Annotated in this window: 52 protein-coding genes, 1 other RNA gene and 1 pseudogene (2 of these 54 only partly in view); 25 read left to right on the forward strand and 29 right to left on the reverse strand. The window is 55.3% G+C overall.

The genetic code is table 11. The features are described 5' to 3' along the window. On the forward strand, positions 1 to 19 hold the final stretch of the coding sequence (gene priC, locus IM303_RS17520; RefSeq protein WP_193360134.1) for a primosomal replication protein N''. The gene continues 509 nt to the left of window position 1, outside the view; the window shows 19 of its 528 coding nt (coding positions 510-528); its start codon lies off the left edge, out of view; its stop codon occupies positions 17 to 19. 14 nt (positions 20 to 33) lie between these two features. Beyond that, positions 34 to 210 carry a pleiotropic regulatory protein RsmS gene (rsmS, locus tag IM303_RS17525; protein WP_032644839.1) on the forward strand — a complete coding sequence of 59 codons (177 nt, stop codon included), beginning with the start codon at positions 34 to 36 and terminating at the stop codon, positions 208 to 210. A 1-nt stretch (position 211) separates the two neighbouring features. Here the strand turns inward: rsmS and mscK are convergent, their stop codons facing one another. Further along, a complete protein-coding gene (mscK, locus tag IM303_RS17530; RefSeq protein WP_192986286.1) occupies positions 212 to 3,559 on the reverse strand; it encodes a mechanosensitive channel MscK in 3,348 nt (1,115 codons plus the stop codon). 112 nt (positions 3,560 to 3,671) lie between these two features. Continuing rightward, entirely contained in the window at positions 3,672 to 4,325 is a 654-nt protein-coding gene (gene acrR, locus IM303_RS17535) for a multidrug efflux transporter transcriptional repressor AcrR (RefSeq protein WP_048999075.1), read from the reverse strand. A 141-nt stretch (positions 4,326 to 4,466) separates the two neighbouring features. Here acrR and acrA point away from each other — a divergent pair, with 141 nt between their 5' ends. The 6 genes from acrA to IM303_RS17565 all read left to right on the forward strand — a co-directional run bounded on the left by acrA (position 4,467) and on the right by IM303_RS17565 (position 11,304). Continuing rightward, entirely contained in the window at positions 4,467 to 5,660 is a 1,194-nt protein-coding gene (gene acrA / locus IM303_RS17540; RefSeq protein ID WP_041911060.1) for a multidrug efflux RND transporter periplasmic adaptor subunit AcrA, read from the forward strand. A 22-nt stretch (positions 5,661 to 5,682) separates the two neighbouring features. Then, positions 5,683 to 8,829: a multidrug efflux RND transporter permease subunit AcrB gene (gene acrB / locus IM303_RS17545; protein ID WP_041911061.1), complete on the forward strand. Its 3,147-nt coding sequence runs from the start codon at positions 5,683 to 5,685 to the stop codon at positions 8,827 to 8,829. 509 nt (positions 8,830 to 9,338) lie between these two features. Then, positions 9,339 to 9,713 carry an Hha toxicity modulator TomB gene (gene tomB / locus IM303_RS17550; RefSeq protein WP_028012188.1) on the forward strand — a complete coding sequence of 125 codons (375 nt, stop codon included), beginning with the start codon at positions 9,339 to 9,341 and terminating at the stop codon, positions 9,711 to 9,713. A 27-nt stretch (positions 9,714 to 9,740) separates the two neighbouring features. After that, positions 9,741 to 9,959: an HHA domain-containing protein gene (locus IM303_RS17555; RefSeq protein ID WP_008499287.1), complete on the forward strand. Its 219-nt coding sequence runs from the start codon at positions 9,741 to 9,743 to the stop codon at positions 9,957 to 9,959. A gap of 209 nt (positions 9,960 to 10,168) precedes the next feature. Beyond that, positions 10,169 to 10,720: a maltose O-acetyltransferase gene (gene maa / locus IM303_RS17560; RefSeq protein ID WP_028012187.1), complete on the forward strand. Its 552-nt coding sequence runs from the start codon at positions 10,169 to 10,171 to the stop codon at positions 10,718 to 10,720. Between the two features lie 116 nt (positions 10,721 to 10,836). After that, a complete protein-coding gene (locus tag IM303_RS17565; RefSeq protein ID WP_193360135.1) occupies positions 10,837 to 11,304 on the forward strand; it encodes a YlaC family protein in 468 nt (155 codons plus the stop codon). Here IM303_RS17565 and IM303_RS17570 read toward each other — a convergent pair. Next, on the reverse strand, positions 11,276 to 12,736 hold the full coding sequence (locus IM303_RS17570) for a PLP-dependent aminotransferase family protein (RefSeq protein WP_193360136.1): 1,461 nt from the start codon (positions 12,734 to 12,736) through the stop codon (positions 11,276 to 11,278). The two genes, IM303_RS17565 and IM303_RS17570, sit on opposite strands and share 29 nt — an antisense overlap. Positions 12,737 to 12,837: 101 nt before the next feature. On the opposite strand from IM303_RS17570, the gene IM303_RS17575 reads away from it, so the two are divergent. Beyond that, positions 12,838 to 13,548 (forward strand): GNAT family N-acetyltransferase, encoded by a 711-nt coding sequence (locus IM303_RS17575; protein ID WP_048999068.1) that lies wholly within the window; start codon positions 12,838 to 12,840, stop codon positions 13,546 to 13,548. On the opposite strand, the gene ykgO is transcribed toward IM303_RS17575, so the two are convergent. Next, complete coding sequence (gene ykgO, locus IM303_RS17580; protein WP_003859006.1) at positions 13,545 to 13,685, reverse strand: type B 50S ribosomal protein L36; 141 nt, start codon at positions 13,683 to 13,685, stop codon at positions 13,545 to 13,547. The two genes, IM303_RS17575 and ykgO, sit on opposite strands and share 4 nt — an antisense overlap. A gap of 2 nt (positions 13,686 to 13,687) precedes the next feature. After that, positions 13,688 to 13,948 carry a type B 50S ribosomal protein L31 gene (locus tag IM303_RS17585; protein ID WP_006176933.1) on the reverse strand — a complete coding sequence of 87 codons (261 nt, stop codon included), beginning with the start codon at positions 13,946 to 13,948 and terminating at the stop codon, positions 13,688 to 13,690. Between the two features lie 218 nt (positions 13,949 to 14,166). Here IM303_RS17585 and IM303_RS17590 point away from each other — a divergent pair, with 218 nt between their 5' ends. Further along, on the forward strand, positions 14,167 to 15,732 hold the full coding sequence (locus tag IM303_RS17590) for an EAL domain-containing protein (protein ID WP_048999065.1): 1,566 nt from the start codon (positions 14,167 to 14,169) through the stop codon (positions 15,730 to 15,732). On the opposite strand, the gene IM303_RS17595 is transcribed toward IM303_RS17590, so the two are convergent. Continuing rightward, positions 15,725 to 15,997 carry a metal/formaldehyde-sensitive transcriptional repressor gene (locus IM303_RS17595; RefSeq protein ID WP_028012182.1) on the reverse strand — a complete coding sequence of 91 codons (273 nt, stop codon included), beginning with the start codon at positions 15,995 to 15,997 and terminating at the stop codon, positions 15,725 to 15,727. The two genes, IM303_RS17590 and IM303_RS17595, sit on opposite strands and share 8 nt — an antisense overlap. Before the next feature lie 133 nt (positions 15,998 to 16,130). Here IM303_RS17595 and IM303_RS17600 point away from each other — a divergent pair, with 133 nt between their 5' ends. Next, a complete protein-coding gene (locus tag IM303_RS17600; RefSeq protein ID WP_048999063.1) occupies positions 16,131 to 16,952 on the forward strand; it encodes a nickel/cobalt efflux protein RcnA in 822 nt (273 codons plus the stop codon). A gap of 33 nt (positions 16,953 to 16,985) precedes the next feature. On the opposite strand, the gene IM303_RS17605 is transcribed toward IM303_RS17600, so the two are convergent. The 3 genes from IM303_RS17605 to IM303_RS17615 all read right to left on the reverse strand — a co-directional run bounded on the left by IM303_RS17605 (position 16,986) and on the right by IM303_RS17615 (position 21,939). Further along, positions 16,986 to 20,078, reverse strand: a complete 3,093-nt coding sequence (locus IM303_RS17605) for a beta-galactosidase (protein ID WP_048999062.1) — start codon at positions 20,076 to 20,078, stop codon at positions 16,986 to 16,988. A 102-nt stretch (positions 20,079 to 20,180) separates the two neighbouring features. Next, positions 20,181 to 21,251, reverse strand: a complete 1,071-nt coding sequence (locus tag IM303_RS17610; RefSeq protein ID WP_048999088.1) for a LacI family DNA-binding transcriptional regulator — start codon at positions 21,249 to 21,251, stop codon at positions 20,181 to 20,183. A gap of 76 nt (positions 21,252 to 21,327) precedes the next feature. Beyond that, a complete protein-coding gene (locus tag IM303_RS17615) occupies positions 21,328 to 21,939 on the reverse strand; it encodes a YitT family protein (RefSeq protein WP_028012178.1) in 612 nt (203 codons plus the stop codon). Between the two features lie 86 nt (positions 21,940 to 22,025). Here IM303_RS17615 and IM303_RS17620 point away from each other — a divergent pair, with 86 nt between their 5' ends. Next, entirely contained in the window at positions 22,026 to 23,447 is a 1,422-nt protein-coding gene (locus IM303_RS17620) for a PLP-dependent aminotransferase family protein (protein ID WP_048999060.1), read from the forward strand. An 80-nt stretch (positions 23,448 to 23,527) separates the two neighbouring features. Here the strand turns inward: IM303_RS17620 and IM303_RS17625 are convergent, their stop codons facing one another. The 3 genes from IM303_RS17625 to ffs form a co-directional block, all read right to left on the reverse strand. After that, positions 23,528 to 23,743, reverse strand: coding sequence for a hypothetical protein (locus tag IM303_RS17625; RefSeq protein ID WP_028012176.1), 216 nt, complete (start codon positions 23,741 to 23,743; stop codon positions 23,528 to 23,530). Then, entirely contained in the window at positions 23,740 to 23,991 is a 252-nt protein-coding gene (locus IM303_RS17630) for a hypothetical protein (RefSeq protein WP_006176926.1), read from the reverse strand. The genes IM303_RS17625 and IM303_RS17630 overlap by 4 nt, the downstream gene beginning before the upstream one ends. 258 nt (positions 23,992 to 24,249) lie before the next feature. After that, positions 24,250 to 24,346: signal recognition particle sRNA small type (gene ffs, locus IM303_RS17635), an RNA gene on the reverse strand. Between the two features lie 84 nt (positions 24,347 to 24,430). On the opposite strand from ffs, the pseudogene IM303_RS17640 reads away from it, so the two are divergent. Next, positions 24,431 to 24,827 (forward strand): annotated as a pseudogene (locus IM303_RS17640) (MGMT family protein). Positions 24,828 to 24,860: 33 nt separating this feature from the next. On the opposite strand, the gene IM303_RS17645 reads toward IM303_RS17640, so the two are convergent. Beyond that, positions 24,861 to 25,388, reverse strand: a complete 528-nt coding sequence (locus IM303_RS17645) for a YbaY family lipoprotein (RefSeq protein ID WP_028012173.1) — start codon at positions 25,386 to 25,388, stop codon at positions 24,861 to 24,863. A gap of 203 nt (positions 25,389 to 25,591) precedes the next feature. Between IM303_RS17645 and tesB the strand changes: the two genes are divergently transcribed. Next, positions 25,592 to 26,452 carry an acyl-CoA thioesterase II gene (gene tesB / locus IM303_RS17650; protein WP_028012172.1) on the forward strand — a complete coding sequence of 287 codons (861 nt, stop codon included), beginning with the start codon at positions 25,592 to 25,594 and terminating at the stop codon, positions 26,450 to 26,452. 94 nt (positions 26,453 to 26,546) lie between these two features. On the opposite strand, the gene amtB is transcribed toward tesB, so the two are convergent. From amtB to IM303_RS17675, 5 genes are all read right to left on the reverse strand, one after another. Then, positions 26,547 to 27,833 (reverse strand): ammonium transporter AmtB, encoded by a 1,287-nt coding sequence (amtB, locus tag IM303_RS17655; RefSeq protein ID WP_014882787.1) that lies wholly within the window; start codon positions 27,831 to 27,833, stop codon positions 26,547 to 26,549. Positions 27,834 to 27,868: 35 nt separating this feature from the next. Further along, positions 27,869 to 28,207, reverse strand: a complete 339-nt coding sequence (glnK, locus tag IM303_RS17660; RefSeq protein ID WP_008503304.1) for a P-II family nitrogen regulator — start codon at positions 28,205 to 28,207, stop codon at positions 27,869 to 27,871. Between the two features lie 220 nt (positions 28,208 to 28,427). Further along, a complete protein-coding gene (locus IM303_RS17665; RefSeq protein ID WP_048999057.1) occupies positions 28,428 to 30,209 on the reverse strand; it encodes a SmdB family multidrug efflux ABC transporter permease/ATP-binding protein in 1,782 nt (593 codons plus the stop codon). Then, the gene (locus tag IM303_RS17670) at positions 30,202 to 31,974 is read right to left on the reverse strand and encodes a SmdA family multidrug ABC transporter permease/ATP-binding protein (protein WP_045259904.1); all 1,773 of its coding nucleotides are present in this window, start codon (positions 31,972 to 31,974) and stop codon (positions 30,202 to 30,204) included. The genes IM303_RS17665 and IM303_RS17670 overlap by 8 nt, the downstream gene beginning before the upstream one ends. Positions 31,975 to 32,004: 30 nt before the next feature. After that, positions 32,005 to 32,463, reverse strand: a complete 459-nt coding sequence (locus IM303_RS17675; RefSeq protein ID WP_008503307.1) for an Lrp/AsnC family transcriptional regulator — start codon at positions 32,461 to 32,463, stop codon at positions 32,005 to 32,007. Positions 32,464 to 32,578: 115 nt separating this feature from the next. Here IM303_RS17675 and IM303_RS17680 point away from each other — a divergent pair, with 115 nt between their 5' ends. Further along, positions 32,579 to 33,625 (forward strand): PLP-dependent cysteine synthase family protein, encoded by a 1,047-nt coding sequence (locus IM303_RS17680; RefSeq protein WP_048999055.1) that lies wholly within the window; start codon positions 32,579 to 32,581, stop codon positions 33,623 to 33,625. A gap of 41 nt (positions 33,626 to 33,666) precedes the next feature. Here the strand turns inward: IM303_RS17680 and cof are convergent, their stop codons facing one another. Next, complete coding sequence (cof, locus tag IM303_RS17685) at positions 33,667 to 34,485, reverse strand: HMP-PP phosphatase (RefSeq protein ID WP_028012168.1); 819 nt, start codon at positions 34,483 to 34,485, stop codon at positions 33,667 to 33,669. Between the two features lie 101 nt (positions 34,486 to 34,586). Here cof and IM303_RS17690 point away from each other — a divergent pair, with 101 nt between their 5' ends. Together IM303_RS17690 and queC are read left to right on the forward strand one after the other, a co-directional pair. Continuing rightward, a complete protein-coding gene (locus IM303_RS17690; RefSeq protein ID WP_193360137.1) occupies positions 34,587 to 36,287 on the forward strand; it encodes an SgrR family transcriptional regulator in 1,701 nt (566 codons plus the stop codon). A 66-nt stretch (positions 36,288 to 36,353) separates the two neighbouring features. Continuing rightward, positions 36,354 to 37,049 (forward strand): 7-cyano-7-deazaguanine synthase QueC, encoded by a 696-nt coding sequence (gene queC, locus IM303_RS17695; RefSeq protein ID WP_023332238.1) that lies wholly within the window; start codon positions 36,354 to 36,356, stop codon positions 37,047 to 37,049. 61 nt (positions 37,050 to 37,110) lie between these two features. Here the strand turns inward: queC and IM303_RS17700 are convergent, their stop codons facing one another. From IM303_RS17700 to bolA, 9 genes are all read right to left on the reverse strand, one after another. Next, a complete protein-coding gene (locus IM303_RS17700) occupies positions 37,111 to 37,509 on the reverse strand; it encodes a YbgC/FadM family acyl-CoA thioesterase (protein WP_014830880.1) in 399 nt (132 codons plus the stop codon). Between the two features lie 97 nt (positions 37,510 to 37,606). Continuing rightward, a complete protein-coding gene (locus IM303_RS17705) occupies positions 37,607 to 37,987 on the reverse strand; it encodes a helix-hairpin-helix domain-containing protein (protein WP_045259901.1) in 381 nt (126 codons plus the stop codon). Between the two features lie 148 nt (positions 37,988 to 38,135). Next, positions 38,136 to 40,007, reverse strand: coding sequence for a peptidylprolyl isomerase (ppiD, locus tag IM303_RS17710; protein ID WP_028012162.1), 1,872 nt, complete (start codon positions 40,005 to 40,007; stop codon positions 38,136 to 38,138). Positions 40,008 to 40,219: 212 nt separating this feature from the next. Beyond that, positions 40,220 to 40,492 carry a nucleoid-associated protein HU-beta gene (gene hupB, locus IM303_RS17715; RefSeq protein ID WP_002444653.1) on the reverse strand — a complete coding sequence of 91 codons (273 nt, stop codon included), beginning with the start codon at positions 40,490 to 40,492 and terminating at the stop codon, positions 40,220 to 40,222. A gap of 210 nt (positions 40,493 to 40,702) precedes the next feature. After that, positions 40,703 to 43,057, reverse strand: a complete 2,355-nt coding sequence (gene lon / locus IM303_RS17720) for an endopeptidase La (protein WP_023334706.1) — start codon at positions 43,055 to 43,057, stop codon at positions 40,703 to 40,705. A 183-nt stretch (positions 43,058 to 43,240) separates the two neighbouring features. Beyond that, positions 43,241 to 44,515 (reverse strand): ATP-dependent protease ATP-binding subunit ClpX, encoded by a 1,275-nt coding sequence (gene clpX / locus IM303_RS17725; protein ID WP_028012161.1) that lies wholly within the window; start codon positions 44,513 to 44,515, stop codon positions 43,241 to 43,243. A gap of 125 nt (positions 44,516 to 44,640) precedes the next feature. After that, positions 44,641 to 45,264, reverse strand: coding sequence for an ATP-dependent Clp endopeptidase proteolytic subunit ClpP (clpP, locus tag IM303_RS17730; protein WP_010428105.1), 624 nt, complete (start codon positions 45,262 to 45,264; stop codon positions 44,641 to 44,643). Positions 45,265 to 45,524: 260 nt separating this feature from the next. Continuing rightward, positions 45,525 to 46,823, reverse strand: coding sequence for a trigger factor (gene tig / locus IM303_RS17735; RefSeq protein WP_008503318.1), 1,299 nt, complete (start codon positions 46,821 to 46,823; stop codon positions 45,525 to 45,527). 330 nt (positions 46,824 to 47,153) lie between these two features. Continuing rightward, the gene (gene bolA, locus IM303_RS17740; protein ID WP_003859051.1) at positions 47,154 to 47,471 is read right to left on the reverse strand and encodes a transcriptional regulator BolA; all 318 of its coding nucleotides are present in this window, start codon (positions 47,469 to 47,471) and stop codon (positions 47,154 to 47,156) included. Between the two features lie 306 nt (positions 47,472 to 47,777). On the opposite strand from bolA, the gene IM303_RS17745 reads away from it, so the two are divergent. From IM303_RS17745 to IM303_RS17780, 8 genes are all read left to right on the forward strand, one after another. Then, a complete protein-coding gene (locus IM303_RS17745; RefSeq protein ID WP_028012160.1) occupies positions 47,778 to 48,356 on the forward strand; it encodes a lipoprotein in 579 nt (192 codons plus the stop codon). A gap of 45 nt (positions 48,357 to 48,401) precedes the next feature. Continuing rightward, entirely contained in the window at positions 48,402 to 49,877 is a 1,476-nt protein-coding gene (gene ampG / locus IM303_RS17750; RefSeq protein WP_045259899.1) for a muropeptide MFS transporter AmpG, read from the forward strand. Positions 49,878 to 50,354: 477 nt separating this feature from the next. Next, a complete protein-coding gene (gene cyoA, locus IM303_RS17755) occupies positions 50,355 to 51,302 on the forward strand; it encodes a cytochrome o ubiquinol oxidase subunit II (protein ID WP_048999051.1) in 948 nt (315 codons plus the stop codon). Between the two features lie 16 nt (positions 51,303 to 51,318). Further along, a complete protein-coding gene (gene cyoB, locus IM303_RS17760; protein WP_028012157.1) occupies positions 51,319 to 53,310 on the forward strand; it encodes a cytochrome o ubiquinol oxidase subunit I in 1,992 nt (663 codons plus the stop codon). Beyond that, on the forward strand, positions 53,300 to 53,914 hold the full coding sequence (locus IM303_RS17765) for a cytochrome o ubiquinol oxidase subunit III (RefSeq protein ID WP_003859057.1): 615 nt from the start codon (positions 53,300 to 53,302) through the stop codon (positions 53,912 to 53,914). Before cyoB ends, IM303_RS17765 begins: the two co-directional genes overlap by 11 nt. Beyond that, positions 53,914 to 54,240, forward strand: a complete 327-nt coding sequence (locus IM303_RS17770) for a cytochrome o ubiquinol oxidase subunit IV (protein ID WP_006176899.1) — start codon at positions 53,914 to 53,916, stop codon at positions 54,238 to 54,240. Before IM303_RS17765 ends, IM303_RS17770 begins: the two co-directional genes overlap by 1 nt. Before the next feature lie 11 nt (positions 54,241 to 54,251). Then, positions 54,252 to 55,139, forward strand: a complete 888-nt coding sequence (cyoE, locus tag IM303_RS17775; RefSeq protein WP_003859062.1) for a heme o synthase — start codon at positions 54,252 to 54,254, stop codon at positions 55,137 to 55,139. Positions 55,140 to 55,287: 148 nt separating this feature from the next. Continuing rightward, entirely contained in the window at positions 55,288 to 56,649 is a 1,362-nt protein-coding gene (locus tag IM303_RS17780; protein WP_193360138.1) for an MFS transporter, read from the forward strand. A 32-nt stretch (positions 56,650 to 56,681) separates the two neighbouring features. Here IM303_RS17780 and IM303_RS17785 read toward each other — a convergent pair whose 3' ends face one another. Further along, a protein-coding gene (locus tag IM303_RS17785) for a YajQ family cyclic di-GMP-binding protein (RefSeq protein WP_023293165.1) crosses the window boundary here: on the reverse strand, positions 56,682 to 57,010 show its 3' portion. It continues 163 nt past the right edge of the window; 329 of the gene's 492 nt are visible here — the last part of the coding sequence; its start codon lies off the right edge, out of view; the stop codon is at positions 56,682 to 56,684.

Below are 57,010 nucleotides of genomic sequence, written 5' to 3' on the forward strand. Positions count from 1 at the left end.
TGAACGCCTGACCCGTTAACTGGAGCCACATCTATGTCACTGGAAAATGCACCCGATGAGGTCAAGCTGGCCGTCGATTTGATTATGCTGCTGGAGAATCATGAGATCCCCGCCGGGACGGTGCTTAAAGCGCTGGAGATTGTGCGGCGGGATTTTGAGGGGAAACTTCCCCCTCACCCTAACCCTCTCCCCGTGGGAGAGGGAAAATAGATTAAGCCGGAGTCGGGTCGTCGCCCTTAATGTCGCGCTTCACTTCCGTATGCTCATCACCTTTCTCGTTACGCAGGTGAACCTCAAGCTGGTTGAAGGCGATATTAATATCGTTTTCACGGCACAGGCGATCGATAGAGCGGTTAAGCTCATCCACCGTGTAGCTGCGGTCGCGCAGCTCGCGCACGTATAAACGCAGCTCGTGATCCAGCGTACTCGGCCCAAAGGTGGTGAAGAACACAGCCGGGGCAGGATCGTGCATCACTTTCGGATGCTCAGACGCCGCCTTCAGCAGCACCTCTTTCACCTTATCCAGATCCGATCCATAGGCTACGCCCAGGCGGATCACCACGCGCGTCACCGTATCAGAGAGCGACCAGTTGATCAGACGCTCGGTCACGAACGCTTTGTTCGGGATGATCACCTCTTTGCGATCGAAGTCGGTGATGGTGGTCGCACGAATTCGGATCTTGCTGACGGTCCCGGAGAACGTGCCGATGGTGACGGTATCGCCGATACGCACCGGACGTTCGAAGAGGATAATCAGGCCGGAGACAAAGTTACCGAAGATCTCCTGCAGGCCAAAACCAAGACCGACCGAGAGGGCCGCCGCCAGCCACTGCAGTTTATCCCACGAGACGCCCAGCGAGCCGAATACCGTCATCGCCCCGACGATAATGATGACGTAATTCAGGATGGTGGTGATGGCGTAAGACGCCCCCTGGCGCAGGTTCAGCCTTGAGAGCACCAGCACTTCCAGCAGACCCGGCAGGTTACGAATCAGCGCCCAGGCCACCACCGACGACACCAGCGCAAACAGCAGGCTGCCCATGGTGACGCTTTTCATCACCGCCGCGCCGGCTTCGGTACCGTTGTACTGCCAGAGGGTAATACTGTCGAGATAGGCGAAGACGGTAATTAAATCAGACCAGATCGCCCAGAACATCACCGCAAACAGCGCGATCATCACCAGCATGGTGATACGCAGCGTCTGCTGGTTAACCTGCTCCAGCGCGATGGTCGGCTCTTCCTGCGGCTCCGCGCCTTCAGCCCCCTCTTTCACCTGATGCTGACGACGCGCAATGGCACGACGGTAAGCAATGCGGCGGGCCGCGACGCTTAAGCCGCGCAGCACGGTCTGATAGAGCAGGTTCCAGACGATCACCAGATAGACCGTCTCGATCCAGCGCCCGGACAGGCGCAGCGTGGTGTAGAAGTAGCCCGTTGCCGTAAGCACCATCAGCGCCAGCGGAATGATCGCCAGCACCGTCACGGTGGCCAGACGGATATTGTGGGACTCTTTATCACGCCAGCTGTCGCGGCACATCGGCCACATCAGGATCGCAATCAGCAGCAGGTTGAGCAGAATGACCAGTTGACCCAGCACATCATCCATCAGATGCAGCGGGGAAAGCTCGGAGACTACCGACCAGAAGTGCAGCGGCAGGAGCGCCAGGCTGACGCGCACAATCTGGCGACGCCAGTGGCTGGTCAGCTGAGCCGGCATGTTGAAGTGACGGACCGCCACGCCGTCTTTTTCGAGCACCTTCCAGCACACGCCAAATACCAGCCAGAACAGCGCCAGTTTTTTACTGAACGCCCAGAGCAGATCGCTGACGTTAAGCTGCATCGTGAGCAGGATCAGGCCCACGGCCAGAATAATCAGGCACACCGGCAGCGCGCGAATGAGATCGATCAGAATCGCTTTTGGCGTATGGAGCTGGCTGTCGTTACGCAGTTGCCCCACTTCCGAGGCCAGCTTCGCCTGGTACTGTTTCAGCCATTTCAAACGCCAGCGGATCAGACCGGCAATCAGCAGCAGCGGTAAGCCCGCCAGGAAAGCAATCATTACCGCAGGCCAGGCTTTCTCCCAGTTCACGGTGATTTTCATGCTCTTAATCTGCGTTTTCAGCGTCTCCGGGAAGGACTTAATCCAGTCCCAGTCCATCGGCTTGTTGCTGTTCACCCAGAAAATCTGCTGCGTCAAAATCTCCTGCAGGCTTTTTGACACGCTGACCAGCTGCTGCTGGTTGATCTGCAGGTTAATTGCCATCATCAGCTGGTTGCCCAGCTGTTTATTGAGCTGGTCAAGCAGTTCACGGCGCATATCCACCACCTGGAGCAGCGCGTCATGTACTTCCGGGTTTACGTCACTGGAGTGCCCCTCTTCAATTTTGGCGACGAAGGCATCACTCTGGAAAAGGGCATCGCGCTGCTGGTTGACGTCAAACTGCTCCAGACGTAAATCCGCAATGCGGTTGGTCATGTCCTCCAGCTCGTCGGCAGACGGCAGCGTCTGCTGCTGCTGGTAGAGAATACGCGACAGCAGGAGGCTGCCCTTCAGAACCGCGATCTGCTCTTTGATGTTGCGCTCCGCCTGCAACGCGCGATCCAGCCAGTTCTTCACTTTGATATTTTGCTGAACCAGCGAGTTGCCGCTTTCCGTCGCCAGTATCAGGCGCTGGCTGAGCTGGTGGTTAGCTTCAAGCTCCTGTTTCACCAGCGGGTTGGCCTGAATGCGGGCAGTTTCGTCCGGCGAGACGGCTTCCTGAGCGGTTTTTTCCGTCAGGGTCAGGCGTTTGCTGTTTACCGCCTCCTGCAACAGCTGAAGCTGATGCTCCAGACGATTAATGTTCGCGGTGACGTAATCACGCTGCTTCTGGAGCGTGTCCTGCAGCACCGTATTCCCTTCCAGGCTTTTACGCTGCTGTTCAATTTGCGCATTGAGCAGCGACTGCTGAACCAGCAGCAGGGTTTGCTGGGTCGGGCGCAGCGTGCCCTCCCCTACCGTCGTGCCGTTCAGGCGGTTGCGGATCTGCTGCAGCTGCTGAGACGCGGCGTACATCGCGTTTTGCACGCGCTCGGGCTGGGTTTGCAGGGAGACGAGCTGGCTGTTATAGGTAGCGAGATCGGACTGTGCGGTTTGCAGATCGTCGAGCAATTGCGCGACGCGCGATTCCAGCTGGCGTAAGGAGAGCGTGGAGAGCGTTTTGCGCGTTTCATCGTCGTTATCGACGTCGCTTAGCGCGCTTAGCGCTTCCGTGGCCTTACGCATGTTCTCCGGCGCCTGCGCCACCTTCTGACGAAGCTGTGCAGTTTCAGCCTTAACGCGTTCAATTTTATCCAGCGTTTCCAGCGTTTCCGTCAGATCCTGCTGCGTCAGTTTTTCCTGAGGAGAGAGTTCTTTTTGTTTATTCAGCGTGTCGAGCTGCGACTGAACATCAGCGCGCGTGGGGATATCGTTACTGTTGTCGGCGCGGGCCCAGGTCAGCGGCGCCGTGGCGAAGAAAAACAGCATAGCAAAGAGCAATGCAAATACAGGATGTTGCGAGCGATTGATGGGCAGCATAGTTGTGAATGATGTCAGCAGATGACCGAAAATAGTCCGGCGTGAAGAATATCACGCTCGTCGGAAGCAGAATAGCGAGAACGTAAGCCTCTGAGATAAATCCTGGAAGGGCTCAGGCCGTGAGCGAAGGGGCGTCGCTGCGCAGCGTCGGGCAGAGCTGTAGCATTTCCAGTAAAATCGCGACGTAGCTGCGGGCTTCCGCTTTAAGATCAAACGATTGCGGCGCAAACAGCCAGTTTTCCATCAGACCTGAAATGTAGCTGCGCATCAGGATGGCCGCCCGACGGGTGAGTAAATTGGCCGGTAACAGCTTTGCCTGCATACACAGGTTCAGGTTCTGTTCGATTCGATCGTAGCTCTCCAGGCTGAGGCTGCGCTGCGCCTGTTGCACCACCGCCATTTCGCCCACGAACTCACATTTATGAAAGATAATTTCCATCATTAATCTGCGACGCTCTTCAACTACCGTTGCTTCAAGGATATATACTAATATTTCTCTTAATACTGAGAGTGGATCGTCAGGGAATTTTGCCCGATACTCACTCTCGAGATCGCTAATGCTGGACTCTGAAAGCTCCCAGATTTCACTGAACAGATCTGACTTGTCTTTAAAATGCCAGTAAATCGCTCCCCGCGTCACACCGGCAGCCTGAGCAATTTGCGCCAGCGAGGTAGAAGAAACACCCTGCTGAGAGAACAAACGTATCGCCACATCCAGAATGTGTTGTCGGGTTTCCAGCGCTTGTTGTTTAGTTTTTCGTGCCATAGGTGGGTGAATTTACAGGAGTCAGATTTACATACATTTGTGAATGTATGTACCATAGCACGACGATAATATAAACGCAGCAACGGGTTTTTAGACTCAGGACCCTTGATCAATTTGAAATCGGACACTCGAGGTTTACATATGAACAAAAACAGAGGGTTAACGCCTCTGGCGGTCGTTCTGATGCTCTCAGGCAGCTTAGCGCTTACAGGATGTGACGACAAACCGGCTCAACAAGGAGCTCAGCAGGCGCCAGAAGTCGGCGTTGTGACACTCAAATCTGAACCTCTGCAGATCACCACAGAATTACCTGGCCGTACAAACGCTTACCGCATTGCGGAAGTGCGTCCTCAGGTTAGCGGCATTATCCTGAAACGTAACTTTACCGAAGGCGGCGATGTGAAGGCCGGTGAGTCTCTGTATCAGATTGATCCCGCGACCTATCAGGCTTCTTATGAAAGCGCGAAAGGTGACCTGGCTAAAGCACAAGCGGCAGCGAAAATCGCTCAGCTGACGCTGAACCGCTATCAGAAACTGCTCGGCACGAAGTACATCAGTCAACAGGATTACGATACCGCGCTGGCAGATGCCCAGCAGGCTAACGCGGCCGTGGTAGCAGCCAAAGCGGCTGTCGAAACTGCACGCATTAACCTGGCCTATACCAAAGTGACCTCCCCTATCAGCGGTCGTATTGGTAAATCTTCCGTGACGGAAGGGGCGCTGGTGCAGAACGGGCAGACCACTGCGCTGGCTACCGTGCAGCAGCTTGATCCGATCTACGTTGACGTGACGCAGTCCAGCAACGATTTCCTGCGCCTGAAACAGGAGCTGGCTAACGGCACCCTGAAACAGGAAAACGGCAAAGCCAAAGTGGAGCTGGTTACCAACGACGGTATCAAGTTCCCGCAGGAAGGTACTCTGGAATTCTCTGATGTGACGGTCGACCAGACCACCGGTTCCATCACCTTACGTGCGATTTTCCCGAACCCTGACAAAAATCTGCTGCCAGGTATGTTCGTTCGCGCGCGTCTGGAAGAAGGAACGAATCCAACCGCACTTCTTGTTCCACAGCAGGGTGTGACCCGTACGCCACGCGGCGATGCGAGCGCACTGGTTGTTGGGGCAGATAACAAAGTCGAAACGCGCAATATCACCGCCACGCAGGCGATTGGCGATAAATGGCTGGTGACGGAAGGTCTGAAAGATGGCGATCGCGTGATTGTTACTGGTTTGCAAAAAGTACGTCCTGGCGCGCAGGTAAAAGCACAGGAAGTGACATCTGACGATAAACAACAAGCTTCGGCCGCTGGCCAGTCAGAACAAACCAAGTCTTAACTTAAACAGGAGCCGTTAAGACATGCCTAATTTCTTTATCGATCGCCCCATATTTGCGTGGGTGATCGCCATTATCATCATGCTGGCCGGGGGACTTGCGATCCTGAAGCTGCCTGTTGCGCAATATCCAACGATTGCGCCACCGGCGGTAACGATCTCCGCAACCTACCCGGGGGCTGATGCGAAAACGGTGCAGGATACCGTGACTCAGGTTATCGAACAGAACATGAACGGTATCGATAACCTGATGTACATGTCCTCAAACAGTGACTCCACCGGTACGGTTCAGATCACCCTGACCTTTGAATCCGGTACGGATGCGGACATTGCGCAGGTTCAGGTCCAGAACAAACTGCAGCTGGCAATGCCTCTTCTGCCGCAGGAAGTGCAACAGCAGGGTGTGAGCGTCGAGAAATCGTCCAGCAGCTTCCTGATGGTTGTCGGCGTTATTAACACCAACGGCACCATGACGCAGGAGGATATCTCCGACTACGTGGGCGCCAACATGAAGGACGCCATCAGCCGTACGTCCGGTGTGGGTGACGTTCAGCTGTTCGGTTCCCAGTACGCGATGCGTATCTGGATGGATCCGAACAAACTGAACAACTTCCAGCTGACGCCGGTTGACGTGATTAACGCGATTAAAGCGCAGAACGCCCAGGTGGCAGCCGGTCAGTTAGGCGGTACGCCGCCGGTGAAAGGCCAGCAGCTTAACGCGTCCATTATCGCGCAAACCCGTCTGACCTCCGCCGATGAGTTCAGCAAAATTCTGCTGAAGGTGAACCAGGACGGTTCGCAGGTTCGTCTGCGCGACGTGGCCAGGGTTGAGCTGGGTGGTGAGAACTACGACATCATCGCGAAGTTTAACGGTAAACCGGCGTCCGGTCTGGGTATCAAACTGGCGACAGGCGCGAACGCCCTGGACACCGCGACGGCAATCCGTGCGGAACTGAAGAAGATGGAACCGTTCTTCCCGTCAGGCCTGAAAATCGTTTATCCGTATGACACTACCCCGTTCGTTAAAATTTCGATTCACGAAGTGGTTAAAACGCTGGTAGAAGCGATCATCCTGGTGTTCCTGGTGATGTATCTGTTCCTGCAAAACTTCCGCGCGACGCTGATCCCAACCATCGCCGTGCCGGTCGTTCTGCTGGGGACCTTCGCCATCCTTGCAGCCTTTGGGTTCTCGATAAACACCCTGACGATGTTCGGGATGGTGCTCGCCATCGGCCTGCTGGTGGATGACGCCATCGTGGTGGTAGAGAACGTCGAGCGCGTGATGGCGGAAGAAGGTTTGCCGCCGAAGGAAGCCACCCGTAAATCTATGGGCCAGATCCAGGGCGCACTGGTCGGTATTGCGATGGTGCTGTCCGCGGTATTTATCCCGATGGCCTTCTTCGGGGGCTCTACGGGTGCGATTTACCGCCAGTTCTCCATTACCATCGTCTCCGCGATGGCGCTGTCGGTACTGGTAGCGTTAATCCTGACGCCAGCGCTGTGTGCCACCATGCTGAAGCCGGTTCAGAAAGGCGGTCACGGCGAGCATAAAGGGTTCTTCGGCTGGTTTAACCGCATGTTTGATAAGAGCACGCACCACTATACCGACAGCGTGGGCAATATCCTGCGCAGTACCGGTCGTTATCTGCTGCTCTATATCATCATCGTAGTGGGGATGGCGTTCCTGTTCGTTCGTCTGCCAAGCTCGTTCCTGCCGGATGAAGACCAGGGCGTGTTCCTGACGATGGCACAGCTTCCGGCAGGGGCATCGCAAGAGCGTACCCAGAAGGTGCTGGACGAAGTGACGGACTACTATCTCACCAAAGAGAAAGCGAACGTTGAATCCGTGTTTGCGGTTAACGGCTTTGGCTTTGCGGGTCGTGGTCAGAACACCGGTATCGCCTTCGTTTCTCTGAAAGACTGGGCGGATCGTCCGGGCGATGAGAATAAAGTTGAAGCGATCACGGGCCGTGCCATGGGCACCTTCTCGCAGATTAAAGATGCGATGGTCTTCGCCTTTAACCTGCCAGCGATTGTTGAACTGGGTACGGCAACCGGCTTCGACTTCCAGCTGATCGACCAGGGCGGTCTGGGTCACGAGAAACTGACGCAGGCGCGTAACCAACTGTTCGGCGAAGTGGCTAAACACCCTGACCTGCTGGTCGGCGTACGTCCAAACGGACTGGAAGATACGCCGCAGTATAAGATCAACATCGATCAGGAAAAAGCGCAGGCGCTGGGCGTGTCCATCAGCGACATCAATACTACGCTGGGCGCGGCCTGGGGCGGTAGCTACGTTAACGACTTCATCGACCGTGGTCGCGTGAAGAAAGTGTACGTCATGTCCGAAGCGCAGTACCGTATGTTGCCGAACGATATTAACAACTGGTACGTTCGCGGCAGCAACGGTCAGATGGTGCCGTTCTCATCCTTCTCAACGTCACACTGGGAATACGGCTCTCCGCGTCTGGAACGTTACAACGGTCTGCCGTCGATGGAAATCCTGGGCCAGGCCGCACCGGGCCGAAGCACCGGTGAAGCCATGAACCTGATGGAAGAGCTGGCTAGCAAACTGCCTGCGGGTATCGGCTATGACTGGACCGGTATGTCCTATCAGGAACGTCTGTCCGGTAACCAGGCCCCTGCCCTGTACGCCATTTCACTGATTGTGGTCTTCCTGTGTCTGGCGGCGCTGTACGAGAGCTGGTCAATTCCGTTCTCCGTTATGCTGGTGGTTCCACTCGGGGTTATTGGTGCGCTGCTTGCGGCAACGTTCCGTGGATTGACCAACGACGTGTACTTCCAGGTAGGCCTGCTGACAACCATTGGCTTGTCGGCGAAGAACGCGATACTTATCGTTGAATTCGCCAAAGATCTGATGGAGAAAGAGGGTAAAGGCCTTATTGAGGCGACGCTGGAAGCGGTGCGTATGCGTCTGCGTCCAATCCTGATGACCTCTCTGGCGTTCATCCTCGGCGTAATGCCGCTGGTTATTAGCTCCGGTGCAGGCTCCGGTGCGCAGAACGCGGTCGGTACAGGTGTAATGGGCGGTATGATCACCGCGACCGTACTGGCTATCTTCTTCGTCCCGGTGTTCTTCGTGGTGGTGCGCCGCCGCTTCAGCCGGAAGAATGAAGATGTTGAGCACAGTCATTCGGTAGAACCTCACTGATACCGGTTTCATATAATAAAAAGGCCGCATTTGCGGCCTTTTTCATTTTCAGAAAAAATCATAAAATAAGCTTATTGAGGTCCTATTTATTTTCTGCCATCTTAAACAGACATATCATAATTAACTGATAACTTAATAGGTGAACTCAGGATTTTTTTAAATCTATTTCCCTGCTTAAGCTGTTAGGAATATTCCTAATTAAAAGTTAAGACAAACGGAACTCCGGATGTGAACTTTTCTTATGGCTGCAAGCTAAGCCAATGAAATGTAAGGAAGCGAAAAAACTATCGTTAATCCTGATAAAAAAGTTCAGTTTCGGATGAACATTTGCGTAGACGCTCGCAGCCTGCGGTTTTATTTGTAATTTTTCGTAATAGCGCGGTGAAATCCAGGAAGGAGTGGCTTATAGTTAGGTTATCAGGAACACAGCGCTCATGTAGCTAAGTCAGATGTATCCATCCCGACAATGATGTTCGGTGAGTAAGAAATCACTCAGAAGGGGATGCGCTATGGACGAGTACTCGCCAAAAAGGCATGATATCGCGCAGTTGAAATTTCTCTGCGAATCCTTGTACCATGACTGCCTTGCCAATCTTGATGAAAGCAACCATGGCTGGGTAAATGACCCAACGTCTGCCATCAATTTACAGTTGAATGAGCTGATAGAGCATATCGCTACCTTCGCACTTAATTATAAAATTAAGTACAATGAAGATAATAAGCTCATTGAGCAAATTGATGAATACCTGGACGACACCTTTATGTTGTTCAGCAGTTACGGCATTAACACTCAGGATTTGCAAAAATGGCGTAAATCGGGAAACCGGCTATTCCGCTGTTTCGTCAACGTGAGCAGAGCTAACCCGGTTAGTCTTTCCTGTTAAAATTATTACAATTACTAAGGTGAATTTATGTCTGATAAACCACTCACAAAAATCGATTATTTGATGCGCTTACGACGTTGTCAGTCAATTGACACCCTTGAACGCGTCATTGAAAAGAATAAATACGAGCTTTCTGATAATGAACTGGCGGTATTTTATTCAGCCGCTGACCATCGCCTTGCAGAGCTAACGATGAATAAGCTGTATGACAAAATCCCTACTTCTGTATGGAAATTTGTCCGTTAATCTTTGAAGTGTGTCTGTAGAGGTTCTACGCCACGTTATAAGCTGTATTCACCTGTCCCGTTATGCTCCCTGCGCGAAAGCCAGGTCTCCGTGTTAAACGCGCTCATCAGCAACAATGTTGTGACTGTGGTCACATCGGCCTTCCGGGAACGTTCCCCTTAACGCCTGTTGCGATTACCCTTCAGGAATAACATCCAGAGAGGTTTCCGATGAGCATAGAAAAACAGAAGATGATTTCAGGTGAACATTACCGCCCTGGTGATGAGACGTTACGCGCCGATCGGCTTCGGGCGCGCCATCTGCTTCACCGCTATAACCACACCGCGCCTGACGAAAAAACAGAACGCCAGAACATTCTGGCGGAACTGCTGGGACAAAGCGAAGGGGCGTATATTGAGCCGAGCTTCCGCTGTGACTATGGATATAATATTTATCTGGGCAAAGACTTTTACGCCAACTTCGATTGCGTAATGCTGGATGTCTGCCCTGTACATATTGGCGACAACTGCATGCTCGCGCCGGGCGTTCATATTTATACGGCCACCCATCCGCTGGATGCGCAAGAACGTAACAGCGGAGTGGAGTTTGGTAAGCCCGTCACCATTGGCAATAATGTCTGGATTGGTGGACGTGCGGTCATTAACCCAGGCGTCACCATCGGGGATAATGTGGTTGTGGCTTCCGGTGCCGTCGTGACGAAAGACGTGCCGGCTAACGTCGTCGTGGGCGGCAACCCGGCGAAAATCATCAAAACGCTGTAACGCTCCGGGGAGCCAACTGTTATGGTCTTTTAGCGCCCGACTGTTACTTTTTTCAGCCGGATGGCTCCCCTAAAATTGGCAGATACCCTGTATTGTCAACTCTCAAAAGGCCAAAAATGACCGAGATACAGCGCCTGCTTACCGCTACCATCGACGATCTTAACCACCGCGAAAAGCGAGACAATCGCCCGCGCTTTAGCATTAGCTTTATCCGCAAACATCCCGGGCTGTTTGTTGCCATGTATGCCGCCTGGCTGGCAACGCTGATTGTCATGCTGAAGTCCGAAACGCTGGTGGACTCCGTCTGGCTGCTGGTGGTGCTGTTTGTCGTGTTTAACGCCTTTTTCTTTTTCGACGTGAATCCCCGCTACCGTTACGAAGATATCGACGTCCTCGATTTCCGGGTCTGCTACAACGGCGAATGGTACAACACGCGTTTTGTGCCAAATGAGCTTATCGACAGCATCATGCACTCTCCGGCTGTCGAAACCGTGCACAAAGAGAAGCTGCAGAAAATGGTCGCAACGAAAGGCCAGCTCTCTTTTTATGATGTTTTTACCCTTTCCCGCCCTGCTGCTGCGTAATTAACGCCTGCAGGCGTCGGATACCCGGCGCAAACTGCGAAGCAGAGGTGTTGCCGTAACCTAAAACCAGGCCGGTTTGCCCCTGCTTCGTCTCCAGGTAATAGCCGCTCAGCGCAGCGGGTGCCAGCTGAAATGCCCTCGCTTTCTCCACCAGCCGCTGGTCGTCGATACCGTCAATCGCCAATGTCAGGTGCATTCCCCCTTCACCGGCAAGAACACGGTGCGGAGTATAAAGCTCTGCGCTCAGCACCTCCCGCAGCTGGCGGTAACGCTTACGATACAGGCGACGCATGGCGGCAAGATGACGGGCATAGTGCCCCTCCTCGATAAACAGCGCCAGGGTGCGCTGTTCTGCGCGATGCCCGCCGCGCAGCAGCGAGCCGATGGCCGGACGCGCCGCTTTCGCCAGCGCTGGCGGTAACACCATGAACCCCATTCGGAGCGACGGAAACAGCGTTTTACTGAACGTCCCCAGATACACAACGGGCGCATTGTTAACCATGCCCAGCATCGCCGGTACGGGCTCGCCGACATAGCGGAACTCGCTGTCATAATCGTCCTCAATGATCCACGCCTTGTGCTGTCGGGCCAGTTCCAGCAGCGCCAGACGCCGCCGCGCGCTGAGCACGCTCCCGTAAGGAAACTGATGCGACGGCGAAGTGAAAACGAGCGCAGGTGAAGGCGCATGCAGCCCTTCCCAGCACATTCCCTCGTCATCCACCGGTATGCCGATCATCGCAAGGCCGGTTTTGACGAAGGCGCTTTTGGCCCCGCCGTAGCCGGGATTTTCCACCCAGGCGACATCCCCCGGCTCGCTTAACAGCATCGTGCACAGATTGACGCCCTCCAGCGCCCCTTCGGTTATCACAATCTGGCTGGCGTCGCAGTCAATGCCGCGAGAAAGCGCAAGGTGACGGGCGATGGCTGCCCGCAGCGACGGCTCACCGGCCGGGTCGCCATAGCCCAGCAGAGCGCTCCCCTCCTCCCGCAGGACGCGATCGTACAATCGCCGCCACAGCGGCAAGGGGAAATAGTTGATGGCGGGCGTTCCCGGCGTAAAGGCCATCACCGGGGTGTCGCGCGGCACAGGCGCAGGCAGCTGGACGACACGTTTTGCCAGCCTGACCTCAGGATCGGTCAGAACCCGCGGGCTGGCACGATGGGCGAATTGCGCCACCCGCGTCCCCTGACGGTTACGCAGCAAATAGCCTTCGAGCGTGAGCTGGTCCAGCGCCGCATTGACGGTGTTCCGTGAAACGGAAAGCTGCTGCGCCAGCGTTCGCGAGCCGGACAGCTGGCTGCCGGACCGAAGCCTTCCGCCCAGTATGGCCTCCCTCAAAGCGAGATAGAGCGCGCGCTGGAGCGTCTCTTCCCCACGCGTTTTAAGCGCAGCATGGAGCAAGGTATAAAGTTCATCGCCCGGTATGTTCATCTCATCTCCTTGTGGTACCACCAAAACATAGCCGAGTGGTTCTTTTTAAGGAACCAGTAATTTTCTAATCTGGAACTCTTCTCAACGTCACGGAAATAAAGATGAAGACATTCAATGAGTTTGGACAACCTGTGGGCGAAGCCCTTATCGACTGGCAGCCTCGCCCTCATCCGTCCCGGGTGGTACTGCAGGGGCATTATTGTCGGCTTGAACCGCTGCGCGTGGAGCATGCCGGGGCGCTGTTCTCCGCCTATGCTCTGGCCGGAGACACCCGGAGCTGGACGTGGCTACTGCGTGAACCCGATGCCACGGCCGCTGAGTTTACCGAATGGGTGGCAAGCGTGTGTGAGTTATCTGACCCGATGCACTTTACCGTTATAGATAATCAGACCCAGGCCCCGGTCGGGACGCTGGCCCTGATGCGGATCGATCCTAAAAACGGCGTTGTGGAAGTGGGACACGTTCACTTCTCCGTGCTGTTAAGCCGCACGCCCATGTCAACAGAAGCGCAATATCTGCTGATGCGGTACGCGTTCGATACCCTGGGCTACCGGCGATATGAATGGAAGTGCAACAGCCTGAACGAACCATCACGCAAAGCGGCACTGCGTCTGGGCTTTCAATTTGAAGGCCGTTTTCGCCAGGCGCTGGTCATAAAAGGCCGTAACCGGGATACCGACTGGTTTTCGATTCTCGACAAAGAGTGGCCGGCGCTGGCGAGCGCCTTTGAAGGCTGGCTTGCCACCGACAATTTTACTGCCGATGGCAAACAGAAAAGATCCCTGGAAAGCTGGCGAGAAACGCGCGTCTAGCGTCTTTTTTTACGTCCCTGCACCGCCTTAAAGCGCGGATTGGATTTGCAAATCACGTATAAGCGTCCCTTGCGTTTGACTATCTGGCAATCCGGGTGACGCTGTTTTGCGCTGCGCAATGAGTTAAGCACCTGCATGGTTAGCCCCGCTTCGCATTAAGAAAACCGCCAAAACGCTTGCGGAAGCGCGCTGCGCTGCCATCCGTGGAAAACGTTTTTTGCTTACCGGTATAAAACGGATGCGATTTTGAAGAAACCTCGATAGTGATGTACGGATACGTTTCACCGTCGAGTTCAATTTCGCGGTCGGTTTTAATGGTTGAACCCACTTTAAAGTATTCATTGGCACTGGTGTCGTGGAATACCACGGTGCGATACGCTGGATGGATGTTTGGTTTCATCATAAATCCTTTGTGTTTTGTTATAACATAACAAATAATATCCAGGCAAGGTTGAAAAAACAACCCTCTCTCTCCTGAGGATATTTTCTGATTTGCTTTAGATAACATGAAAACCCTGCCCCCACGTGCTATAACTATTTCATTTCGCGGTAAAATCTTTCTCTTCAGGCAGGAAACTCAGCGTCCGGATTCGGGCATATGGGAAAGGAAACGACAGCATGAAAACCCGACATCTGGTCAGTCTGGTGACTGGCGTACTTATCTTTTCCGTGCTGGTTCCCATTTGCCTCAGCATCTGGCTTGCCCATCGCCAGGCGGAAGAGAAATTTGTTGATGCGCTGGATAGCTATGCTTCTCGCGTGCTGATGCGCACCGACAGGGTCGTGGATCAGGCTAAAGAAGCGTTAAATCACCTGCAGGGATTTAAGGGCGTTCCCTGTAGTCCGCTGCATTTGAGGGAGATACGTCGGGTCGCGTTCTCGTGGCGCTATATCCAGGAGGTGATCTATATCGACAACCTCACACCCCTCTGCTCTTCGCTTGAGCAGGCGAGTAAATCCGCCGCTTATCCTCCTCCCATGCGTATCACCGAAGATGGCTACAGCGCGTGGCTTACCGCACAGAACGATCTTGGCTTTCACCGCTATATGGCCGTGCTCGGGAAGGGCCATTACCTTGTTCTGGTCGATCCTGCCTCGCTTGTGGATGTGATCCCTTTCGGGGCGATTGCCATTGATGCCGCTCTGGTGGGAAGCGCAACGCATCTTATTTTCGCCAGCAGTAACACGCTTGATCCGCATATCCGCGATCGGATCAACGATCTAGGCGTCTCCAGCGTTCAGTACAAGGGCTCCATGTACGTCATGAAGCCGGTACCTGAGCTTGGATTTACTGTCGTCACGTGGGCATCGCTCACCCCCCTGGCTGAAAGCTGGCACCGACAGCTGCTTTTCTGGCTGCCGTTTGGCGTCATGATAAGCCTGCTGGCGGCACTGTTTGTCCTGCGGATCCTGCGACGTATCCAGTCGCCGCGCAATCGCCTGCTGGACGCCATTAACAGCCGCGATTTTGTGGTTCACTATCAGCCCATCGTGGCGCTGTGCAGTGGAAAAATCGTGGGTGCGGAAGCGCTTGCGCGCTGGCCCCAGCCAGACGGAAGCAGTCTCTCGCCTGATATATTTGTGCCGCTTGCCGAGCAAACCGGCCTCATCTCGCAGCTGACGCAGTTAGTTATGGAAAAAGTGTTTGAAGATATGGGCCACTGGCTGCGGCTCCACCCCGATCAGCATATCTCCATCAACCTCGCCCCGGCCGATTTGACCTCCGGTAATCTGCCGCCTTTACTGAGCCAACTCCTGAATAAGTGGCAGATTCATCCCCGACAAATCGCCCTTGAGTTAACCGAGCGTGGCTTTGCCGACCCCAAAATCAGCGCGCCGGCTATCGCCGCGTTTCGCCGTTCGGGCCACCCTGTCTACATTGATGATTTTGGCACGGGCTATTCCAGCCTCAGCTATCTGCAGCATCTCGATGTCGACACGCTAAAAATTGACAAATCGTTCGTGGATGCACTGGAGTACAAAAACGTAACGCCGCACATTATCGAAATGGCGAAGTCGCTGCAGCTGGCAATGGTGGCGGAAGGCGTGGAGACCGAAGGGCAGCTTACCTGGCTGCACCGCCACGGCGTGCAGTATGGGCAGGGGTGGTTCTACAGTAAGGCGCTGCCCAGGACGGAATTTATCCTTTGGGCAGAGAACAACCTCGCCACGCGCTCTACTTAAGATAGGATTTGATCACCTGCAGCACAACGCCAAGATCGGCTTCACGCTGCGCCTCTTCGGGCTCTTTCACGACATGATCGGTAAGATGCCCTTCAATCACCTGCATCATCATGCCATTGACCGCGCCACGGATCGCCGCCAGCTGTTGTAACACCTCGGCACATTCGTGATCGCTGTTGAGCATCTTCTCCAGCGCGGTGCTCTGCCCCTGAATTTTCTTCAGGCGAGTCAATAACATCTTCTTATCGCGAACGGTATGTGACATCTCTGTCTCCCTCAGTTTTGGCTTTTAAAGCATATCACGCTCTACTCCCCCTGACTATTTTTCTACTGGGGGGTAGTATTAGGCTACTGGGGGGGAGTACTATTTGCGCACGCTTTCCATACTGGAAATTTCAATGAACGATTTTGCTTCACTCCTGCAGCAGGGTAATGCCTGGCTGTTTGTTCCCAGCGCTATCCTGCTCGGTGCGCTGCATGGCCTGGAGCCGGGCCACTCAAAAACAATGATGGCTGCCTTTATCGTGGCTATCCGCGGCACGCTGAAGCAGGCGGTGTTGCTCGGTCTGGCGGCTACGCTTTCCCATACGGCGGTAGTCTGGATCATTGCCATGGCAGGACTATGGTTTGGCCGTGGCTGGGACGCACATACGTCCGAACCCTGGTTCCAGCTGATCTCCGGGGTGTTGATCGTTGCAATCGCCCTGTGGATGGCGTGGCGAACCTGGAAAGAGAGCCGGCCACACGATCATCATCACGATTGCCACCACCATCATGACCATGACCATGACCATGACCACCATGATCATCACCATGAACACCCGCTGGTTGAAGAGGAGTGGCAGGACGCCCACCAGCGCGCGCACGCGCAGGATATCAACCGGCGTTTCAACGGACAAAACGTGACGACAGGACAGATCGCGATGTTTGGCCTGACCGGCGGGCTTATCCCTTGCCCAGCGTCCATCACCGTTCTGCTGATCTGCCTGCAGCTGAAGCATTTTGCGCTCGGCGCGACGCTGGTTTTCAGCTTCAGCATCGGTCTGGCATTAACGCTGGTCGCTTCCGGCGCGATTGCCGCCTTGAGCCTCAAGCACGCGACAAAACGCTGGCCCGGATTTAGCGAACTTTCTCGCAAAGCGCCGTGGATCTCCGCCGCGTTGATTATCGTGGTAGGGATTTACATGAGCCTGCATGGCCTGAGCGGCATTCTGGCGTAAGCAGGCGGCCACGCCCGGTGGCCGCCTCTCAGGTCAGGTAAGAGTCTGCTGCCAGCTAAAGGTATAACGAAGCTGGCGCGTCTGCAGGATAAATTCCGGCGAAACGCTGGGGCTCCAGGAGTCATCGCCGCCCACCCCCATATGAAACGCATCGAGGTTGAGCCAGCACCCCGGCTCTTCCCGCAGCAGATGATGATGGGTTGTCTCACGCAGCTGCTGCTGGCTATAGCGTCCCACTGAGAAATGGAACGCGCCATTCAGCTGATGCGCACCCAGCACAAGTTTGCGGGTATCGCAGCGCAAACCATTTTCCGTCGGGAAGATATACGGCGTGTGCATGTCTGCCAGGGGCAGTGTCCAGCGCCCCTGCTGCGCCGCCAGCTTTCTGTCCGGGTAGTTTTCATGCGGACCCAGCCCCAGCCAGTCAACCTTTTCTGGCGTTTCAGCGAGATGAACGCTCAGGCCAATGCGCGCGGGCTCCGGGATATCAGACGCAATATCGACCTGAATGTCGCCATGCAGAACACCCTGCTCGTCCACCCGCCAGATTTTACGGCTCAGGAACAGCGCCCTGCCGCGATGCTCCAGGACATTAAGCGTGGTAACCACCACCTCACGCGCATGCTGCTCTGCCTCACAGTGCAGCATGCGCGAGGTGAGATCGTACATGCCCGCCGCTTTCCAGCGTTCAACCCACGCGTTTGGATCGATGCGCGTCGCTTCGCTCACCCCAATGTCGTTGTCCAGCGGCGCGCGGCTGACGTTATCCGTCACGGGTGAAAGCAGCGTTTCAACGCCATTTCGCCACCATTGAGTCAGGTTTCCGGATGCGCGATCGAACTGCCATCGCTGTTGACGATGCGTGACCTCCAGGATGCGATCGTTTTGCGTTAAAACCGGCGGCTCGCCCGTAGAGGCTGACGGTGCAATAAAGAGTGGGGCCGGAAGCGTCCACTGCTCCCACGCGCAGCGATGGCCTGCCGGTGACCACGGCGTTGCCAGCGGCTGGCGAACCTCAACGTTCAGCCAGATTTCACCCGGCCCGGCCTTCAGCTCCGGCAGGTCGAGTTCCAGACGCCGGGCGCCTTCAGGCGTTATCGCGAGCGTCACCTCACCTGCGGCCAGCACGTCTCCGTCCCGGGCAACCGTCCAGCTCAGCACCTCGTTATCGGTAGGGCGGAACAGGTAGTCGCTTTGCACCTCAATCACCAGCGGAGAGGTACTGACCAGCGTAAAGGTAAAGAACTGCTGGGCGCGCTGCGCCTCGTACAGCGCCGGGTGCGGCGTGCGATCGGGAAAGACCAGGCCATTGAGGCAGAACTGGCGATCGTTCGGCGTATCGCCAAAATCCCCGCCGTAGGCCCAGAACGCGTTGCCCTTTTCGTCTTTCTTCGTCAGTGCCTGATCGACCCAGTCCCAGACAAACCCACCCTGCAGGCGAGGATGGCTGCGAAACGCCTGCCAGTATTTCGCAAACCCGCCGAAGCTATTTCCCATCGCGTGGGCGTATTCACAGAGGATCAGCGGACGCGTTTCGTCGGGCATACCGATCCATTTTTTAATTGACCATTTAGGCACCGCCGGGAAAGGCTGATCCCAATCGACCCGGGCGTACATCGGACAAACAATATCGGTCGCCGCCGTATTCGCCCCGCCGCCTTCGTACTGCACCGGGCGCGTGGGATCGGTGGTTTTCAGCCAGCGGTACAGCGCATCATGATTCGCGCCGTGGCCGGACTCGTTACCCAGCGACCAGATGATAATTGAGGGATGATTGCGATCGCGCTGCACCATGCGGGTTACGCGCTCGCTCATGGCGGGCAGCCAGCGCGGATCGTCAGCGAGGCGGCTCATCGGCACCATGCCGTGGGTTTCAATATTGGCTTCGTCAACGACATACAGCCCGTAGCGATCGCAAAGCCGGTACCACAGCGGATGGTTCGGGTAGTGCGAGCAACGAACGGCGTTGAAGTTATGCTGCTTCATGATTTCGATGTCGCGACGCATGGTCGCCTCGTCCATCACCTGACCGTTTTCCGGGTGATGCTCGTGACGGTTAACCCCGCGGATCAGCAGCGGCTTACCGTTAAGCTTCAGCAGGCCGTTGCTGATGTCAACGCGGCGGAAGCCCACATCGCACGCCTCAACCTCCAGCACCTCGCCCTGCGGACTGAGAAGCGCCATCGTCAGGCGATACAGTTCCGGCGTTTCAGCACTCCAGAGCGCGGGACGGTCAATGGGGATCGCCACCGTTAAGCGTTCGTCCCAGCTGCCGCGCTCGTCCACAACGGCAGACCCCGGACGCCGGGAAACGCTGGCGCATTTTTCACCCTTGCGCCACAGGGTAAAGACCACCTCGCAGTCTGCAAAGCCCGCCCCTGCCAGCGCGACATCTGCCTTAAGCACCGCGCGGTCCAGTTCCGCATTCAGGTCCGTCACCACGCGATAATCGGCAATCTGCGTTTCGGGTTTATGCAGTAGCGTCACATCGCGGAAAATACCACTCATGCGCCACATGTCCTGATCTTCCAGATAGCTGCCGTCGCACCAGCGCAACACCATGACCGCCAGGCGGTTCTCACCGGGCCGCAGGACCGTCGAGAGATCGAATTCAGCAGGCAGCCTGCTGTCCTGGGAATAGCCCATCCACCGCCCGTTGCACCACAGATGAAACGCAGAGTTCACGCCGTCAAAGATGATGCGGGTCTGCCCGCTCTGAAGCCACGCGTCATCCACATTAAATGTGAGCGAGTAACAGCCGGTTGGGTTTTCCTGCGGCACAAAAGGCGGATTAACGGGGATAGGATAGGTGACGTTGGTGTAGATGGGCGTGTCAAACCCCTGCATCTGCCAGTTCGACGGCACGGGCATCGCAACGGCGTCTGCACAATCTTCGGTTACCCACGCCTCCGGGATTTGCTCAGGTGCAGGAAAGTAGTTAAATCGCCACACCCCATTGAGGGAGCGTCTGCTGGCGGATGCAGCATCATCCAGGGCAGGCTGTTCAAGACGCCAGCTGTGTAACGGCGCATGTGCCTCCAGACGGTTCCACTGGGTGACACCCGGGTTTTCCCAGTCCCGCCGGGCCAGAATGGCGCTGAGAGTCAGCGATAAAGTGTTGGGCATATTAACCTCTTTGCGAAGCGCTCACAATTTTGGTTAACATGCCCTGGCACCCGGCGACGGTAAAGCACGCAATCGCGGGGTAGCGAGTCCGATCACAAAGTTTTATTTGCGGGCAAGCTGCCCGGCAAGGAGGGCCAGGCTTCTGAGCTGCTGCGCCAGATCCTCGCGTTCGGCCTGCTGCGGGGTGCGGCGCGCGCTGGAATGGCGGGTCACCAGCGTTACCGGCAGCTGAACCTGCCAGCATTCCTCCCCCCCGCAGGGGGACAGAAGCCACTCTACGCTGCGCTCGCCCGCCTCGCGAAACGCCTGACGAATGGTCGTCAGCGGCGGAGAAAACCAGGCGCTGTCGGCCGTATCGTCAAACCCGACCACCGATATCTGGCCAGGAACAGCTATCCCTTTTTCCGCACAGGCGCGCATTACCCCAAGCGCCATCTGATCGTTCGCCACCAGAATGGCATCCGGCAGTACCGCCCCCGAGAGCAGCACATGTCCCTTCTCATAGCCGCTGGCCGCGCTCCAGTCGCCGTAGGCCACCGCAGCCGCGTCAAGACCCGCCTGCGCCAGCGTCGCTTTCCATCCCGCCAGACGCGCGCGCGCAGAGACAGAGCTTTCCGGCCCGCTCAGCAGGGCAATATGCTGATGCCCCAGCGAAAGCAGATGCTCAACGCCCAGCCGTGCCCCCTCCTCGGCGTTAAACACGAGGCTATTTACCTGCGCTGACGGTGACACGTCGAGGAACAGCACCGGGACGGGCGTCGCCAGCGACCTGAGCGCTTCGGCGTGCGGATCGTCAAGCGGCACATTTACCAGCAGCGCGTCTACCCGCTGCGCCAGCAGCGCCTGAAGCGCCGCCTGACACTGCTGCGGCTGCTCCACCATGGAAATCAGGACGCTCGCCCCCTGCCCTGCAGCCCGGGATTTTACCGCCGAGACAATTTGCGAAGGCGCGTGCAGCGCCAGATCGGTGGTAATGAGCCCCAGCGTACGGGTGCGTTTCCCCGCCAGCTGCTGCGCCCGCAGGTTGGGAACGTAATGCAGCTCCGCCATTGCCTGCTGCACCTTTTCCCGCGTGCGGGCAGAGACGTGCTCCGCGTCGTTAATCACGCGGGAAACGGTCTGATAAGAAACCCCCGCAAGGAGGGCGACATCATAAAGAGTGATTGCTTTCATGCGTTCTGGCATCGCGATTTTCGAAGCGTCTATTCTGGCACAGCGACGCCGTTAAAACATGTGAGCGCTTCGCAAATTAAACAACCCGCTCCGGCTGCGTCATTTTTTCACCGCGCGGCTTCTGGCGGAACCAGGGCAAACAGAGCTGAATAAGCGGGCCAATGGTCAGAGCATACGCCACGGTTCCCACCCCAAACGAGCCACCCAGCACGCACCCAATCAGCAGGACGGACACTTCGATGGAGGTACGCACGCTGCGAATGGACCACCCCAGCCGGGCGTGAATGCCGGTCATCAGGCCGTCGCGCGGACCAGGCCCGAAACCGGCCCCGATGTACATGCTGGTGGCGATCGCGTTCATCACGATGCCCGACACCAGGAAAGCGATGCGCACGGATAACGAACTCAGTTCGGGGATAAGCGCCATGCTGGCGTCCGCCGCCAGACCGATACAAATCACGTTGCTGATCGTGCCAAGACCGGGCATCTGACGCAGTGGGATCCACAGTAAGAGCACCGCAGCCCCGGTCAAAATGATCACCGTCCCGATGCTCATCCCCAGCTGTATTCCTACGCCAAGGTGAAACACATCCCATGGATCGACCCCCAGATCCGCACGAATAAACATCGCGGTGGAAAGCCCATACAGCCCTAAACCGACATAAAGTTGTAGCAGACGACGTACCATTTTTATCTTCTCCAGTGAACCCGACTTTCATCCTGACCTAAAATGGCACTAAGATTAATGTCCAGTTTTTAAATAGTGGACTGCTTATGTCATCACGCCGCTTCGGAAGCCAGTCTTTGGTACGCCTTTTAGGGCACTGGCAGCAAACTTCATCCCGCACTCCGCTCTGGCGCCAGCTGGCCGACGCGCTGCGCTTATTAATCCTTGATGGCCGGCTGGCGCTGCATACGCGCCTGCCAGGTGAGCGTGAGCTGGCGACGGTGCTGAACGTCAGCCGAACCACCGTCAGCAGCGCCCTCGCCCACCTGCGTGAAGAGGGTTATCTTGAAAGCCGCCACGGCAGCGGGTCGCGCGTCATCCTCCCGGATGCACGCGCCGTTCCCACCCTTTCCGCAGCGAGCGTCGCCCTGGATCTTTCCACTGCCGCCCTCAGCGCCGGGCCGGAGATCCACCAGGCTTACACCCATGCACTTACGGCTATTACTCAACACCTCTCGCTGACGGGCTACGAGCAGCTTGGGCTGCCGGCGCTACGGGAGGCTATCGCTGCGCGCTATACCGCGCGAGGTCTTCCCACCCGGGCAGACGAGGTGATGGTGGTCAACGGTGCCGTCAGCGGGTTCGCGCTGGTGCTGCGGATGATGGCCGGACCGGGGGATCGCGTCGTGGTCGATCACCCCACCTATCCGCTGGCGATTGCCGCTATTCAGGGAGCACAGTGTCGGCCCGTGGGAGTGTCGTTGCCGGAAACGGGCTGGGATACGGATGGCTTTGCGGCTACGCTTGCCCAGACCGCGCCGCGCCTGGCCTACCTGATGCCAGATTTTCACAACCCAACCGGTCGATGCATGGATATCGCCACCCGTCAGGCAATCGCTGATATAGCAGCCCAGACCCGCACGGCGCTGGTCGTGGATGAAACGATGGTCGATCTCTGGTTTGATTCGCCACCGCCGCCACCGCTGGCATCGTTTAACCCGCAGGCCAGCGTGATTACGCTAGGCTCTGCCGGAAAAAGCTTCTGGGGCGGGCTGCGTCTCGGCTGGATCCGAGCCTCCTCGCGTACTATCGCCACGCTCGCCCAGACGCGCGATACGCTGGATTTAGGCTCGCCGCTGCTTGAGCAGCTGGCGACGCTGTGGCTTATCGACAACAGCGAGCGTTTTCTGCCCGCTCGCCGCAAGATGCTGGCGGAACGGCGCGATCGATGCAGTAACCTGCTGCGAGAACATTTCCCGGAGTGGACGTTTCATGAGGCGGAGGGCGGACTCTCTTACTGGATCGAACTTCCTGGCATGCTGGCGACACAGCTTGCCGCACGGGCAGAAATCATCGGGATTAACCTGGGAACCGGGACGCGGTTTGGCTTATCGGGGGCGTTTGACCGCTTTTTACGTATGCCCTTTTCGCTGGAGCCAGCGGAGCTGGAAGCGGCATTGCTGCGGATTAAACCGTTATGGCTCGCGCTAAATTCAAATACGCCAGCAGTCAAACGCCGCCTGGTTTAATATTAAAATTTTGAACTGGATCATAAAATAAAAACTGCTGACTGTAATATATGCAGTCAGCAGTTTTCACTGGTCAGGATTTAGTGCTGAGGAGGAATGGGGAAACCTTTCAGGGAAATAACGAAATTATCACCGTCTTTCTTTATTTTTGCACCGGTATCACACCAGTCAGACGCAATACGAAAGAACTCATCGCTTCCAACATTCCAGCCAAGACGTACATGCTTCACGTAGCCTGAACGCAACAGAGCGCAGGCCTCGTTGTAGTCACTGGCAGTTGACAGTTGTTGTTTCATTTTCTCTTCTTCAGAAGTTTACGTAGAGCCTTGATTTCTTTAGGAGTAAAAGGAGAAACACTCTCTTCTTCCGTATGCTGATTATCAATATCCTCTTCCGATACTCCCGCCTCTTCTACTGCTTCAAACGCCAGCAGCAGCAGTTTCTCTGTGGTCACGCTTAAATTTTCGTTATTTACTTCCGCATAGTGGCGGAGTCTTTCTTTTAGCGCTTCGTCAATTTTAACATTTAAAACTGCAGTAGCCATGTTTGTCACTTCCCTTCGGAATAAGTACTTTATTTAATACACGAAGTTATCTCTGTTATCCAGATCTATATTTTTTTGAATTTTGACGAAAATAGACGTCCAATTATAAAATGCCAGTCTATTATTACAGGTTTATGACAGTAATATTTCAGGGCGATGAAATATATATTACACGGTATAGGCATTATATTATTGTGGAATAAAGGCTAAAAAGAGATGGAAACAGGAAAGATGGATGAGGCCACAAATGGGTGGGGGCCCTGCCAGCTACATCCCGGCACCCACGTCGTCTGCCCTGGCTGCTTCCTTCCGGACCTGACCTGGTGAACAGAGTAGCGTTGCGGGAGAACCAACAGAGCCCCCATTGAGAGCGTTGATAACCAACGCGCTGGCGCATTATCCCTGTGCGAAGAGCCAATTGCAAGCGACCAGGAACCGGATGCTGGTTTCTTGCGCAAACAGGCGCAGCAATCAGGACGATCTTCGTTTACCATGACGGTCCAAACATCCCCACAGGTGAAGGTATGGACGAAAACGACTCCTTTCCCCAGCGCGTATGGCAAATCGTGGCCTCGATTCCGGAAGGCTATGTCACCACCTATGGTGATGTGGCAAGGCTGGCAGGCTCTCCGCGCGCGGCGCGACAGGTCGGCGGCGTCTTGAAGCGGCTGCCGGAAGGCAGTACGTTGCCCTGGCATCGGGTAGTGAACCGTCATGGCGCTATCTCGCTGACCGGGCCGGATCTCCAGCGTCAGCGTCAGGCGTTGCTTTCAGAGGGTGTGCAGGTGTCGGGCGCAGGACAGATAGATTTGCAGAAATACCGCTGGGTGTACTAAACCCTCCCCCGAAGGAGAGGGTAAGAGCAACAGTTACATCTGGGTCGGTGGGGTTGGCAGGGACGGCTGATTGGTCTGTGGAGCAACCGGGACTTCGGTTTGCTGCACCGGCACCAGATTCAGGTCGATTTTGGTTCCACCGTGGTTAATCGCTTCCTGGACCGTATCGGTGATAAAGACCAGCTTGCCGTTGATGGTTACCGCTGCGCTCAGCAGAATACGGGCATTCGGCTGCACGTCTGAAGGGTTATACGGCAACACGAAGCTAAACGGAGCCTGTTTACCTTCAGTACGGACCGCGCGCTGAGCCAGCACCTTCGACGGCGCGTCCGCCAGGGAAGCATCAGACAGCGTGACCGTTAGTACCGCATCCGGCGGCAGAGCGACTCTCTGTTTAATCCAGATTGTACCGGAAACGTTAGGCTGCTGAATGGATTGCTGTGAAAGGGTATTAATCCCGTTCGGATCTGCAGCTGGTACCGGCACCTGGGCGCTCTTACCGGCACAGGCGGACAACGCCACCGCAATAGCTACACCACTTAGCATGGGCACGAGTTTCATTGAAGTCTCCTTATCATCAATGCACCAGCGGGATCGATCCCATCCGATGTCGTTTCAATCACATAACGTTTTTAAGTGTGGCACAGATCACCGATTAATGCCTAAAAACGTGCCGACATTCAGATTATTCTACCCATCGGACCACTTTCATTTCTGCGTTATACTCTGCCTATCTTTCGCTACGGCGTTTATTGAGGATAATTATGAGTCAGGCACTGAACAATCTGCTGACATTACTGAATCTGGAAAAAATTGAGGAAGGACTCTATCGCGGGCAGAGCGAAGACCTCGGCTTACGTCAGGTTTTCGGCGGCCAGGTCGTTGGACAAGCGCTCTACGCTGCAAAGGAGACCGTCCCTGCAGACCGCCTGGTGCACTCATTCCACAGCTATTTCTTACGCCCTGGCGACAGCGCAAAACCGATCGTGTATGACGTTGAAGTCCTGAGAGACGGCAACAGCTTCAGCGCACGCCGCGTGGCGGCCGTTCAGAACGGTAAGCCAATCTTTTATATGACCGCCTCTTTCCAGGCGCCGGAACCGGGGTATGAACATCAGAAAGTGATGCCGCCAGCACCGTCGCCGGACGAACTCAAATCAGAGACCGATATCGCCCGCGCGCTGGCGCATCTGCTTCCGCCGCAGGTCAAAGAGAAGTTTCTCTGCGATAAACCGCTGGAGATCCGCCCGGTTGAGTTCCACAACCCCATGAAAGGCCACACCGCCGAGCCGAAACGTCAGGTCTGGATCCGCGCCAATGGCACCGTGCCGGAAGATTTCCGCGTGCATCAGTATCTGCTGGGCTACGCGTCAGACTTTAACTTTCTGCCGGTTGCGCTACAGCCGCACGGTGTTGGTTTCCTTGAAAAAGGGATGCAGGTCGCAACCATCGATCACTCCATGTGGTTCCACCGTCCGTTCAATATGAATGAGTGGCTGCTTTACAGCGTGGAGAGTACGTCAGCGTCGAGCGCTCGCGGGTTTGTGCGTGGAGAGTTTTATACCCAGGACGGCGTGCTGGTCGCTTCTACGGTGCAGGAAGGGGTAATGCGTAATCGCGGGTGATGGTGTGCGGCCTGATGCCCTCACCCTGACCCTCTCCCATGGGAGAGGGAATAAACATTAAAAACGGCAACCGAAGTTGCCGTTTTGCTTTTTATTAGGCGTTATACGCATTCTCGCCGTGGCTGTTGACGTCCAGACCTTCGCGCTCCTGCTCTTCCGGTACGCGCAGCCCAACGGTCATATCCGCCAGCTTATAGCCGATGAAGGCGACAACGGCAGACCACACCACGGTGATAGCGATACTTTCCAGCTGCACCAGCACCTGATGAACCATGGTGACACCTTCTGCGTAGCCCACGCCACCCAGTGATTTCGCGGCGAAGATGCCGGTCATGATACAGCCGACGATGCCGCACACGCCGTGGACGCCGAACACATCGCAAGGGTCATCCACGCGCAGCACGCGTTTCAGTGCGGTGACGCCCCACAGACCTGCCAGGCCCGCGACCAGTCCCACCAGCAGCGCACCACCGACACCCACATAGCCACACGCCGGGGTGATACCAACCAGACCGGCAATCGCCCCCGAACAGGCACCCAGCAGGGAAGGTTTACCGCGTACCGCCCACTCGCCGAATACCCAGGAGAGAATTGCACCCGCCGTCGCCACAACGGTGTTTACGAAGGCCAGCGCGGCGATTTCGTTCGCGGCACTTGCGGAGCCGGCGTTGAAGCCGAACCAGCCAAAGTAGAGGATAGCCGTACCGGTAAACACCATCGGCAGGTTATGCGGTTTGAACGCCTCTTTACCGAAGCCCACGCGTTTGCCAATCAGGTATGCGCCCACCAGACCCGCTACCGCGGCGTTGATATGTACAACGGTACCGCCCGCAAAGTCCAGCGCGCCGTGCGTTGCCAGCAGACCACCGCCCCAGACCATGTGCGCAATCGGCACATAGGAGAGGGTCAGCCAGACCACCACGAAGATCAGAACGGCAGAGAAACGGATGCGCTCCGCCAGCGCGCCCACAATCAGCCCGACGGTAATGCAGGCGAACGAGCCCTGGAACGCGACGTGGATGTACTGGTAGAAGCTGCCCATCAGCGCGGTCAGCTCAATATTTTTCAGCATTACCCAGTCGAAGTTACCAAAGAAGGCGTTGCCGGTACCGAAGGCCAGCGAGTAACCGTAAACCACCCACAGCACGCAGACCAGCGCGAACGTCACGGCAACCTGCGTCAGCATGGAGAGAACGTTTTTGCCGCGGATCAGGCCGCCGTAGAACAGCGCAATGCCCGGGATAGACATGAACAGCACCAGCGCGGTGCTGATCATCATAAAGGCGTTATCGGCTTTGTCTGCCACGGCAGGAGCAGCCAGCGCCAGGCCCGGCAGCAGTGCCAGCGAACCCAGACCCGTTTTAAGTGTTGCTATCTTCATTTTCTCGATCCCTATCACTGTGTGCCAGGCGTTATTTACAGTGCCGCTTCGTCAGATTCGCCGGTACGAATGCGAATGACGCGCTGCAGTTCGGCAACGAAAATTTTGCCGTCGCCAATTTTGCCGGTGTAGGCCGCTTTGCTAATCACATCAATCACTTCATCAAGCTGATCGTCAGCAATCGCGACATCAATTTTTACTTTTGGCAGAAAGTTAACGCTGTATTCCGCCCCGCGATAAAGCTCGGCATGACCCTTCTGACGACCAAAGCCTTTCACTTCGGTGACAGTCAGTCCCTGAATACCCATTGAGGACAATGCTTCACGCACGTCTTCCAGTTTGAATGGTTTGATTACCACCGTAACCAGCTTCATAGATCCCCTCCAGTCAGAATTCGGTAATGGCCGCAGCTCACGCAGAAGGTATTGCAAGGGGTGTGCCAGAAATGAAATGGAGGGAGAAAAGCGGTGCGACGAGCGTTATGCCGTCTTCCTTAATGAACCGGCGAAAAAAAACGCACCATGTCGGTGCACGGTGCGTTTCAGTATTGCACCAACAGGAATGACTGTTAGCGCGTTGCTTTGTTTTGGTGCATCAGGCGCTGAGCGACTCTTCCTCGCGCACGCTGGCCGCGAGCTCTTCGCCCGCCAGCTGAAGCTGATACATCTGCCAGTAACGCCCTTTGGCTTCCAGCAGCTCACGGTGCGTCCCGCGCTCCACGGCTTGTCCACGATGCAGCACCAGAATGGTATCGGCATCGACAATGGTGGAAAGGCGATGGGCAATCACCACCAGCGTCGTATGGTCGCGTACCGCGGCCAGCGCCTGCTGGATGGCCTGCTCGGTGCCGGAGTCAATGCTGGCCGTCGCTTCATCCAGAATCAGCACCTGCGGGGTTTCAATCAGCACCCGCGCCAGCGCGAGAAGCTGCTTTTGCCCAACGGAGAGGTTGTTTCCCTGCTCGCCCAGCCGGGTATTAATCCCGTCGCTAAACCCGCGCGCCAGGTCTGCCAGCTGCACTTTTTCCAGCACCTCCCATACCTGCTCCTGAGAGTAGTCTCGCCCCAGGGTCACGTTGGCGTAGAAGGTATCGGCCAGGACGACCGGATCCTGCTGCACCATCGCGACGCCTTTACGCAACACGTTGTGACTGAGAGACGCGAGCGGGCGTCCGTCGAGGCGGATTTCGCCTTGCGTGACCGGGTAGTAGCCCATCAACAGGCTGGCGAGCGTGCTCTTGCCGCTGCCCGTATGTCCCACCAGCGCCACGAAACCGCGCGACGGAACATCCAGCGTAATGTCCTGCAACACCAGCCGGTCATCGCGATAGGCAAACGAGACGTTATCAAAGGCAATGGCGCCGCTTTGCAGAGGTCGCTCGTCATGACCGTAGGCCTGGCGCGGTCTGTCCATCAGCTCAAACACGCGCTCGCCGGCGACGACCGCCTGCTGCAGCATCGATTGCTGGGTCGTGAGCTCGATCAGCGGCTCGTTAAGGCGCCCCAGATAGCTAATAAAAGCGTACAGCACGCCCACTTCAATCGTACCGCTTGAGCTCAGGCCAAAGAGCATCAGTAAACCGCAAAGCACCAGCGCAGAGAAAAGGCTGAGCAGCGGACGCAGCAGGAAGCCGTCGAGGCGCAGCGTCTGCATACGCGCCATATAGTGCGATCGGCTGGCTTCGCCCATCCGCTCGCCAAAGCGCGCCTGCTGGCGGAACTGCTGGATGACGCTCATGCCGTTAATCACTTCATTGAAGCCATCGTTAATGTCGGCCAGATAGGCGCGCACCCGACGCACGATTGGCGTGCTGTAGCGCTGGTAGATGATCATCACGATCAGCACCGCCGGGAAGATGGTAATCGCCACCAGCGCCATGCGCCAGTCGAGGCTGAACATCGCCCCCAGCATCGCGCCGATTAGCGCCGCGCTGCGTAACACCGTCGCGACCACGGTGACGTACAGGTCGCGGATCACTTCGGTATCGTTGGTCACGCGCGAAATCACCTGCCCGACCGGCTGGATATCAAACTCGCTGAGCGGCTGGCGAAGCGCCGCGTCCATTACATCCGTGCGCAGCTGCTGAACCACGCCCACGGCGGCACGGTTAAACAGCAGCGACTGCGCATAGTGCAGCCCTGCCGCCGCCAGCTGCAACCCAACGTAGGCCACGCCTAAGCCCGCCACCAGCCCCAGCGGCAGGTAGCTTTTAGCGACCATATTGTCGATGAAGTAGCTGATGAGCAGCGGCCCGCTCACCTCAGCAATCGCCGCTATCCAGAGTAAAAGCACGGCCACGGAGAGGGGTTTGCGCCACGGCGAGCCGTAGGCCAGCAGACGTTTGAGCGTCGGCCACATCGTTCCGAGCTTACGCATTGGTGGCCTCCTGATCCTGTTCCGGCGCATCGTCCAGCGCCGCCTCAAGCTGTTGATAGCGGTACATATCGCGATACCAGCCCGGCTGCTCGGCAAGCGTTTCATGCTGCCCGCGCTGGGCAATGTGTCCGTGCTGTAAGACCAGAATTTCGCTGGCCTCGGTGAGCGCTGACAACCGGTGGGCGCTGATAATCACCGTGCGTCCGTCGCCCCACTGGCGCAGGTTGTGCAGAATCTGATGCTCGGTACGACCATCCACGGCGGAGAGCGCATCATCCAGAATGAGGATTTCAGCATTCAGCAGCAGCGCGCGGGCAATCGAGATTCGCTGTTTCTGCCCGCCGGACAGCATGACGCCACGTTCCCCGACTTCCGTTTCGTAGCCCTGCGGCAGACGCAAAATATCGTCATGTACGCTGGCTAAGCGTGCCACGTGTTCGATCTCTTCCTGCGTCGCCGACGGGTGACCAAGCGCAATGTTATTCGCCACGGTGTCCGAAAATAAAAACGGCGTCTGGCTGACTACCGCCAGACGGCCACGCCACTCGTCCAGCAGCAGGTTCGCCAGGGGGATATCATGGAAACGGATATCGCCCTCGGTGACGTCAAAGTGGCGCTGAAGCAGAGAGAGCACGGTACTTTTTCCGGACCCCGTCGGGCCGCAGATGCCCAGCATCTGGCCCGGCCGCAGCGTAAAGCTAACGTTCTCCAGCACCGGATGTTCCGTTTGCGGATAGACAAATTTGCGAACGTCGACGTTCATAACGCCGCGCCCTTCCGGCACCGCTTCGCTGCCGTCATTGACCACCGGCGCTTCGGCCAGCATGGCGCGGATGCGGCTGTAGGCGGCGCTGCCGCGCTCTACGATATTAAACATCCAGGCCAGCGCCAGCATCGGCCAAATCATCAGCCCCAGATACATCGCAAAGCTGGTCAATTGCCCCAGGGTCAATGTGCCCTGCACCACCATCCAGCTCCCGCCGCCAATGGCAAGCAGGTTTGCCATGCCGATTGCGACATAAATCGTTGGATCAAATCGCGCATCAATACGCGCGACGCGCATGTTTTTCGCCCCCGTGTCTGCCGCATCGGCCGCAAACAGCGCGGACTGCCGATCTTCCAGGCCAAACGCTTTGATCATGCGGATGCTGGTCATGCTCTCCTGGGTGCGATCGTTCAGAGAAGAAAAAGCCGCCTGCGCCAGCTTGAAGCGCTCGTGCAGCTGTTCGCCGTAGCGATTGATCGCCAGCGCCATGATCGGCATCGGCAGCAGGGCGAGCAGGGTTAATTGCCAGCTGATCTGCGTGGACATGACGATCAGCACCGCACAGCCCATCACCAGCGAGTCCACCAGCGTTAACACCCCTTCCCCGGCGGCAAAGACCACGCGATCGACGTCGTTCGTCGCGCGGGCAATGAGATCCCCGGTGCGATGACGCAGATAAAATTCGGGATGCTGTCGGCTCAGCTGGCGGTAAAAATCTTCACGCAGCTCAACGGCCAGCTGATAGGACGCACCAAACAGCAGCACGCGCCAGACGTAGCGCAGGAGATAAACAATGACCGCCGTCAGCACCAGTGTGCCAACCCACATCAACACCCGTGCGGTGGTGTAATGCTGTTCAGTGACGCCATCCACGACGTAGCCCACCACCTTTGGCGGGATCAGCTGCAAAATGGCAATGATAATAAGCAGGGCGACTGCACCGAGGTAGCGTTGCCACTCCCGACGAAAGTACCAGCTTAATTGGGCAAATAATCGCACGCGGTTTGTTCCTGAAGGTATTTTACGAAGTTATTCAATGGGTAAGGCTGTGGTGTACTTAATCTGTTCCATGGCGAAGCTTGAGGTGACGTCCGACAAGCCCGGGACGCTGTTCACCAGTCGCTTGTAGAAATCATCATAGCGCTTCATGTCAGCCACCTGGACGCGCATCAGGTAATCGTACTCGCCGGCCATACGCCAGAAGCCGAGCACCTCTGGCATCTCAGACACCTGAGTGACGAAGCGGCAATACCACTCGCTGCTGTGGTGTTGGGTTTTTATCAGCACAAATGCCGTCAGCCCAAGCCCCAGTTTTTCGGGATCGAGTAATGCGACGCGCCCCAGAAGAATGCCGTCATCTTCCAGCTTTTTTAGGCGCTTCCAGCACGGTGTGGTGGTCAGATTAACGGCATCTGCCAGCGCCTGCAAAGAGAGGGTACAGTCACTTTGCAGCAATGAAAGGAGCTTACGGTCAATTTTATCTAGCATCCCCACCTCATAGAGAAAATTTTTCTCCCTTCATTCTATTTTAAAGGCCAGATAGCAACAATTTTTTCTGTGCTTTTCGCTATGCTGGGCACAAAATGACAAACGGATAACTACGATGAATAGCACCTGGGTTAAACATGCCATCAGCGAAATCAATGCCGACTACCAGCGCTCGGCGGATACCCACCTGATTCGCCTCCCCCTGCCGGGATTTGACGGTATTCAGCTCTACCTGAAGGATGAAAGCACCCATCCTACCGGTAGCCTGAAGCATCGCCTGGCGCGCTCTCTGTTTTTATACGGTTTGTGCAACGGCTGGATCAAAGAAGGCACGACCATTATTGAATCCTCATCCGGTTCAACGGCGGTGTCTGAAGCCTATTTCGCTCGTCTGCTGGGCCTGCCGTTTATCGCCGTGATGCCCTCCTGCACCGCAAAACGCAAAATCGAGCAGATCGAATTTTACGGCGGACGCTGCCATTTTGTGGAAAGCGCCTGCGAAATCTATGCCGCCTCTGAAATGCTCGCCCGCGAGCTAAACGGCCACTATATGGACCAGTTCACCTTTGCCGAGCGCGCAACGGACTGGCGCGGCAATAACAACATTGCCGACAGTATTTTCCGCCAGATGACCCACGAACCGCATCCGGTTCCGTCGTACATTGTGATGAGCGCCGGTACGGGCGGCACGTCAGCCACTATCGGACGCTACATTCGCTGTCAGGGCTACGATACCCAGCTGATGGTAGTTGACCCCCAGAACTCCGTGTTCCTCGACTACTGGCAAAGCCGCGATGCCGGCCTGCGCAGCCCGGTGGGCAGTAAAATTGAAGGAATTGGCCGCCCGCGCGTGGAACCGTCGTTCATTCCTGACGTTGTCGACGAAATGCTCCGCGTGCCGGACGCCGCCAGCGTCGCCACCGCGCACTGGCTGGAGACGCAGCTCGGCCGCAAAGTGGGTGCATCAACGGGCACCAACATGTGGGGCGTACTGCAGCTTGCGGCACGCATGCGCGAGGAAGGCCGTACCGGCTCCATCGTCACGCTGCTGTGCGACAGCGGCGAGCGCTACCTTGAGACCTACTACAATGCGGAGTGGGTACAGGCCAACATCGGCGACATCACCCCGTGGAAAGCGCAGATTGCGCAGCTGCTGAAATAAAAAAAAGCCAGACCGAAGTCTGGCTTGCTGGAAGGGTCTCACTATTCGGGGGAATATGGGAGGTTGTTGTTGTCCAGCCAATGCGTCAAAAAATGGGACACCGCTTCGTTGCCGCAGTGTCCGATAACCGGCAGATGAGGAAGCTCTGCGATCAGCTGCGGCATCGCATTCCCCATAATCAGACCGCGCCCCACGCTGCCCAGCATTTCGCGGTCATTCATGGCGTCGCCAAACGCCATACACTCCTGCAGCGTTAAGCCCAGGTGGTCGCTGAGCACCGCCAGGGCTGAACCTTTGTTACAGCCCACCGGCAGGACTTCAAGACAATCCACCGCCGAGAAGGTCAGGTGCGCCCGGTCGCCCAGCGCCTCATTTAACTGAATGCGTAAGCGGCAAAGATCGTCATGATCGCCACAGAAGCAAATCTTGGTCACCGCGTGGGCAGGGATCCGGCGCAGATCGATAAGCTGGTATTTGAAGCCGCTATAAACATGCGCGTGTAATAATTCGGGGATTTCGCTTCCGGTAAACCAGCCTTGATCGTTGAATACGTGGATACTGGCCTGCGTGTCCCACGTGCTGTGCAGAACAATATCCGCCACTTCCGGGTTGAGATCCTGGCGGTGCAGCACCTCTCCTTCAACGGTGTGAATGCGCGTTCCGTTACCCGTGATTAAAAACGCATCCAGGGAAAACGTGCCCAGCAGATGACGCATCTCCAGCACGTGGCGGCCAGTGGCAAACGTCAGGGTGACATCACGCTCGCGCAGACGCTTCAGGGTACTCAGCGTTTTCTCCCCCAGACGGTGATCCGGCATTAACAACGTACCGTCCATATCAAATGCAGCGAGGCGGGCCATGATTACTCCTGAAATGTGATGCGATTAACTTGTGCATCAGTATCGTGTGAGATATACGGAAGTAATAGTGAATAGATGAAAATTATTGTTCCGGGTTTCTTATGCGACAGCTTAACCGTCTTAACCAGTATCAACGCCTGTGGCAACCTTCCGCTGGCGCTCCACAGCAGGTCACCATAAGTGAGCTTGCCAGCCGCTGTTTTTGTAGCGAGCGGCATGTCCGCACCCTGCTGCGTCAGGCTCAGGAGGCGGGCTGGCTCAGCTGGCACGCTCGGTCTGGTCGCGGCAAGCGCGGTGAGCTGACGTTCCATGCCAGCCCGGAGTCACTGCGCAATGCGATGATGGAAGAGGCGCTGAAGAGCGGGCAGCAGCATAACGCGCTGGAGCTGGCCCAGCTTGCTCCTGAAGCGCTGAGATCGTTGCTGCATCCGTTTTTAGGCGGGCAGTGGCAAAACGACACGCCGACGCTGCGCATCCCCTACTATCGCTCGCTGGAGCCGCTTCAGCCGGGCTTTTTGCCTGGCCGGGCGGAGCAGCATCTGGCGGGACAGGTATTTTCAGGCTTGACGCGTTTTAACGGTAACAGCAGTGAACCCACGGGCGATCTCGCGCATCACTGGGAGGTCTCTGCTGACGGGCTGCGCTGGCATTTCTACATTCGCTCCACCCTGCACTGGCATAACGGCGATAAAATAGAAACGGCGCAGCTCCAGCGAAGCCTGACGGCACTGTTGATGCTTCCCGCCCTACGCACACTTTTCAGGAGCGTTTTACGTATCGAAACAACGCATCCACAGTGTCTGACATTTACGCTGCATCAACCGGACTATTGGCTGGCGCACAGGCTGGCAACCTACTGCAGCCGTCTGGCGCATCCCGACTATCCTGAACTTGGCTGCGGCCCTTTCCGGCTGGCCGCCTTTGAGCCCGACCTGGTTCGTCTGGAAAGCCATGAGCAGTACCACCTGAGCCATCCGCTGCTCAAAGCCATCGAATACTGGATCACCCCCCAGCTGTTTGATTACAGGCTGGGCACCAGCTGTCGTCACCCGGTGCAAATCGCGATTGGCGAGGCCGATGAGCTTGAAACCCTGAGGCTGGTCAGCAGCAGCACCAGCCTGGGCTTCTGTTACCTCACGCTGAAACAGAGCGCGCGTCTGAGTGAGATCCAGGCGAAGCGGCTTATCAATATCATCCATCTCTCCAGGCTTCTGCACACGCTTCCGCTCAACGAAGGACTCATTACGCCCACCGAGGAACTGCTTCCCGGCTGGACTATCCCCGAATGGCCTGACTTAACGGACGTTGCCCTGCCTGAGGCGCTGACGCTGGTTTACCATCTTCCCGTTGAGCTTCACACCATGGCCAGCCAGTTAAAGGCGTACCTGGCGCGACAGGGTTGTGACCTGACCGTCATCTTCCACGACGCCAAGACGTGGGACGGATGCCAGCAGCTTGCCGATGCAGACATCATGATGGGGGACAGGCTGATTGGCGAAGCGCCAGCGTATACGCTTGAGCAGTGGCTGCGCTGCGATGCCCTGTGGCCGCACGTGTTAAGCGCACCGGCCTACGCCCATCTGCAAGCCACGCTGGATGCGGTGCAGTCTCAGGCCGAAGCTCGGGACCGACACGCCGGTCTGCAAGCCATTTTCAACCGCCTGATGGAGAATGCGGTGCTGACGCCGCTTTTTAACTATCAATATCAAATCAGCGCCCCGCCGGGAGTCAACGGCATACGCCTCAACACCCGCGGCTGGTTTGATTTTACCGAAGCCTGGCTACCCGCCCCCAAATCGTGAAGAAGCTGGTCGCCGCCGTAGCCAGACGGTAACATAACGGTTTTACCGTAACAGTCGAGATGATTTATGAAACGTGCCGTCGTCGTGTTCAGCGGAGGACAAGACTCTACAACCTGCCTGGTTCAGGCCCTTCATCAGTATGATGAAGTTCACTGTGTGACTTTCGATTATGGCCAGCGTCACCGCGCTGAAATCGACGTTGCCCGTGAACTGGCCCTCAAACTAGGGGCACGCGCGCACAAGGTGCTGGACGTTACGCTGTTAAATGAACTGGCCGTCAGCAGCCTCACCCGGGACAGTATTCCTGTACCGGACTACGAACCCGATGCCAGCGGCATTCCGAACACGTTTGTGCCGGGGCGTAATATTCTGTTCCTGACCCTGACGGCGATTTATGCCTATCAGGTAAAAGCCGAAGCGGTAATTACGGGCGTATGCGAGACCGACTTCTCAGGATACCCGGACTGCCGCGATGAGTTTGTCAAAGCGCTCAACCACGCCGTCAATCTGGGGATGGCGAAAGAGACGCGCTTTGAAACCCCGCTCATGTGGCTGGATAAAGCCGAAACCTGGGCGCTGGCCGACTACTGGGGCAAGCTGGATTTGGTTCGCAGCGAAACCCTCACCTGCTATAACGGCATCAAAGGCGACGGTTGCGGCCAGTGCGCCGCCTGTAATCTGCGCGCTAACGGGCTTAACCATTACCTGGCTGATAAAGTCGGCGTGATGGCGGCAATGAAGCAAAAGACCGGACTTAAATAGCGTTTTTTGACCGTGCTGTCGCAAAACAGGAGTCGACAGCACGAGTGCGCCTTAATATGTCTTATACGATCATCAACTCCAGCTTTTCCCGCAATTCCCCTTCCAGCGGCAGCGCTTTCTGAGTTTTCAGATCGATACAGACAAAGGTGATCAGTGCATCAGCCACCACCTGCCCTTCTGGATCGAGCGTCACCACCTGGCTTAACACGCCGCTTTTGCCGTTTAGCTGTTGTACCTGGCTGGTCACGGTGAGCACATCGCCCAGCACGGCCGGACGGCGATAGTTGATGTTGATATTGACGACCACGAACGCGATGTTGTGCGCGGTCAGCCACTGAAAGCTTTCGCTGTTTTCCAGCCCGTCCCAGCGCGCTTCTTCAAGAAACTCGAGATAGCGAGCATTATTGACGTGCTGATAAACATCAAGATGGAAACCGCGTACTTTGATTTTTGTCTGCATAGCGCAATAGCCTTTCATTGTTATAGGATCAGAGGTCATAACTGGTATGACCTCTTTATCCTGGCAAACTTTTGCCGCAGTGCAAGAAATTGCGTTATTACAGTGTCAGGTGTGAGAGGTTGCGCTCAACCAGCGCGCTGCCCATGCCCGGAACCTGTTTGAGATCGTCGACCGTTTTGAATGGGCCGTACTCTTCACGATAGCTGACGATAGCCTGCGCTTTTTTCAGGCCCACGCCATTCATTGCGCGGGCGAGATCCTCTGCCGAGGCCGAGTTAATGCTGACCCGCGTACCGTCATCATCCGCATTTTTACCGGCGTCAGCCGCTTTGGTCTGCCCTTGTACCGGCGCGGCCGCGTCGGACTTGCTCTGCGTAGCCTGTGGTTTGGCGGCGGTCGCCGCCGCCTGCGCGCCCGCGCTCATCCCGGTGGTGGCAATAGCCAGCGTAATTAACAGTGCTTTGATTCCACATTTCATGCTGTTATCTCCTTGTTTGTTGACAGCCACGCAACGATAGCCGCCTGTGAAAACAGGCACAAACAGCAGATTGCAGAAATGGAAAAGGCCGCGAAAGCGGCCTTTAGTTTTTGCAGAGCGTTACGAAAATCTGCGAGCAGACACGTAATTACTGCTGCTGAGTCATGACATCGCCCAGCTTGATTTTGGCGTCTTTACGCAGGTTGCTCATCATGGCTTCGAAAGCAATCTGAGCATTGTTCTGAGTAATGCCCTGAACCATCGCCTTCTTCTGCGCTTCTGGCAGAGTGCCGGCTTTCACGTCGTCCAGCGCCAGCAGAACAACGTTACCCTGCATATCGGTGGTGGTACCGAAGCTTGGCTTGTCTTTTGCCGGCAGCGTCAGGCTAAACGCGGCCTGACTGATTGGGTCCTGACCGGTGCGGCTCAGCGTTTTTGCCTCACCGAAGCTCAGACCTGCCGCTTTCAGCGCGTCCTGTTTACCCGCTTTCAGATCGGCCAGAATCTTCTCAGCGTCCAGTTTAGCCTGCTGTTCTGCTTTGTTATGCTTAACCTGAGCGACGACCTGATCCTTCACTTCCGCCAGCGGTTTGACCGCTTCTGGCTTGTGCTCGCTGACGCGCAGAACAAAGGCGCGATCGCCGTCAACGGTAATGATGTCAGAGTTGCTGCCCGGCGTGCCGTTCTCGCCCACCAGACCACCGTTAAAGATGGCATCAGAAACCGGTTTGAAGTTCAGCTCTTCCGGCAGGTTGTCGCGACCAAACCAGCCGGTCTCAACTGCTTTCACACCCGCCGCCTGCTCTGCACCTGCCAGAGATTCGTTGTCGTTGCTGGCAGCATCGCTCACCTTCTGCTGCAGCGCGTAGTAGGCATCCAGGGCTTTTTCCTGTTTCACTTTCGCGGCAATATCATCACGAACCTCAGCCAGCGGCTTGGTTTTCGCCGGGGTGATGTCGTCCAGACGCACGACCAGGAAACCAACGGATGATTTAATCACACCAGACAGCTGGCCTTTCTCTTTCAGGCCGGCATTTTTTAGCTCGTCGGGCGTGGTTGCGTCTTCCAGCCAGCCCATATCACCGCCGTTTTTCGCAGAGATAATGTCGGTGGATTTCGCTTTCGCAAGGGTGGCGAAATCAGCGCCTTTGTTCAGCTCATCCAGTACCGCCTTAGCATCTGCTTCAGTTTTGGTCTGAATCACGCTGTAGCGGTTACGCTGCGGCTGAGTGAATTGATCCTGATGCTGGTCATAGTAAGACTGGATCTCGGCATCAGACGCGCTTTCCTGCAGCGCAGCTGCATCCAGCTTGATGTAGCTGACGCGGAACTGCTCCGGAGAAACAAAGGCGTTTTTATTCTGCTCGTAGTAAGCATTAACGTCTGCGTCGCTCACCTGCTGTTTCGCCGCCAGGGCGTTCACATCAATTGTCGCTTCACGGACCACGCGCTGCTGGGCCACCAGCGCGGCCAGTTCGTCGGTTTCACCTTTAAGCATGAAATCGGTACCCACGACAGCGTTAATGAGCTGCTGGGTTGTCAGCTGGTTACGCAGCGCCTGCGCGTACTGATCCGCCGTCATGCCCATCTGGTTAACGATACTGTTGTAACGCGCGTTGTCGAATTTACCGTTAGACTGGAATGCCTGAGTGGCGAAGATCGCTTTTTTGACCTGCTCGTCGCTGATGCCAAGGCCCAGCTTTTTGGCATACTGATCCAGCAGCGCTTCGTCGATAAGACGGTTCAGTGTCTGTTGGCGCAGGGTTTTCATGTACCCTTCATTCGCCGCCAGTTCAGAGAATTGGTCGCCCAGCTGTTGCTGCATACGGTTACGCTCACCGGCAAAAGCATTCTCGAACTGACCACGGCTGATTTCCTGGCCATTCACTTTTGCGGCATAGTTTGCGCCACCGCCAATAAGGTAACTGCTCACGCCGGTCAATATGAACGACACGATAATGATACCGAAAATAATCTTGAGCACGAGACTGTTAGCAGCCGTGCGTAAGCTGTCCATCATGGTGTAACAACACTCCGCTGTAGGTGACTGGTTACCTGACGCTGACGGAAAATCCTGCCCGTCGCGCGTGAAGGCGTATTGTGACAAGAAAACGGGGCGATTGTCAGCCCACAACTCGCATAAACTCGCACAAATCAGGTCTGGACAAACAAAAAAGGCACATCAAACGATGCGCCCTTGTACTATCCGGCTTCCCTGAAACGGGAAAGCAATCAGTTTACTGCGTCTTTCAGCGCTTTACCTGCACGGAAACCCGGCACTTTAGCAGCAGCAATGGTGATCTCTTTACCGGTCTGAGGGTTGCGGCCAGTACGGGCAGCACGCTCTTTAACAGCAAAAGTACCGAAGCCTACCAGTGCAACGTCGTCCCCAGCCTGCAGAGATTCAGTAACAGAAGCAATTAATGCATCTAACGCACGTCCAGCTGCAGCTTTAGAAATATCAGCACCAGCAGCAATTTTGTCAATCAGTTGAGATTTATTCACTGTTCTCTTCCTCTCTTTATAATTTATATCGCGCCTGAGTCCTTCACAACGCGACCGCGCAGCAGTTATATCAGGCCTGCCATGACCTTACAACACCCGTTGTTGATGGCTGACCTAATCAGCAATCTAAATTAGCTATACAAAAAAAGGCTGGCAAGTGCGAAATGACTTACCAGCCTTGTTTTTATTGACGCTCTTTGCGCGAGGTCACTATTTTGCGGTTACAACCTGCATTCCGGACGGTTCATTCTGCAGTGCGAGACTGAGAACTTCCTCAATTCGCTTAACAGGATGGATCTGCAGATCGGCAATCACGTTGTCCGGAATCTCTTCCAGATCGCGTTTGTTTTCGTAAGGGATCAATACGGTTTTGATCCCACCGCGGTGTGCCGCCAGCAGTTTTTCTTTTAACCCGCCGATTGGCAGGACCTGACCGCGCAGGGTAATTTCACCGGTCATTGCCACATCGGCACGTACCGGGTTGCCCGTCAGACAGGAAACCAGAGCGGTACACATGGCAATACCCGCGCTTGGGCCATCTTTCGGCGTCGCCCCTTCAGGAACGTGAACGTGAATGTCGCGTTTTTCGTAGAAATCCGGGTTGATACCCAGTTTTTCCGCGCGCGCGCGCACCACGGTCAGCGCAGCCTGGATGGACTCCTGCATCACTTCACCCAGCGAGCCGGTGTAGGTCAGCTTGCCTTTGCCCGGCACACAGGCGGTTTCGATGGTCAGCAGATCGCCGCCCACTTCCGTCCATGCCAGACCGGTCACCTGACCCACGCGGTTTTCGTTATCCGCGCGGCCATAGTCGAAGCGCTGAACGCCCAAGTAGGCATGCAGATTGTCACCGTTAATCACGATGTGCTTCAGGCTCTTATCCAGCAGCAGCTGTTTTACCGCCTTACGGCACAGCTTAGATATTTCGCGCTCAAGGCTACGCACGCCCGCTTCACGGGTGTAGTAGCGAATGATGCCGATAATCGCGCTGTCCTCGACGGTCAGCTCGTTGGCTTTCAGCGCGTTACGCTCAATCTGCTTCGGCAGCAGGTGCTGTTTAGCAATGTTCAGCTTTTCGTCTTCGGTATAACCGGAGAGGCGGATCACTTCCATACGGTCCAGCAGCGGTGCCGGTATGTTCATGGAGTTGGACGTTGCCACGAACATTACATCGCTGAGGTCGTAGTCCACTTCCAGGTAGTGATCGCTGAACGCCACGTTCTGTTCTGGATCAAGCACTTCCAGCAGAGCAGACGCCGGGTCACCGCGCATGTCCGACGACATTTTGTCGATCTCATCAAGCAGGAACAGCGGATTTTTAACCCCCACTTTAGCCATTTTCTGGATCAGTTTACCCGGCATAGAACCGATGTAGGTACGGCGGTGACCGCGGATTTCCGCTTCATCACGCACGCCGCCCAGCGCCATACGGATGTACTTACGTCCGGTCGCTTTGGCGATGGACTGGCCCAGAGAGGTTTTACCCACCCCCGGCGGTCCTACCAGGCACAGAATTGGGCCTTTAATTTTGTTTACACGGCTTTGTACCGCGAGGTACTCAAGGATGCGGTCTTTCACGCGTTCCAGGCCGTAGTGGTCAGTATCGAGGATCTCCTGGGCCTGACGCAGGTCTTTCTTGACCTTGCTGCGGGCGTTCCACGGAACCTGCACCATCCACTCAATGTAGCCGCGCACGACGGTTGCTTCAGCCGACATCGGAGACATCATTTTCAGCTTCTGCAGTTCTGCTTCGGCTTTCTCTTTCGCCTCTTTCGGCATCTTCGCCGCGTCGATTTTACGCTTCAGCGCTTCGTTTTCGTCCGGTGCGTCGTCCATCTCGCCCAGCTCTTTCTGAATGGCCTTCATTTGCTCATTCAGATAGTACTCACGCTGAGATTTTTCCATCTGCTTTTTCACGCGGTTACGAATGCGCTTCTCAACCTGCAGCAGATCGATTTCAGACTCCATCATCGCCATCAGGTATTCCAGACGTTCGTTAACGTCGGACATCTCCAGCACGGACTGTTTGTCAGCCAGCTTCAGCGGCATGTGTGCAGCGATGGTGTCCGCCAGACGCGCAGGATCGTCGATGCTGTTCAGCGACGTCAGCACTTCTGGTGGGATTTTCTTGTTCAGCTTGATATAGCCTTCGAACTGGCTAATCGCGGTACGTACCAGCACTTCCTGCTCGCGCTCATCAAGTTCAGGCGAATCAAGGTACTCTGCCTTGGCAGAGAAGTGTTCGCCATCGTCTGACAGCGTGGTAATACGCGCACGCTGTAAGCCTTCGACCAGCACCTTCACGGTGCCGTCCGGCAGCTTCAGCATTTGTAAAATAGAGGCCACGGTCCCGACGGTGAAAAGATCGTTTACACCCGGCTCATCCGTTGATGCTTCTTTCTGGGCCACCAGCATGATTTTTTTATCATGATCCATGGCGGCTTCGAGGCAACGGATAGATTTTTCCCGCCCTACAAATAAGGGTATGACCATGTGCGGATAAACCACCACATCGCGCAACGGCAATACGGGGATTTCAATGCGTTCAGAACGCTCAGGATTCATAGAGCTCTCTCTTAGTTTAGTGTCCGCCAGGTAAGCTGGTCATGTCACAGTGCTTCACATAACCATTAACATGTATCCAGTATATGGGGATGTTTCCCACACATTCAACGCTATGAATACGGAAAAAGTAAAGGGGAGATAAAATCCCCCCTTTTTGATTAACTGCTTGTATGATTTGGTGAATTATTCGCCAGATGCCTGCTGGGCTTCTGGTTTACCGTAAATCAGCAGCGGCTTGGATTGGCCGCCGATCACGGACTCGTCGATAACCACTTTTTCAACGTCTTCCATCGACGGCAGATCGTACATGGTGTCGAGCAATGCCGCTTCAACGATAGAGCGCAAACCACGCGCACCGGTTTTACGCGCCATCGCTTTCTTGGCAATCGCATCCAGCGCTTCGTCACGGAATTCCAGCTCAACGCCTTCCAGATTGAACAGCGCCTGATACTGCTTGGTCAGCGCATTTTTCGGCTCTTTCAGGATCTGAATCAGCGCGTCTTCGCTCAGCTCATTCAGCGTTGCCACAACCGGCAGACGGCCAATGAATTCAGGGATCAGACCAAATTTGATCAGATCTTCAGGCTCAACCTGCGAAAGCAGTTCACCTTCGTTGGCTTTCTCGGACTTCGCCTTCACCGTTGCGCCAAAACCAATGCCGGAGCCGGTTTCAACACGGTGGGAAATGACTTTATCCAGACCAGCAAACGCGCCGCCGCAAATAAACAGGATCTTGGAGGTATCGACCTGCAGGAACTCCTGCTGCGGATGTTTGCGTCCACCCTGCGGCGGAACGGCCGCAACCGTACCTTCGATCAGCTTCAGCAGGGCCTGCTGCACCCCTTCACCCGACACGTCACGGGTGATGGACGGGTTGTCTGATTTACGGGAGATCTTGTCGATCTCATCAATATAAACAATCCCACGCTGTGCTTTCTGAACGTCGTAATCGCACTTCTGCAGCAGCTTCTGAATGATGTTTTCAACGTCTTCACCCACATAACCGGCTTCGGTCAGGGTGGTGGCATCCGCCATGGTAAACGGAACATCCAGCAGGCGCGCCAGGGTTTCCGCCAGCAGCGTTTTACCGGAGCCGGTTGGCCCGATCAGCAGAATGTTACTTTTGCCCAGTTCTACGCCATTGCTGGTGTCGCCGTTACGCAGACGTTTGTAGTGGTTATATACCGCCACCGCCAGCACTTTCTTGGCCTGCTCCTGACCGATGACATAGTCGTCAAGGTGATGACGAATCTCATGCGGCGTTGGCAATGCGCTACGCTCACGGTGCGGCGCAACTTCTTTAATCTCTTCGCGAATGATGTCGTTACATAAATCGACGCATTCGTCGCAGATATACACGGACGGCCCGGCAATCAGTTTACGCACTTCATGCTGGCTTTTGCCGCAAAAAGAGCAGTACAGCAGTTTGCCCGAACCATCTTTGCGTTTATCTGTCATGAGTCCAAACCTCTTTTTAAGTTCTTTGTGCCGCACATGACGACGCAAATGCCATTCTAAGACGCGTGTGCTTTAAGCAGCGTGCCGCCCTACCTTAGTATAGCGGCACACTCGCGTCGCGGGCATCAATTACGATGGGTCAATACGGAGTCGACTAAGCCGTACTCAACTGCCTCTGGAGCAGAGAGGAAGCGATCGCGCTCGGTATCGCGCTCGATCTGCTCGAGAGGTTGACCCGTATGCTGCGCCATAAGTTCATTCATGCGCGCTTTTACTTTCAGAATTTCGCGGGCGTGGATTTCGATATCCGTCGCCTGCCCCTGGTAACCCCCCAGCGGCTGGTGAATCATCACGCGGGAGTTAGGCAGGCAGAAACGCTTACCTTTCGCCCCTGCGGTTAACAGGAAGGCCCCCATGGATGCAGCCTGCCCCATACAGATAGTGCTGACATCTGGCTTGATGAACTGCATGGTGTCATAAATGGACATGCCCGCCGTAATCACACCGCCAGGCGAGTTGATGTACAGGTAAATGTCTTTTTCCGGGTTTTCCGCTTCCAGGAACAGCATCTGCGCCACGATCAGGTTAGCCATATGGTCTTCTACCTGGCCGGTCAGAAAGATAACGCGTTCCTTGAGCAGACGGGAATAGATATCGAAAGAACGCTCACCGCGTGAGGTCTGTTCAATAACCATTGGCACCAGCGCCATATGGGGTGCAAAGTTATCTCGTTCGCCACTGTATGACATTTCCGTCTCCTGGTTCAAAATTGAAAACACCTGCTGTACTGATTGTAACCTTATGGACGGATTATCAGCCAGTCTCAATCATCGTGATTACATACTTATGGGGTTCGCCACGCCCTATTTCAAGCATAACAACCTTTTGTTGTAACGCTAACACTGAAAGGGCGTTTTAGCACCCTTCCAGAACCCATGCAGCGATAAAAAAAACCCGTCGCCGGAAGGCAACGGGTTTTTTGTTCAAACTTTAAACCGTTAGAGCGAAATTACGCCTGCTGGTTCATCAGTTCGTTGAAAGAGGTCGCTTTTTCGGTCACTTTCGCTTTCGCCAGTACCGCTTCAACAGCCTGCTCTTCCAGTGCGACGTTGCGCATGTTGTCCATCAGCTCTTTGTTCTTACCGTAGAACTCGATCACTTCTGATGGATCTTCGTATGCAGACGCCATCTCTTCGATCAGGCCCTTCACACGTTCTTCGTCAGCTTTCAGCTCGTGGGTACGAATCACTTCGCCCAGCAGCAGGCCAACAACAACGCGGCGTTTCGCTTGCTCTTCGAACAGCTCACGCGGCAGTTCCATCGCTTGCTGCTGGTTGCCACCGAAGCGCTGTGCAGCCTGACGGCGCAGCACATCGATTTCGCTGTCGATCAGGGCAGCAGGAACGTCGATTTCGTTCGCTTTTACCAGACCTTCAATCGCCTGAGATTTCACGCGGTTACGCACAGCACCGTTCAGCTCGCGCTCCATGTTCTTACGCACTTCGGTACGCAGGCCTGCAACAGAACCATCTTCCACGCCGAAACGCTTGATGAACTCTTCAGTCAGTTCTGGCAGTTCGCGCTCTTCAACTTTCTTCAGGTTGATGACGAACTTCGCTGCTTTACCTTTCAGGTTTTCAGCGTGGTACTCTTCAGGGAAGGTCACGTCGATGGTGAACTCTTCGCCCGCTTTGTGGCCTTTGATGCCGTCTTCGAAGCCTGGGATCATACGACCCTGGCCCATTGCCAGTACGAAATCAGACGCTTTGCCGCCTTCGAACTCTTCGCCGTCTACAGAACCGGTGAAGTCGATGGTTACGCGGTCTTCCGCGTCAACAGCGCCTTCTTTCTCTTTCCAGTTCGCCTGCTGCTTACGCAGGGTGTCCAGCATGCCGTCAACGTCTTCGTCAGTCACGGAAACGATCGGTTTTTCAACTTCGATAGATTCCAGGCCTTTCAGCTCAACTTCCGGGTACACTTCGAACTCTACGGAGTAGGTGAAGTCTTCGCCCAGTTTGTATTCACCTGGCACGTAGTTTGGCGCGCCGGCTGGATTGATTTTTTCTTTGATGATCGCGTCGATAAAGTTGCGGCTCATCAGTTCACCCAGCACATCCTGACGCACGGAAGCGCCATAACGCTGAGCAACAACATTCATTGGTACTTTGCCCTTACGGAAGCCGTCAATACGTACTTTTTTTGCTACGTTGACCAGCTCGCTTTTCACAGCAGTTTCGATGCTGTCAGCAGCGATAGTAATCGTTACACGGCGGCCAAGGCCTTGAGTGGTTTCAACTGAAACTTGCATCTTGTTACCTCAAAAAAATCACAGTGCTCGGTCAACTCTGAATCTGTCTGTTATACCGGGATGCTCTCTTAGTGCAGATTCACATTCCCTGTCGCCAGAATCATCCCGAAGACATTCAATAAGACGCGGCATTATAGCGGCATCACTTAGGTGAGTCGAGAACGGTTGGAGCATGTTGCTGCGGCTTTTTTCACACTTTAAGGCTATTTTTAGCCTTAAAATCGCACCATCCGCTCAAAACTCAGACAAAACAAAACGGCCCGGAGGCCGTTTTGAGGAAATCTGTAAGCAACATACTGGAAAAGCTCCAGCCGTTGCAAATCCGATTTATCAGGCGATGGTGCCTGCACCGCGACACGGCGGCGACGCAAAAACCGTATCCTGCAAGCCTTCCCATTCCTTAATGGTGTAGGTATGCAGTGCCAGCGCATGCACGGTCGTGGAGAGTTCTTCCGTCAAGGTGCTGTAGATCAGGCGATGTCGGTTCAGGAAACGTTCTCCCGTGAAGCGATCGCTAACCAGAACCACTTTAAAGTGGCTTTCAGAACCTGCCGGCACGTTATGACGATAGCTTTCGTCGACGACTTCGAGGAACACAGGGTTGAACGCTGCCCTTAATTTTTCTTCTATCTGTTCACGTATCATCATGAAATTACTCCTCCGACAACGCTAAGATGTCACCCATCCCTTTAAATGTTAGCCGCTTTTACCGTTTCCATTACACCTTGACAACAAATATTTAGCTTTCGTCTGATTTTCTCATTCAAATGCATGAAGTTCACTGTGAGACTCATACCTGTCGTCTCTGGCGGGAGGAGAAAAAGGATGAGCTGGTCAGTTTTCAGACAAGACGATGAATTTACATGCGTTGACCACTTCCCCTGGCCGTAGTCGATGATATGATGGCGGCAATTTTTCTCTCTTTAATGCTTACGATTCGTTGAGAACCTGAAAATGTTTAAAAAACTCTTCTTTCCGTTGGTAGCCCTTTTTATGCTGGCAGGCTGTGCGACTCCGCCTACCACTATTGATGTCTCACCAAAAATCACCCTGCCTCAGCAGGACCCAAGCCTGATGGGCGTCACCGTGAGCATTAACGGTGCCGATCAGCGTCAGGACCAGGCGCTGGCAAAAGTGACCCGCGACAACCAGCAGGTGACGCTGACCGCGTCCCGCGACCTGCGCTTCCTGCTGCAGGAAGTGCTTGAGAAGCAAATGACCGCTCGCGGCTACATGATTGGCCCAAGCGGCGCGGTTGATCTGCAGATTATCGTCAACAACCTGTACGCAGACGTCTCTCAGGGCAACGTGCGCTACAACATTGCGACCAAAGCGGATATCGCCATCATTGCCACCGCGAAGAACGGCAACAAGATGACCAAAAACTACCGCGCCAGCTACTCTGTTGAAGGCGCGTTCCAGGCCTCTAACAAGAATATTGCTAACGCCGTTAACAGCGTGCTGACGGACACCATCGCCGATATGGCGCAGGACACCAGCATTCACGACTTTATCAAGCAGAACGCACGTTAATCCTGCTCACTGGCCCGGTGCTTCACCGGGTCAGTTCATAAGAACATGTCCAGTCACTACTTACGCATTTTCCAGCAACCGAAATCAGCAATTCTGCTGATCCTCGGCTTTGCCTCCGGTTTACCCCTCGCGCTCACCTCCGGCACGCTTCAGGCGTGGATGACGGTTGAGAACATCGATCTCAAAACCATTGGTTTCTTCTCGCTTGTCGGTCAGGCGTATGTCTTTAAGTTCCTGTGGTCGCCGGTGATGGATCGCTATACGCCGCCGTTTCTGGGGCGTCGTCGCGGCTGGTTAGTGATGACACAGGTCCTGCTGCTGCTGGCGATTGCGGCGATGGGCTTTCTTGAGCCGACCACACAGCTCCGCTGGATGGCCGCGCTTGCGGTGATGATAGCCTTCTGTTCCGCCTCTCAGGATATCGTGTTCGACGCCTGGAAGACGGACGTGTTACCTGCGGAAGAGCGCGGTGCCGGTGCGGCGATCAGCGTGCTGGGCTATCGCCTCGGGATGCTGGTCTCCGGCGGGCTGGCGTTGTGGCTGGCCGACCGTTATCTCGGCTGGCAGGGTATGTACTGGCTGATGGCTGCCCTGCTCATCCCCTGCATTATCGCTACGCTATTTGCACCCGAACCGAGCGACGTCATTCCGGTTCCCCGCTCGCTGGAACAGGCCGTGGCCGAACCGCTGCGTGACTTTTTTGGCCGCAACAATGCCTGGCTGATCCTGCTGCTCATCGTCCTTTATAAGCTGGGCGATGCCTTTGCCATGAGCCTGACCACCACCTTCCTGATCCGCGGCGTCGGTTTTGATGCCGGTGAAGTGGGCGTGGTGAATAAAACGCTGGGGCTGTTTGCGACCATCGTCGGTGCGCTTTATGGCGGCGTATTGATGCAGCGCCTGACGCTGTTCCGCGCGCTGCTGATCTTCGGCATCCTGCAGGGCGCATCTAACGCGGGCTACTGGCTGCTGTCGGTGACTGACAAGCATATGTTCAGCATGGCCGCGGCGGTGTTCTTTGAAAATCTCTGTGGCGGCATGGGGACGGCGGCGTTTGTCGCCCTGCTGATGACCCTTTGCAATAAATCGTTTTCCGCTACGCAGTTTGCGCTGCTCTCGGCGCTCTCGGCCGTTGGGCGCGTGTACGTAGGCCCGATTGCCGGCTGGTTTGTAGAAGCCCACGGCTGGCCAACGTTTTATCTCTTCTCGGTCGCGGCTGCCGTGCCGGGGATTTTATTATTGCTGGTGTGTCGCCAGACGCTGGAATATACCCAGCGGACCGAACACTTTATGCCGCGTACTGAATATCACCGCGCCTACCGATTTGCGTTACGTCTGCTAATGGCGGGCTGCGGCGCGCTGGCGCTATGGCTTGTGGTACTTATCGTTAACGCCAGTACGTCTCTGGCGCTCCCCCTCGAAGCCCTTCTGCTGGATGCTGGAGCCCTGCTGGCCATCGCCGGGATCCTGACGGGGGGTCTGCTCGATTTTATGGCATTGCGTAAAACGCAGATGACCTGAAGAAAAAGTGAAAGGTTATTTCCCGTTGTAATCACTAACCGAAATTATAACGGTGAAATAGCCAACAGCCGCTAAAAAAATATTTGTTGTTTTGTGCGGGATAGGATTTGGAAATTATTGGAGCCAATTCCAAAACGCTATTTTTCATTAAACGATTCAGCATTGGAAAGTTTGATTTTTCGTTTTTTAGATGTCTTTTTATTGATAATTAATTGTTAATTTTTTGTATATTTTTAACAATGGTTATACCAATTGCCCCTTTTAGGGTATGCTTGGGGGTCCTTTCGTTATAAAGCCCATATCATGCGGCTTCGGTCATAAAAACCGACATAATCTGCAACACTTGTGACACGTGCGGCAGAACCCGGTAACACCTTCCTGACACAGGCCTAATGATGTTTACAGTAATGTAACCTTCCCGTAAAATGCCCGCACACTTTAAACGCCACCAGACTCCCGTGGAATTGAGGTCGTTAAATGAGACTCAGGAAATACAATAAAAGTTTGGGATGGTTGTCATTATTCGCAGGTACTGTATTACTCAGTGGCTGTGATTCTGCACTACTAGACCCCAAAGGACAGATTGGACTGGAACAACGTTCACTGATATTGACGGCTTTTGGCCTGATGTTGATTGTGGTTATTCCTGCCATTTTGATGGCTGTTGGTTTCGCCTGGAAGTATCGTGCGAGCAATAAAGATGCGAAGTATAGCCCGAACTGGTCACACTCCAACAAAGTTGAAGCTGTGGTCTGGACGGTACCTATCCTGATCATCCTGTTCCTTGCCGTGCTGACCTGGAAAACCACTCACTCACTTGAGCCAAGCAAGCCGCTGGTTCACGATGAAAAACCTATTACCATTGAAGTGGTCTCCATGGACTGGAAATGGTTCTTCATCTATCCAGAGCAGGGCATTGCTACCGTGAATGAAATCGCCTTCCCGGCGAACACTCCGGTTCAGTTCAAAGTGACCTCCAACTCCGTAATGAACTCCTTCTTCATCCCGCGTCTGGGTAGCCAGATTTACGCGATGGCCGGTATGCAGACGAACCTGCATCTGATCGCGAATGAAGCAGGCACCTACGATGGTATCTCCGCCAGCTATAGCGGCCCGGGCTTCTCAGGTATGAAGTTCAAAGCTATTGCGACGCCGGACCGTGCCGCTTTCGACCAGTGGGTTGAAAAAGCGAAGCAGTCTCCAAACACCATGTCTGACATGGCGGCGTTCGAAAAAGTGGCTGCACCTAGCGAATACAACAAGGTGGAGTACTTCTCTAACGTGAAACCAGATTTGTTCAAAGACGTTATTGGCAAATTTATGGATCACGGCAAGAGCATGGACATGACCCAGCCAGAAGGCGAGCACAGCGCGCACGAAGGTATGGAAGGCATGGACATGAGCCACGCGGAAACCGCTCACTAAGGGGCCGAGGAAGAAAATGTTCGGAAAATTGACACTGGATGCAGTGCCCTACCATGAACCGATTATCATGGTTACGGTGGCTGCAATTATCATTGGTGGCGCGGCCTTAGTTGGCCTGATCACTTACTTCGGTAAGTGGAGCTACCTGTGGAATGAGTGGCTGACTTCGGTTGACCACAAAAAACTCGGTATCATGTACTGCATCGTCGGTATAGTCATGTTAATTCGTGGCTTTGCGGATGCAATCATGATGCGTAGCCAGCAGGCACTCGCGTCTGCGGGCGAAGCCGGCTTCCTGCCACCGCACCACTACGATCAGATCTTTACCGCCCACGGCGTTATCATGATCTTCTTCGTGGCGATGCCGCTGGTAATCGGTCTGATGAACGTTGTCGTTCCGCTGCAAATCGGCGCGCGCGACGTAGCGTTCCCGTTCCTGAACAACCTGAGCTTCTGGTTCACGGTTGTCGGCGTTATCCTGGTTAACCTGTCACTGGGCGTGGGCGAATTCGCACAGACCGGCTGGCTGGCTTACCCGCCGCTTTCGGGGATTGAGTACAGTCCGGGTGTAGGCGTTGACTACTGGATTTGGGCGCTTCAGCTCTCCGGTGTCGGTACCACCCTGACCGGTATCAACTTCTTCGTGACCATCCTGAAGATGCGTGCACCAGGTATGACGATGTTCAAGATGCCAGTATTTACCTGGGCATCTCTGTGCGCCAACGTACTGATTATCGCGTCGTTCCCAATTCTGACCGTCACCATCGCGCTGCTGACCCTGGACCGCTACCTGGGCACCCATTTCTTCACGAATGATATGGGTGGCAACATGATGATGTACATCAACCTGATTTGGGCCTGGGGTCACCCGGAAGTGTACATTCTGGTTCTGCCTGTCTTCGGTGTGTTCTCCGAAATCGCGGCAACCTTCTCGCGTAAGCGTCTGTTTGGTTACACCTCTCTGGTGTGGGCAACCGTGTGTATTACCGTTCTGTCGTTCATCGTTTGGCTGCACCACTTCTTTACCATGGGTGCGGGCGCGAACGTAAACGCCTTCTTCGGTATCACTACCATGATTATCGCCATCCCTACCGGGGTGAAGATCTTCAACTGGCTGTTCACCATGTACCAGGGCCGTATCGTGTTCCACTCAGCAATGCTGTGGACCATCGGCTTCATCGTGACCTTCTCCGTAGGTGGGATGACCGGCGTACTGCTGGCGGTGCCAGGTGCTGACTTCGTTCTGCACAACAGCCTGTTCCTGATTGCGCACTTCCATAACGTTATCATCGGTGGTGTGGTCTTCGGCTGCTTCGCAGGTGTGACTTACTGGTGGCCTAAGGCGTTTGGCTTCACGCTGAACGAAACCTGGGGTAAACGCGCGTTCTGGTTCTGGATCATTGGCTTCTTCGTGGCGTTTATGCCGCTGTACGTGCTGGGCTTCATGGGTATGACCCGTCGTCTGAGCCAGCAGATCGATCCGCAGTTCCACCCAATGCTGATGGTTGCAGCGGGCGGTGCAGCGCTGATTGCCTGCGGTATTCTGTGCCAGCTGATTCAGTACTACGTGTCCATCCGCGACCGTAACCTGAACCGCGACCTGACCGGTGACCCATGGGGTGGCCGTACGCTGGAGTGGGCAACCTCTTCTCCACCACCGTTCTATAACTTTGCCGTAGTGCCGCACATTCACGAGCGTGACGCATTCTGGGAAATGAAAGAAAAAGGTGAAGCGTACAAGCAACCTGAGCATTACGAAGAGATCCATATGCCGAAAAACAGCGCTGCGGGCATCGTGATTGCCGCTTTCGCAACGGTATTTGGTTTCGCAATGATCTGGCACATCTGGTGGATGGCGATTGTTGGCTTCGCTGGCATCGTAATCAGCTGGATTGTGAAGAGCTTTGACGAGGACGTGGACTACTACGTACCAGTCCGTGAAGTTGAAAAGCTGGAAAATCAGCATTTCGACGAGATTTCTAAAGCGGGGCTGAAAAATGGCAACTGATACTCTGGCGCACTCAACTGCCCACGCGCATGAACATGCGCACCATGATACAGGACCGACCAAAGTCTTCGGTTTCTGGATCTACCTGATGAGCGACTGCATTCTGTTCTGCTGTCTGTTCGCGACCTATGCCGTTCTGGTGAACGGCACAGCGGGCGGCCCGACCGGCAAGGACATTTTTGAACTGCCGTTCGTTCTGGTTGAAACTGCACTGCTGTTATTCAGCTCCATCACCTACGGCATGGCGGCTATCGCCATGTACAAAAACAACAAGAGCCAGGTTGTCTCCTGGCTGGCGTTGACCTGGCTGTTTGGTGCTGGCTTTATCGGGATGGAAATCTATGAATTCCACCACCTGATTATGGAAGGCTTCGGTCCGGATCGCAGTGGCTTCCTGTCCGCGTTCTTCGCGCTGGTGGGTACCCACGGTCTGCACGTGACCTCGGGTCTGATCTGGATGGCAGTACTGATGTTCCAGATCTCCCGCCGCGGCCTGACCAGCACTAACCGTACCCGTATCATGTGCCTGAGCCTGTTCTGGCACTTCCTGGACGTGGTATGGATCTGCGTGTTCTCTGTTGTCTATCTGATGGGGGCGATGTAATGAGTCATTCTAACGATCATGGCGCTTCCCACGGCAGCGTAAAAACCTACATGACAGGTTTCATCCTGTCGATCATCCTGACGGTGATCCCGTTCTGGATGGTGATGAGCGGTTCTGCGTCCAAGCCGGTTATCCTGGGAGCAATCCTGGTGACCGCGGTGATTCAGATTCTGGTGCATCTGGTTTGCTTCCTGCACATGAACACCAAGTCCGATGAAGGCTGGAATATGACTGCCTTTATCTTTACCGTGATTATCATCGCTATCCTGGTAGTCGGTTCCATCTGGATTATGTGGAACCTCAACTACAACATGATGGTTCACTAAGAGCGGCGAGTATGTTTAAGCAATACCTGCAAGTCACGAAACCAGGCATCATCTTTGGCAACCTGATCTCCGTAATCGGAGGGTTCCTGCTGGCCTCTAAAGGCAGCATTGATTACACCCTCTTTATTTACACGCTGGTCGGTGTGTCACTGGTGGTTGCGTCCGGTTGTGTATTTAACAACTACATCGACATGGATATCGACAAGAAGATGGAAAGGACCAAGAATCGGGTGCTGGTTAAAGGCCTGATTGCCCCTTCCGTCTCGCTGGTGTACGCCACCTTGCTGGGTATTGCTGGCTTTATGCTGCTGTGGTTTGGTGCTAACCCGCTGGCCTGCTGGCTGGGGGTGATGGGGTTCGTGGTGTATGTAGGCGTCTACAGCCTGTATATGAAGCGTCACTCCGTCTATGGCACGCTGATTGGTTCTCTTTCCGGCGCTGCGCCGCCGGTGATTGGCTACTGCGCCGTCACGAACGAGTTCGACAGCGGTGCGCTCATCCTGCTGGCTATCTTTAGCCTGTGGCAGATGCCGCACTCCTATGCCATCGCGATTTTCCGCTTCAAGGATTATCAGGCAGCGAACATTCCGGTTCTGCCGGTCGTGAAGGGCATTTCAGTTGCCAAGAACCACATCACGCTCTACATCATCGCTTTTGCCGTGGCAACGCTGATGCTTTCTCTGGGTGGTTACGCCGGATATAAATATCTGGTGGTAGCGGCCGCGGTGAGCGTCTGGTGGCTCGGCATGGCCCTGCGCGGCTACAAGGTGGAAGATGACAAAGTCTGGGCACGCAAGCTGTTTGTGTTCTCGATTGTCGCCATCACCTCCCTGTCCGTGATGATGTCCGTAGACTTCATGGTGCCGGACTCGCAAAACCTGCTGACTTACGTCTGGTAAGTTTATGTGATGATGAAAAGGGTGCTTCGGCACCCTTTTTTATTCATGAAATCTATTAATTACGCATGTAATATTTGTTAAATAAGCCTTTATTTACCCCGCCCCTTCCCCGCACTACACTATGGCCTGCTTTTAAATTGAGGTGGTAATGAACGATTATAAAATGACGCCGGGCGAGCTGCGTGCGACCTGGGGTTTAGGGACTGTTTTCTCGCTGCGGATGCTTGGCATGTTTATGGTCCTGCCCGTTCTGACCACGTACGGCATGGCGTTACAGGGTGCCAGCGAAGCGCTGATTGGCCTTGCTATTGGCATTTACGGTCTGGCGCAGGCGGTGTTCCAGATCCCCTTTGGCCTGCTCTCTGATCGGGTGGGCCGCAAGCCGCTGATTGTAGGCGGGCTGCTGGTCTTTGTGCTCGGGAGCGTTATTGCCGCCCTCTCCCACTCCATCTGGGGCATTATTTTAGGCCGCGCCCTGCAGGGATCCGGCGCGATTGCCGCCGCGGTGATGGCGCTACTGTCAGATTTAACCCGCGAGCAAAACCGCACCAAAGCGATGGCGTTCATCGGCGTGAGCTTTGGCGTAACGTTTGCGATTGCGATGGTGCTCGGTCCCATCATTACGCACAAACTGGGTCTGCATGCCCTGTTCTGGATGATTGCGGTGCTGGCGACTATCGGGATCGCACTCACCCTGTGGGTTGTGCCAGACAGTAAAAATCACGTCCTTAACCGTGAATCCGGGATGGTTAAAGGCTGCTTTAGCAAAGTCATCGCCGAGCCGCGTCTGCTAAAGCTTAACTTCGGCATTATGTGCCTGCATATTCTGCTGATGTCCACCTTCGTCGCCCTGCCCGGCCAGCTTGCCGCAGCAGGTTTCCCGGCGGCCGAGCACTGGAAAATTTATCTGGTCACGATGCTAATCTCGTTTGTCTCTGTCGTGCCGTTCATCATCTACGCCGAAGTGAAGCGCAAAATGAAGCGCGTCTTCGTGGGCTGCGTGGCGTTACTGCTGATTGCCGAGATTGTGCTGTGGGGCGCTGGCCCGCACTTCTGGGAGCTGATCGCAGGCGTGCAGCTGTTCTTCCTGGCGTTTAATCTGATGGAAGCGCTGCTGCCGTCGCTGATCAGCAAAGAGTCCCCCGCCGGTTACAAAGGCACGGCAATGGGCATTTATTCCACCAGCCAGTTCCTCGGCGTGGCGATCGGCGGATCGCTCGGCGGCTGGGTCGACGGCCTGTTTGATTCACAAACCGTGTTTCTCGCGGGCGCGCTGCTGGCAACAGTCTGGCTGCTGGTCGCCAGCACCATGAAAGAGCCACGCTACGTGAGCAGCCTGCGGGTAGAAATCCCGGATGACGTGGAGATTAGCGACGCGCTGAAGCAGCGTCTGGAAGGAAAAGAAGGGGTCACAGAGGTGCTGATTGTCCCCGAAGAGCGCAGCGCTTATGTCAAAATTGACAGCAAAGTGACCAACCGCTTTGAGATCGAGCAGGCGCTCAAAGCGTGAAAAAAAGCCCGGTTGAACCGGGCTTTTTTGTCTTAATCGCGGAAGTTTTTAAACTGGAACGGCTGTCCTAAATCCCCGCCGCGCACCAGTGCCATCACGGACTGGAGATCGTCGCGAGATTTACCGGTCACGCGAATTTCTTCGCCCTGGATCTGCGCCTGCACCTTCAGCTTGCTGTCTTTGATAAGCTTAACGATCTTCTTCTGCACCGCGCTCTCGATGCCCTGCTTCAGTTTGGCTTCTACAAACCAGTTCTTACCGCTGTGGACAAACTCGTCCGGCACGTCCAGAGACGTTCCTTCGATGCCGCGTTTTAACAGCTTGGCGCGCAGAATGTCGAGCAGCTGATTCACCTGGAAAT

This window comes from Enterobacter cloacae complex sp. P38RS (assembly GCF_014930775.1).
Classification (GTDB): Bacteria; Pseudomonadota; Gammaproteobacteria; order Enterobacterales; family Enterobacteriaceae; genus Enterobacter; species Enterobacter bugandensis.

What these genes read in the sequence shown, in the direction of transcription:
- rsmS (WP_032644839.1), top strand. Translation starts at nt 34, where the DNA reads ATGTCACTGGAAAATGCACCCGATGAGGTCAAGCTGGCCGTCGATTTG.
- mscK (WP_192986286.1), bottom strand. Translation starts at nt 3,559, where the DNA reads ATGCTGCCCATCAATCGCTCGCAACATCCTGTATTTGCATTGCTCTTT.
- acrR (WP_048999075.1), bottom strand. Translation starts at nt 4,325, where the DNA reads ATGGCACGAAAAACTAAACAACAAGCGCTGGAAACCCGACAACACATT.
- acrA (WP_041911060.1), top strand. Translation starts at nt 4,467, where the DNA reads ATGAACAAAAACAGAGGGTTAACGCCTCTGGCGGTCGTTCTGATGCTC.
- acrB (WP_041911061.1), top strand. Translation starts at nt 5,683, where the DNA reads ATGCCTAATTTCTTTATCGATCGCCCCATATTTGCGTGGGTGATCGCC.
- tomB (WP_028012188.1), top strand. Translation starts at nt 9,339, where the DNA reads ATGGACGAGTACTCGCCAAAAAGGCATGATATCGCGCAGTTGAAATTT.
- IM303_RS17555 (WP_008499287.1), top strand. Translation starts at nt 9,741, where the DNA reads ATGTCTGATAAACCACTCACAAAAATCGATTATTTGATGCGCTTACGA.
- maa (WP_028012187.1), top strand. Translation starts at nt 10,169, where the DNA reads ATGAGCATAGAAAAACAGAAGATGATTTCAGGTGAACATTACCGCCCT.
- IM303_RS17565 (WP_193360135.1), top strand. Translation starts at nt 10,837, where the DNA reads ATGACCGAGATACAGCGCCTGCTTACCGCTACCATCGACGATCTTAAC.
- IM303_RS17570 (WP_193360136.1), bottom strand. Translation starts at nt 12,736, where the DNA reads ATGAACATACCGGGCGATGAACTTTATACCTTGCTCCATGCTGCGCTT.
- IM303_RS17575 (WP_048999068.1), top strand. Translation starts at nt 12,838, where the DNA reads ATGAAGACATTCAATGAGTTTGGACAACCTGTGGGCGAAGCCCTTATC.
- ykgO (WP_003859006.1), bottom strand. Translation starts at nt 13,685, where the DNA reads ATGCAGGTGCTTAACTCATTGCGCAGCGCAAAACAGCGTCACCCGGAT.
- IM303_RS17585 (WP_006176933.1), bottom strand. Translation starts at nt 13,948, where the DNA reads ATGAAACCAAACATCCATCCAGCGTATCGCACCGTGGTATTCCACGAC.
- IM303_RS17590 (WP_048999065.1), top strand. Translation starts at nt 14,167, where the DNA reads ATGAAAACCCGACATCTGGTCAGTCTGGTGACTGGCGTACTTATCTTT.
- IM303_RS17595 (WP_028012182.1), bottom strand. Translation starts at nt 15,997, where the DNA reads ATGTCACATACCGTTCGCGATAAGAAGATGTTATTGACTCGCCTGAAG.
- IM303_RS17600 (WP_048999063.1), top strand. Translation starts at nt 16,131, where the DNA reads ATGAACGATTTTGCTTCACTCCTGCAGCAGGGTAATGCCTGGCTGTTT.
- IM303_RS17605 (WP_048999062.1), bottom strand. Translation starts at nt 20,078, where the DNA reads ATGCCCAACACTTTATCGCTGACTCTCAGCGCCATTCTGGCCCGGCGG.
- IM303_RS17610 (WP_048999088.1), bottom strand. Translation starts at nt 21,251, where the DNA reads ATGAAAGCAATCACTCTTTATGATGTCGCCCTCCTTGCGGGGGTTTCT.
- IM303_RS17615 (WP_028012178.1), bottom strand. Translation starts at nt 21,939, where the DNA reads ATGGTACGTCGTCTGCTACAACTTTATGTCGGTTTAGGGCTGTATGGG.
- IM303_RS17620 (WP_048999060.1), top strand. Translation starts at nt 22,026, where the DNA reads ATGTCATCACGCCGCTTCGGAAGCCAGTCTTTGGTACGCCTTTTAGGG.
- IM303_RS17625 (WP_028012176.1), bottom strand. Translation starts at nt 23,743, where the DNA reads ATGAAACAACAACTGTCAACTGCCAGTGACTACAACGAGGCCTGCGCT.
- IM303_RS17630 (WP_006176926.1), bottom strand. Translation starts at nt 23,991, where the DNA reads ATGGCTACTGCAGTTTTAAATGTTAAAATTGACGAAGCGCTAAAAGAA.
- IM303_RS17645 (WP_028012173.1), bottom strand. Translation starts at nt 25,388, where the DNA reads ATGAAACTCGTGCCCATGCTAAGTGGTGTAGCTATTGCGGTGGCGTTG.
- tesB (WP_028012172.1), top strand. Translation starts at nt 25,592, where the DNA reads ATGAGTCAGGCACTGAACAATCTGCTGACATTACTGAATCTGGAAAAA.
- amtB (WP_014882787.1), bottom strand. Translation starts at nt 27,833, where the DNA reads ATGAAGATAGCAACACTTAAAACGGGTCTGGGTTCGCTGGCACTGCTG.
- glnK (WP_008503304.1), bottom strand. Translation starts at nt 28,207, where the DNA reads ATGAAGCTGGTTACGGTGGTAATCAAACCATTCAAACTGGAAGACGTG.
- IM303_RS17665 (WP_048999057.1), bottom strand. Translation starts at nt 30,209, where the DNA reads ATGCGTAAGCTCGGAACGATGTGGCCGACGCTCAAACGTCTGCTGGCC.
- IM303_RS17675 (WP_008503307.1), bottom strand. Translation starts at nt 32,463, where the DNA reads ATGCTAGATAAAATTGACCGTAAGCTCCTTTCATTGCTGCAAAGTGAC.
- IM303_RS17680 (WP_048999055.1), top strand. Translation starts at nt 32,579, where the DNA reads ATGAATAGCACCTGGGTTAAACATGCCATCAGCGAAATCAATGCCGAC.
- cof (WP_028012168.1), bottom strand. Translation starts at nt 34,485, where the DNA reads ATGGCCCGCCTCGCTGCATTTGATATGGACGGTACGTTGTTAATGCCG.
- IM303_RS17690 (WP_193360137.1), top strand. Translation starts at nt 34,587, where the DNA reads ATGCGACAGCTTAACCGTCTTAACCAGTATCAACGCCTGTGGCAACCT.
- queC (WP_023332238.1), top strand. Translation starts at nt 36,354, where the DNA reads ATGAAACGTGCCGTCGTCGTGTTCAGCGGAGGACAAGACTCTACAACC.
- IM303_RS17700 (WP_014830880.1), bottom strand. Translation starts at nt 37,509, where the DNA reads ATGCAGACAAAAATCAAAGTACGCGGTTTCCATCTTGATGTTTATCAG.
- IM303_RS17705 (WP_045259901.1), bottom strand. Translation starts at nt 37,987, where the DNA reads ATGAAATGTGGAATCAAAGCACTGTTAATTACGCTGGCTATTGCCACC.
- ppiD (WP_028012162.1), bottom strand. Translation starts at nt 40,007, where the DNA reads ATGATGGACAGCTTACGCACGGCTGCTAACAGTCTCGTGCTCAAGATT.
- lon (WP_023334706.1), bottom strand. Translation starts at nt 43,057, where the DNA reads ATGAATCCTGAGCGTTCTGAACGCATTGAAATCCCCGTATTGCCGTTG.
- clpX (WP_028012161.1), bottom strand. Translation starts at nt 44,515, where the DNA reads ATGACAGATAAACGCAAAGATGGTTCGGGCAAACTGCTGTACTGCTCT.
- clpP (WP_010428105.1), bottom strand. Translation starts at nt 45,264, where the DNA reads ATGTCATACAGTGGCGAACGAGATAACTTTGCACCCCATATGGCGCTG.
- tig (WP_008503318.1), bottom strand. Translation starts at nt 46,823, where the DNA reads ATGCAAGTTTCAGTTGAAACCACTCAAGGCCTTGGCCGCCGTGTAACG.
- bolA (WP_003859051.1), bottom strand. Translation starts at nt 47,471, where the DNA reads ATGATGATACGTGAACAGATAGAAGAAAAATTAAGGGCAGCGTTCAAC.
- IM303_RS17745 (WP_028012160.1), top strand. Translation starts at nt 47,778, where the DNA reads ATGTTTAAAAAACTCTTCTTTCCGTTGGTAGCCCTTTTTATGCTGGCA.
- ampG (WP_045259899.1), top strand. Translation starts at nt 48,402, where the DNA reads ATGTCCAGTCACTACTTACGCATTTTCCAGCAACCGAAATCAGCAATT.
- cyoA (WP_048999051.1), top strand. Translation starts at nt 50,355, where the DNA reads ATGAGACTCAGGAAATACAATAAAAGTTTGGGATGGTTGTCATTATTC.
- cyoB (WP_028012157.1), top strand. Translation starts at nt 51,319, where the DNA reads ATGTTCGGAAAATTGACACTGGATGCAGTGCCCTACCATGAACCGATT.
- IM303_RS17765 (WP_003859057.1), top strand. Translation starts at nt 53,300, where the DNA reads ATGGCAACTGATACTCTGGCGCACTCAACTGCCCACGCGCATGAACAT.
- IM303_RS17770 (WP_006176899.1), top strand. Translation starts at nt 53,914, where the DNA reads ATGAGTCATTCTAACGATCATGGCGCTTCCCACGGCAGCGTAAAAACC.
- cyoE (WP_003859062.1), top strand. Translation starts at nt 54,252, where the DNA reads ATGTTTAAGCAATACCTGCAAGTCACGAAACCAGGCATCATCTTTGGC.
- IM303_RS17780 (WP_193360138.1), top strand. Translation starts at nt 55,288, where the DNA reads ATGAACGATTATAAAATGACGCCGGGCGAGCTGCGTGCGACCTGGGGT.